The 45442-nt window shown below is 66.8% G+C and carries 46 protein-coding genes and 1 pseudogene (1 of these 47 only partly in view); 17 read left to right on the top strand and 30 right to left on the bottom strand.

The window, feature by feature from the left end; genetic code table 11:
• The 3 genes in view from AC3A6P_RS17635 to AC3A6P_RS17645 are tightly spaced (each overlapping or abutting the next) and all read left to right on the top strand, a layout consistent with a single transcriptional unit that may run on beyond the window.
• On the top strand, nucleotides 1-2086 hold the 3' portion of the coding sequence (locus tag AC3A6P_RS17635) for an MMPL family transporter (RefSeq protein WP_487692950.1). It extends 188 nt beyond the left edge of the window; 2086 of the gene's 2274 nt are visible here — the last part of the coding sequence; its start codon lies beyond the left edge, outside the window; its stop codon occupies nucleotides 2084-2086.
• Complete coding sequence (locus AC3A6P_RS17640; RefSeq protein ID WP_487692951.1) at nucleotides 2087-2767, top strand: TetR/AcrR family transcriptional regulator; 681 nt, start codon at nucleotides 2087-2089, stop codon at nucleotides 2765-2767.
• Nucleotides 2764-3390: a class I SAM-dependent methyltransferase gene (locus AC3A6P_RS17645; RefSeq protein ID WP_487692952.1), complete on the top strand. Its 627-nt coding sequence runs from the start codon at nucleotides 2764-2766 to the stop codon at nucleotides 3388-3390. Before AC3A6P_RS17640 ends, AC3A6P_RS17645 begins: the two co-directional genes overlap by 4 nt.
• A 9-nt stretch (nucleotides 3391-3399) precedes the next feature.
• On the opposite strand, the gene AC3A6P_RS17650 is transcribed toward AC3A6P_RS17645, so the two are convergent.
• The gene (locus AC3A6P_RS17650) at nucleotides 3400-4116 is read right to left on the bottom strand and encodes an SIR2 family NAD-dependent protein deacylase (protein ID WP_487692953.1); all 717 of its coding nucleotides are present in this window, start codon (nucleotides 4114-4116) and stop codon (nucleotides 3400-3402) included.
• Nucleotides 4117-4153: 37 nt separating this feature from the next.
• Here AC3A6P_RS17650 and AC3A6P_RS17655 point away from each other — a divergent pair, with 37 nt between their 5' ends.
• The gene (locus AC3A6P_RS17655; protein WP_487692954.1) at nucleotides 4154-4516 is read left to right on the top strand and encodes an Rv1152 family transcriptional regulator; all 363 of its coding nucleotides are present in this window, start codon (nucleotides 4154-4156) and stop codon (nucleotides 4514-4516) included.
• Nucleotides 4517-4545: 29 nt separating this feature from the next.
• Here the strand turns inward: AC3A6P_RS17655 and AC3A6P_RS17660 are convergent, their stop codons facing one another.
• Nucleotides 4546-5379 carry a class I SAM-dependent methyltransferase gene (locus AC3A6P_RS17660; RefSeq protein WP_487692955.1) on the bottom strand — a complete coding sequence of 278 codons (834 nt, stop codon included), beginning with the start codon at nucleotides 5377-5379 and terminating at the stop codon, nucleotides 4546-4548.
• A gap of 215 nt (nucleotides 5380-5594) precedes the next feature.
• On the opposite strand from AC3A6P_RS17660, the gene AC3A6P_RS17665 reads away from it, so the two are divergent.
• Complete coding sequence (locus AC3A6P_RS17665; RefSeq protein ID WP_487692956.1) at nucleotides 5595-6038, top strand: PPOX class F420-dependent oxidoreductase; 444 nt, start codon at nucleotides 5595-5597, stop codon at nucleotides 6036-6038.
• 101 nt (nucleotides 6039-6139) lie between these two features.
• Nucleotides 6140-6325, top strand: a complete 186-nt coding sequence (locus tag AC3A6P_RS17670; RefSeq protein ID WP_487692957.1) for a DUF5302 domain-containing protein — start codon at nucleotides 6140-6142, stop codon at nucleotides 6323-6325.
• Between the two features lie 81 nt (nucleotides 6326-6406).
• Here the strand turns inward: AC3A6P_RS17670 and AC3A6P_RS17675 are convergent, their stop codons facing one another.
• The 8 genes from AC3A6P_RS17675 to AC3A6P_RS17710 form a co-directional block, all read right to left on the bottom strand.
• Entirely contained in the window at nucleotides 6407-7645 is a 1239-nt protein-coding gene (locus tag AC3A6P_RS17675; protein WP_487692958.1) for an MFS transporter, read from the bottom strand.
• Nucleotides 7646-7711: 66 nt separating this feature from the next.
• Entirely contained in the window at nucleotides 7712-9346 is a 1635-nt protein-coding gene (locus AC3A6P_RS17680) for a solute symporter family protein (protein ID WP_487692959.1), read from the bottom strand.
• Entirely contained in the window at nucleotides 9343-9720 is a 378-nt protein-coding gene (locus tag AC3A6P_RS17685; protein ID WP_487692960.1) for a DUF485 domain-containing protein, read from the bottom strand. Before AC3A6P_RS17685 ends, AC3A6P_RS17680 begins: the two co-directional genes overlap by 4 nt.
• Nucleotides 9721-9829: 109 nt before the next feature.
• Complete coding sequence (locus AC3A6P_RS17690) at nucleotides 9830-10330, bottom strand: GNAT family N-acetyltransferase (protein WP_487692961.1); 501 nt, start codon at nucleotides 10328-10330, stop codon at nucleotides 9830-9832.
• Nucleotides 10331-10408: 78 nt separating this feature from the next.
• Entirely contained in the window at nucleotides 10409-12127 is a 1719-nt protein-coding gene (locus AC3A6P_RS17695) for a sodium/solute symporter (protein WP_487692962.1), read from the bottom strand.
• Nucleotides 12124-12504, bottom strand: coding sequence for a hypothetical protein (locus tag AC3A6P_RS17700; RefSeq protein WP_487692963.1), 381 nt, complete (start codon nucleotides 12502-12504; stop codon nucleotides 12124-12126). Before AC3A6P_RS17700 ends, AC3A6P_RS17695 begins: the two co-directional genes overlap by 4 nt.
• Complete coding sequence (locus AC3A6P_RS17705) at nucleotides 12497-13261, bottom strand: LytR/AlgR family response regulator transcription factor (protein WP_487692964.1); 765 nt, start codon at nucleotides 13259-13261, stop codon at nucleotides 12497-12499. The genes AC3A6P_RS17700 and AC3A6P_RS17705 overlap by 8 nt, the downstream gene beginning before the upstream one ends.
• 22 nt (nucleotides 13262-13283) lie before the next feature.
• Nucleotides 13284-14474 carry a sensor histidine kinase gene (locus tag AC3A6P_RS17710; RefSeq protein ID WP_487692965.1) on the bottom strand — a complete coding sequence of 397 codons (1191 nt, stop codon included), beginning with the start codon at nucleotides 14472-14474 and terminating at the stop codon, nucleotides 13284-13286.
• 37 nt (nucleotides 14475-14511) lie between these two features.
• Between AC3A6P_RS17710 and AC3A6P_RS17715 the strand changes: the two are divergent.
• From AC3A6P_RS17715 to AC3A6P_RS17725, 3 genes and pseudogenes are all read left to right on the top strand, one after another.
• Nucleotides 14512-14610 (top strand): annotated as a pseudogene (locus tag AC3A6P_RS17715) (HhH-GPD-type base excision DNA repair protein); the annotation flags it as partial.
• Nucleotides 14611-14627: 17 nt separating this feature from the next.
• Nucleotides 14628-16181 carry a recombinase family protein gene (locus tag AC3A6P_RS17720; RefSeq protein WP_487692966.1) on the top strand — a complete coding sequence of 518 codons (1554 nt, stop codon included), beginning with the start codon at nucleotides 14628-14630 and terminating at the stop codon, nucleotides 16179-16181.
• 331 nt (nucleotides 16182-16512) lie between these two features.
• A complete protein-coding gene (locus AC3A6P_RS17725) occupies nucleotides 16513-17016 on the top strand; it encodes a toll/interleukin-1 receptor domain-containing protein (RefSeq protein ID WP_487692967.1) in 504 nt (167 codons plus the stop codon).
• A gap of 4 nt (nucleotides 17017-17020) precedes the next feature.
• Here the strand turns inward: AC3A6P_RS17725 and AC3A6P_RS17730 are convergent, their stop codons facing one another.
• The 3 genes from AC3A6P_RS17730 to AC3A6P_RS17740 all read right to left on the bottom strand — a co-directional run bounded on the left by AC3A6P_RS17730 (nucleotide 17021) and on the right by AC3A6P_RS17740 (nucleotide 18273).
• The gene (locus AC3A6P_RS17730) at nucleotides 17021-17365 is read right to left on the bottom strand and encodes a hypothetical protein (protein WP_487692968.1); all 345 of its coding nucleotides are present in this window, start codon (nucleotides 17363-17365) and stop codon (nucleotides 17021-17023) included.
• Nucleotides 17362-17736, bottom strand: a complete 375-nt coding sequence (locus AC3A6P_RS17735; protein WP_487692969.1) for a Gp19/Gp15/Gp42 family protein — start codon at nucleotides 17734-17736, stop codon at nucleotides 17362-17364. Before AC3A6P_RS17735 ends, AC3A6P_RS17730 begins: the two co-directional genes overlap by 4 nt.
• Nucleotides 17737-17967: 231 nt before the next feature.
• Nucleotides 17968-18273 carry a P27 family phage terminase small subunit gene (locus AC3A6P_RS17740; RefSeq protein ID WP_487692970.1) on the bottom strand — a complete coding sequence of 102 codons (306 nt, stop codon included), beginning with the start codon at nucleotides 18271-18273 and terminating at the stop codon, nucleotides 17968-17970.
• Nucleotides 18274-18590: 317 nt separating this feature from the next.
• Here AC3A6P_RS17740 and AC3A6P_RS17745 point away from each other — a divergent pair, with 317 nt between their 5' ends.
• Nucleotides 18591-18890 carry a hypothetical protein gene (locus AC3A6P_RS17745; RefSeq protein ID WP_487692971.1) on the top strand — a complete coding sequence of 100 codons (300 nt, stop codon included), beginning with the start codon at nucleotides 18591-18593 and terminating at the stop codon, nucleotides 18888-18890.
• A 357-nt stretch (nucleotides 18891-19247) separates the two neighbouring features.
• Here the strand turns inward: AC3A6P_RS17745 and AC3A6P_RS17750 are convergent, their stop codons facing one another.
• The 9 genes from AC3A6P_RS17750 to AC3A6P_RS17790 form a co-directional block, all read right to left on the bottom strand.
• The gene (locus AC3A6P_RS17750; RefSeq protein ID WP_487692972.1) at nucleotides 19248-21407 is read right to left on the bottom strand and encodes a phage tail protein; all 2160 of its coding nucleotides are present in this window, start codon (nucleotides 21405-21407) and stop codon (nucleotides 19248-19250) included.
• Nucleotides 21408-21486: 79 nt separating this feature from the next.
• Nucleotides 21487-22341 (bottom strand): phage major capsid protein, encoded by an 855-nt coding sequence (locus AC3A6P_RS17755; RefSeq protein ID WP_487692973.1) that lies wholly within the window; start codon nucleotides 22339-22341, stop codon nucleotides 21487-21489.
• 128 nt (nucleotides 22342-22469) lie between these two features.
• Entirely contained in the window at nucleotides 22470-22955 is a 486-nt protein-coding gene (locus AC3A6P_RS17760; RefSeq protein WP_487692974.1) for a hypothetical protein, read from the bottom strand.
• A complete protein-coding gene (locus AC3A6P_RS17765; protein WP_487692975.1) occupies nucleotides 22952-23215 on the bottom strand; it encodes a hypothetical protein in 264 nt (87 codons plus the stop codon). Before AC3A6P_RS17765 ends, AC3A6P_RS17760 begins: the two co-directional genes overlap by 4 nt.
• Nucleotides 23212-23409, bottom strand: coding sequence for a hypothetical protein (locus tag AC3A6P_RS17770; RefSeq protein WP_487692976.1), 198 nt, complete (start codon nucleotides 23407-23409; stop codon nucleotides 23212-23214). Before AC3A6P_RS17770 ends, AC3A6P_RS17765 begins: the two co-directional genes overlap by 4 nt.
• A complete protein-coding gene (locus tag AC3A6P_RS17775) occupies nucleotides 23406-23585 on the bottom strand; it encodes a hypothetical protein (protein WP_487692977.1) in 180 nt (59 codons plus the stop codon). The genes AC3A6P_RS17770 and AC3A6P_RS17775 overlap by 4 nt, the downstream gene beginning before the upstream one ends.
• 91 nt (nucleotides 23586-23676) lie before the next feature.
• Nucleotides 23677-24405, bottom strand: coding sequence for a hypothetical protein (locus tag AC3A6P_RS17780; protein ID WP_487692978.1), 729 nt, complete (start codon nucleotides 24403-24405; stop codon nucleotides 23677-23679).
• A gap of 237 nt (nucleotides 24406-24642) precedes the next feature.
• On the bottom strand, nucleotides 24643-24912 hold the full coding sequence (locus tag AC3A6P_RS17785; RefSeq protein WP_487692979.1) for a hypothetical protein: 270 nt from the start codon (nucleotides 24910-24912) through the stop codon (nucleotides 24643-24645).
• Between the two features lie 470 nt (nucleotides 24913-25382).
• Nucleotides 25383-25664 carry a hypothetical protein gene (locus AC3A6P_RS17790; protein WP_487692980.1) on the bottom strand — a complete coding sequence of 94 codons (282 nt, stop codon included), beginning with the start codon at nucleotides 25662-25664 and terminating at the stop codon, nucleotides 25383-25385.
• A 65-nt stretch (nucleotides 25665-25729) separates the two neighbouring features.
• Here AC3A6P_RS17790 and AC3A6P_RS17795 point away from each other — a divergent pair, with 65 nt between their 5' ends.
• Entirely contained in the window at nucleotides 25730-26386 is a 657-nt protein-coding gene (locus AC3A6P_RS17795; RefSeq protein WP_487692981.1) for an HhH-GPD-type base excision DNA repair protein, read from the top strand.
• A 49-nt stretch (nucleotides 26387-26435) separates the two neighbouring features.
• On the opposite strand, the gene AC3A6P_RS17800 is transcribed toward AC3A6P_RS17795, so the two are convergent.
• Nucleotides 26436-27521, bottom strand: a complete 1086-nt coding sequence (locus tag AC3A6P_RS17800) for an Rv1157c family protein (RefSeq protein WP_487692982.1) — start codon at nucleotides 27519-27521, stop codon at nucleotides 26436-26438.
• Between the two features lie 29 nt (nucleotides 27522-27550).
• Complete coding sequence (locus AC3A6P_RS17805; RefSeq protein ID WP_487692983.1) at nucleotides 27551-28099, bottom strand: hypothetical protein; 549 nt, start codon at nucleotides 28097-28099, stop codon at nucleotides 27551-27553.
• A 234-nt stretch (nucleotides 28100-28333) separates the two neighbouring features.
• Here AC3A6P_RS17805 and AC3A6P_RS17810 point away from each other — a divergent pair, with 234 nt between their 5' ends.
• Nucleotides 28334-29530, top strand: coding sequence for a mannosyltransferase (locus tag AC3A6P_RS17810; RefSeq protein ID WP_487692984.1), 1197 nt, complete (start codon nucleotides 28334-28336; stop codon nucleotides 29528-29530).
• Here AC3A6P_RS17810 and AC3A6P_RS17815 read toward each other — a convergent pair.
• Nucleotides 29508-29792 (bottom strand): 4a-hydroxytetrahydrobiopterin dehydratase, encoded by a 285-nt coding sequence (locus AC3A6P_RS17815; protein WP_487692985.1) that lies wholly within the window; start codon nucleotides 29790-29792, stop codon nucleotides 29508-29510. The genes AC3A6P_RS17810 and AC3A6P_RS17815 overlap by 23 nt on opposite strands.
• A gap of 40 nt (nucleotides 29793-29832) precedes the next feature.
• On the opposite strand from AC3A6P_RS17815, the gene AC3A6P_RS17820 reads away from it, so the two are divergent.
• Nucleotides 29833-30222 (top strand): (deoxy)nucleoside triphosphate pyrophosphohydrolase, encoded by a 390-nt coding sequence (locus tag AC3A6P_RS17820; protein WP_487692986.1) that lies wholly within the window; start codon nucleotides 29833-29835, stop codon nucleotides 30220-30222.
• Between the two features lie 69 nt (nucleotides 30223-30291).
• Here the strand turns inward: AC3A6P_RS17820 and AC3A6P_RS17825 are convergent, their stop codons facing one another.
• Together AC3A6P_RS17825 and AC3A6P_RS17830 are read right to left on the bottom strand one after the other, a co-directional pair.
• Nucleotides 30292-31839, bottom strand: a complete 1548-nt coding sequence (locus AC3A6P_RS17825; RefSeq protein WP_487692987.1) for a PE-PPE domain-containing protein — start codon at nucleotides 31837-31839, stop codon at nucleotides 30292-30294.
• 109 nt (nucleotides 31840-31948) lie between these two features.
• Complete coding sequence (locus AC3A6P_RS17830) at nucleotides 31949-32221, bottom strand: hypothetical protein (protein ID WP_487692988.1); 273 nt, start codon at nucleotides 32219-32221, stop codon at nucleotides 31949-31951.
• A 263-nt stretch (nucleotides 32222-32484) separates the two neighbouring features.
• Between AC3A6P_RS17830 and typA the strand changes: the two genes are divergently transcribed.
• Both typA and AC3A6P_RS17840 read left to right on the top strand, forming a co-directional pair.
• Complete coding sequence (typA, locus tag AC3A6P_RS17835) at nucleotides 32485-34422, top strand: translational GTPase TypA (RefSeq protein ID WP_487692989.1); 1938 nt, start codon at nucleotides 32485-32487, stop codon at nucleotides 34420-34422.
• Nucleotides 34423-34519: 97 nt separating this feature from the next.
• Nucleotides 34520-36409: an ABC transporter family substrate-binding protein gene (locus AC3A6P_RS17840; RefSeq protein ID WP_487693007.1), complete on the top strand. Its 1890-nt coding sequence runs from the start codon at nucleotides 34520-34522 to the stop codon at nucleotides 36407-36409.
• Between the two features lie 72 nt (nucleotides 36410-36481).
• Here the strand turns inward: AC3A6P_RS17840 and AC3A6P_RS17845 are convergent, their stop codons facing one another.
• Complete coding sequence (locus AC3A6P_RS17845) at nucleotides 36482-39682, bottom strand: hypothetical protein (protein ID WP_487692990.1); 3201 nt, start codon at nucleotides 39680-39682, stop codon at nucleotides 36482-36484.
• A gap of 823 nt (nucleotides 39683-40505) precedes the next feature.
• Nucleotides 40506-41780 carry a chloride channel protein gene (locus AC3A6P_RS17850; RefSeq protein ID WP_487692991.1) on the bottom strand — a complete coding sequence of 425 codons (1275 nt, stop codon included), beginning with the start codon at nucleotides 41778-41780 and terminating at the stop codon, nucleotides 40506-40508.
• Between the two features lie 73 nt (nucleotides 41781-41853).
• Between AC3A6P_RS17850 and mshB the strand changes: the two genes are divergently transcribed.
• Both mshB and AC3A6P_RS17860 read left to right on the top strand, forming a co-directional pair.
• Nucleotides 41854-42744: an N-acetyl-1-D-myo-inositol-2-amino-2-deoxy-alpha-D-glucopyranoside deacetylase gene (gene mshB, locus AC3A6P_RS17855; protein ID WP_487692992.1), complete on the top strand. Its 891-nt coding sequence runs from the start codon at nucleotides 41854-41856 to the stop codon at nucleotides 42742-42744.
• A 272-nt stretch (nucleotides 42745-43016) separates the two neighbouring features.
• A complete protein-coding gene (locus tag AC3A6P_RS17860) occupies nucleotides 43017-43496 on the top strand; it encodes a hypothetical protein (RefSeq protein ID WP_487692993.1) in 480 nt (159 codons plus the stop codon).
• 8 nt (nucleotides 43497-43504) lie between these two features.
• On the opposite strand, the gene AC3A6P_RS17865 is transcribed toward AC3A6P_RS17860, so the two are convergent.
• Nucleotides 43505-45115 (bottom strand): hypothetical protein, encoded by a 1611-nt coding sequence (locus AC3A6P_RS17865; protein WP_487692994.1) that lies wholly within the window; start codon nucleotides 45113-45115, stop codon nucleotides 43505-43507.
• Nucleotides 45116-45442 lie beyond the last annotated feature (327 nt).

Genomic DNA, 45442 nt, shown 5'->3' on the forward strand with positions numbered 1-45442 from the left:
GGGTGCCATGCAACTGGTGTTCACCGTGACCGCGCCCGGCGGCGCCAGCGGCCCCTCGGCGCGGGCCGCCGGCACCGACATCGTCAAGGTCATCGAGGCGTCGCCGCACTCTGCGGACCTGGTATCGGCGTGGACGTCGCCGTCGGCGGTCGCCAAGGATCTGATGAGTGAAGACGGGTCGTCGGGACTGGTGGTCGCCGGTCTGTTCGGCGGCGAGAACGACGCGCAGAAGTATGCGGAGACGCTGCTCGAGACCATCAACGCCGACGTCCTGCCCAACCACCCGGATGTCGAGGTCACCGCAGGGGGCGCGGCGGTGGTCTACTCGCAGATCAACAAGCAGACCGAACACGACCTGCTGCGGATGGAGTCCATCGCGATCCCGCTGAGCTTCCTGGTGCTGGTCTGGGTGTTCGGCGGCCTGCTGGCCGCGGCATTGCCGATGGCGGTCGGCGCGCTGGCCATCGTCGGGTCGATGGCGGTGCTGCGCAGCATCACCTACTTCACCGACGTATCGATCTTCGCGCTGAACCTGTCGATCGCCATGGGCCTGGCCCTGGCCATCGACTACACCCTGCTGATCATCAGCCGTTACCGCGATGAACTGGCCGACGGCGTGGAGCCCCATCAGGCGCTGATCCGCACCATGGCCACGGCCGGTCGCACCGTGCTGTTCTCCGCGGTGACGGTGGCGCTGTCGATGGCGGCGATGGTGCTGTTCCCCATGTACTTCCTCAAGTCGTTCGCCTATGCGGGCATCGCGACGGTGGCGTTCGCCGCGTTCGCGGCGATCGTGGTGACCCCGGCAGCCATCGTGTTCCTCGGTGATCGGCTCAACGCGCTGGACGTGCGACACCTGTTCCGCCGCGTGTTCCGCCGTCCTGAACCGGTCGCGAAACCGGTCACCGAGCAGTTCTGGTACCGCTCGGCCAAAGCGGTGATGAAACGGGCGGTCATCATCGGTGTCGCCGGCGTGGCGTTGCTGCTGTTGCTCGGGGTGCCGTTCCTGGGCGTCAAGTGGGGTATGCCCGACGACCGTGTGCTGCCCCAGTCGGCGTCGGCGCATCAGGTCGGAGACGAGCTGCGGCAGAACTTCGCCAACAACTCCGACACCGCGGTGACCATCGTGCTGCCCGACGTGCAGGGCCTCAACCCGCCGGACCTGGAAGGGTACGCCGCTGATCTGTCCCGTGTGCAGGACGTGACGGCGGTGACGGTGCCGACGGGGACGTTCGTTGCGGGGCAGAAGGTCGGCCCTCCCGCGATGGCCACCGGTTTCGCCGACGGCAGCGCCTATCTGACCGTGGGCAGCTCGGCGACGCTGTACTCCGATGCCTCCTCCGCCCAGCTCGATCGGTTGCACGAGGTGCCGACACCTGGCGATCGGGCCGTCGAGTTCACCGGTGGGGCCCAGGTGAACAAAGACAGCGTCGACGCCATCATGGAGCGGTTGCCGTTGGTGCTCGGCGTCATCGCTGTCATCACCTTCGCCCTGTTGTTCCTCTTGACCGGCAGTGTGGTCCTTCCGCTGAAAGCCCTTGTGCTGAACGTCCTTTCGCTGACGGCCGCATTCGGGGCGCTGGTGTGGATCTTCCAGGACGGGCACCTGGGCGCGCTGGGCACCACGTCGACGGGCACGCTGGTGGCCAACATGCCGGTTCTGCTGTTCTGTATCGCCTTCGGTCTGTCCATGGATTACGAGGTGTTCCTGATCTCGCGTATCCGCGAGTACTGGGTGGAGAGCGACCAGACACAGCAGGACGTCGACGAAAGTGTCGCGCTCGGTCTGGCCCGCACCGCAAAAGTGATCACCGCGGCCGCGCTGGTCATGTCGATCTCGTTCGCCGCGCTGATCGCCGCGGAGGTGTCGTTCATGCGGATGTTCGGACTCGGCCTCACGTTGGCGGTCCTCGTCGACGCGACCCTGGTGCGGATGATGCTGGTGCCGGCGTTCATGCATGTCCTCGGCAGATGGAACTGGTGGGCACCCAGGCCGCTGGTGAAGCTGCACCAGAAGATCGGGATCAGTGAATCGGGGCCGCCGCCGGTGCGGACCCCGGCGTCATCGGTACCGGACAATGGCTAGGTGAGTATCGGCCCGTTGACGAGAAGACGCCGCGCTCCCCGTGGTTCGGGTGAGCTGCTCCGCGACGAGATCATCGACGCGGCCACCGACCTGCTGTTGGCCACCGGCCACGCACGGGACGTGTCGATCCGTGCGGTCGCCGAGCGGGTCGGGGTCACCTCGCCCTCGATCTATCTGCACTTCGCCGACAAGGAGACGCTGCTGGACGCGGTGTGCGCCCGCTACTTCGAGAAGTTCGACGAGGAGATGCAGCGCGCCGCCGCCGAGCAGATCAACAGCCTCGAGATCCTGCGTGCCCAGGGACTGGCCTACGTCCGGTTCGCCACTCAGACCCCGGAGCTGTACCGGATCGCGACGATGGGTGAGGGCCGGCCGGGCAGCGATGTGGACGAGACGCTGGTCAGCTCGGCGTTCGGTCACATCCGCGACTCGGTGCGGCAGCTGATGGACGAGGGGATCTACGCGCACGAGGATCCGACGACGGTGGCGCTGGAGTTGTGGACGGCGGCCCACGGTGTCGCCGCCCTGTTGATCGCCAAACCGTACCTGCCGTTCGGGGACATCGACGCGTTCGCCGACCGGGTGTTCAGTGCGGTGTGCGCGGGCCGGATCGTGGCCGGCATCGTGGGCCCCGATTCGACCCCCACCCAGACCGTCGACTGGTTGTTCGGGCGGTCATGAGTACGGTCGACAACCCTTTCTTCGCTCGTTTGTGGACCACCCTGTCGGCACACGAACCCGAGGTCATGACGGAGTTGCGCCGGGAGAACCTCGCCGGCCTCGGCGGCCGGGTGCTCGAGGTCGGCGCAGGCACCGGTACCAATTTCGCCTTCTACCCCGGCACGGTGGCGCAGGTGGTGGCCGTCGAGCCCGAACCGCGCCTGGCCGCTCGTGCCCGGCGAGCGGCCGCGGCGGCGCCGGTGCCCGTGGAAGTCAGGGAGTGCACCGTCGAGGGCCTGGCCGGCGCCGAACCTTTCGACGCGGTGGTGTGCTCGCTGGTGCTGTGCTCGATCGACGATACCGAACATATGCTACGCCAACTGTTCTCACAGCTGCGCCCCGGTGGGGAGCTGCGTTACCTCGAGCATGTGGCCAGCGGTGGTGCGCGCGGTGTTCTGCAACGTGTCGCCGACGCGACGGTGTGGCCGCGGCTGCTGGGCAACTGCCACAGCCACCGGCACACCGAGACGGTGATCCGCGGCGTCGGATTCGCCATTCAGAGCTCGCGGCGTCAGTTCGCCATGCCGGCGTGGGTGCCGCTGCCGGTGTCGGAGTTCGCGCTGGGCCGAGCCATCCGGCCGTAGGTTCCGGCCTCAGGTGCCCAGCAGGTCGGGCAGACGCTGCAGCAGGGTCGGCAACGCGGTGCTGGCGTTCTCCCGCAGCGCGATGGTGGCGCCGCTCGACAGCGGGGTGGGTTCAGGGTTGACCTCGACCACCACGGCGCCGCGCGCCAACGCCAGCTCCGGTAGCCCGGCGGCAGGGTAGACCACCGCGGAGGTGCCCACCACGACCACCACGTCGGCGGTGCTGACCGCCTGCACCGCGGCGTCCCACGGCCCGTCCGGCAAACCTTCCCCGAACCACACGATGTCCGGCCGGATCAGTCCACCGCAGCCGCAGGTGGGCGGCGTCAACTCCAGCACCGGCTCCGGCACGTCCTCCAGTGGTCCGGTGTACACGGAAGCGCAGCTGTCACAACGAAACTCGAAGAGGCTGCCGTGCAGATGGTGCACCGGCGAGCTGCCCGCCCGTTCGTGCAGATTGTCGACGTTCTGGGTCACCACCGTCACATCTGCGTGGTCCTGCCAGGCCGCCAGCGCGCGATGCCCGTCATTGGGTTCGGTGGCCCGCACCAGGTGATGGCGCCACAGGTACCACGCCCACACCCGTTCCGGGTGTTCCTGCCAGCCCTGGACAGAGGACAGTTCGTACGGGTCGAACTTCGCCCACAGGCCGTTCTTGTCGTCGCGGAAGGTCGGCACGCCGCTTTCGGCGGAGATGCCGGCGCCGCTGAGCACTGCAATGCGCACCCAACCAAAATAGCTGGCCTGTTGGATACTGTTTCCCGTGGAGTTGGGGGAGTGGCTGCGCGTTGATCCGCAGGCGGCTAAGCCGTTGTTCGATCAGTTGAGAACACAGATGATCGACGGGATCCGGGACGGACGGTTACCGCCGGGCACCCGTTTGCCCACGGTCCGCGAACTCGCGGGGCAACTCGGCCTGGCGGTCAACACCGTCGCCAGGGCCTACCGCGAGCTGGAGGCGGCGGGCATCGTCGAAACGCGAGGGCGCTTCGGCAGTTTCGTCGCACGCGCGGATCCAGCCGACGCGGCCATGGCGGCGGCGGCGCACACCTATGTGGAGACTGCCCGCACGCTCGGTCTCGACAAGGCCGCGGCGTTGCGGTACCTGGACCTGGCCTTCGACTGAGGGGGCTCAGCCCGAAGTCGGCGAGGTGTTCAGCCGAATTCGAGCAGGGTGAAGGAGGGGCGCAGCCGGTGCAGCGCGGGGTTGTTGAACACACCGCTGATCACCGCGTTCATCACCAGGCCTCGGCCGCGGGGGGTCGGCATGTCGTGCACGGCGGTGACACCGGGAATGGTGTGGGCGAGTTCGGCCAGTTCCGGCACCGTCCTGGAGAACGGCATCGGCGGCATGGTGTAGCGGCGTGACGGTCGCAGCCAGCCTTTTTTCGCCAACCCGGCGAACCACGGCGGGGCCAGATCGAAGACCATCTGCCCGCCGGGGAACCGGCGTGCGCACTCGGCGATCAACCCCAGAGCCTCGTCGGGCTGCAGGTACATCAGCAGGCCCTCGGCGGTGATGAACACCCCGGTCGACGGATCCACCTGATCCATCCAGCTGTAGTCCAGCGCCGACTGAGCCGCCGTCGTGATGCGCGGTGAGGTGGGCAGCAACTGTTCGCGGATGTGCACGATCGGTGGGAAATCCACTGTCAGCCAACGGAACCGGGCCTCGGGCAAGGCGGCGTCGAGACGCCAGAAGCTGGTCTGCAGCCCCTCCGCGAGCGCCACCACGGTTGCCTCGGGGTGCGTCCGCAGGTAGTCCTTCGTGGCCAGGTCGAACGCCTTCGCCCGGATCGCCATGTCCTGGCGGCTGGTCTGGCCGAACTTCGCGAAGTCGAAGTCGATCGAATCTCTGAGCCGAACCGCCACCGGGTCGTCGATGATCGCGTCGGGCCTGCGGGCCTCGGCAGCCCGCACCGCCAGCGTCAGCAGGGCGGTCTCGGATACGCCGGTCAGTTCCGCTTTGTGCCGTGTGGTCTCGTCCATCGCTGTCGAGCGTACCGACGCCCGCGTCAGCCGAAATTCCACCAACGTCATGCTCGAGCGGTTCCGGCGGAACCGTCCGATCCGGTCCAGTGGACTTGAACTCAGAACGTCCGGACCGGGGCGGCACAAACGCCGTCGAGGATGCCCCGATGCCAAAGCCGTCAACGGTTGCTCGGGCATCTACCGGCGGGCGGGACTTTGAGTAGGCTCAGCAGATGACCCGACAGGTTTTCGACGACAAGCTCCTGGCCGTGATCAGCGGCAATTCGCTTGGAGTGCTGGCGACGATCAAACGTGACGGGCGTCCGCAGCTGTCCAATGTCTCCTATCACTTCGACGCTCGCAACGTGGTGATCCAGGTGTCGATCACCGAGCCGCGGGCCAAGACGCGCAACCTGCGACGCGATGCGCGTGCGTCGATTCTGGTGAGTTCCGATGACGGCTGGTCGTATGCGGTTGCCGAGGGCGACGCCGTCCTCACACCGCCCGCCGCCGACCCGCACGACGAGACCGTGGAAGCGTTGATTGTGTTGTATCGCAACATCGCTGGTGAGCATCCGGACTGGGACGAGTACCGCGAAGCCATGGTGACCGACCGCCGGGTGGTGCTGACCCTGCCGATCGCCCACCTCTACGGCATGCCGCCGGGTATCCGCTGACCCCGATCCCAGGAGCGTGCGACTCCCCGGACGCAGACGCCGTCGCATTTTATGGTTTGCGCACGTCCGTGCTGGTGGGAAAGAGCGCTAGGCTGTGCGCTATGGCTGACGAAGCGGGCCCGGACGAACTTTCCGAAGACGACACCAAGCGCAAGTTCCGGGAGGCGCTGGAACGCAAAAAAGCCAAGTCGTCTACCGGCGCCGAGCACCGCGACGGCGGCGCCAAGCAGCCCAAACAGCATGGGCCCGTCGAGAACCGTCGCGAATTCCGCCGCAAGAGCGGCTGACCCGGTAGCCACCTGAATCGTATAGCGCTCTTGGGATTTTGGCGCGCTGACAACCGCTCAGCGGTTGAAAACGCGCCCAAATCACTCGCTGCGGCGCTCCAGACGCAGGATCGCCACCAGACAGAGGACGGCCAGCACGCCGACGATGCCGGCGAACACCTCGCCGGTCAGCTGTAGACCCCAGTGCTGGGCGGCGGCGCCGAAGCCGATCACGGGTAGTGACAGCGCCACGTAGGCGACAAGAAAGTACGACGAGCTGACTTCGGCGCGGCGTTCCGGCGGGGTGCACTCCGACACCGCGGCCAGGCCGCGGCCGAAGCTCAGGCCCTGGCCGATACCAGCGACGGCCCCGGCGACGATGAGCCCCCACAGTGACGAGAACCGAAGGGCGACAACGAGCATCACCATGGCGACCACCAGCACCGCACTGCCCACGGCCACCGCGCGCTTCGGCGCAACCAGCAGCGCGACCGGTTGGGTGAAGGCAGCAGCGAGCACCATCAGCCCGGCCACCGCCCCGGCGACCGCGTGGTTGTGCACTCCCATGAGGTTGGCCACCAGCGACGGCACCACCGAGGCGAACAGGGCATTGACCGCGAAGCCCGCGAACGCCGCCGTGGCGGCGACGACGAACACAGACCGGGTCTGCGGTGGCACCGCCAGCCGCTGAATCCCGATACGGCCCTGCCGTTGTGACGTCTCCGGGGCCAGCAACAGCGCTATCACCGCCAGGAGTACCAGCGCGGTGTGCAGGGCGAAACTGAGCTCCAGCGGGGACGGGGCGTACTGCACGAGTAACCCGGCGACCACACTGCCCAGACCCAGGCTGCCGAGGTTGGCGACGGTGGCCACGGCGGCGGCGCGGGGACGCCACTTCGGGGAGGCGGCCTCGATGATCGCCGCGGTGGCGGTGCCGGCGAAAATGCCCACCGACAAGCCCGACAGTGCGCGGCCGATCAGCAGGACGGGAATCGATTCGGCGGTCAAGAACGTCACCGAACTGGCAATGGCCAGCACGGCGCCGGCAACGAGCATCGGCCGCCGCCCGATCGCGTCGGACCACCTGCCGAAGAACAGCAGCGCCGACAACACCGCACCCGCGTAGGTGGCGAAGATGATCGTGGTGGTGAGCACCGAGAACTGCATCCGCTCGCCGTACACCTCGTACATCGGGGTCGGGAGCGTGCCACCGAGCATCACCACCGTCAGCGCATAGGTGATCAGCGCAAACCCGTGACGGCGCCGCGGACGCGCGTCAACCGCTTCCTGCAATGTGGCCACGGACTGATCCAACGCGGCCCGGTGCGGTGTGCTTCCCACCCGAGATCCCATACCCACAAAGACGGCGGCAGACCATCCGGTCCGCCGCCGCCTTCGTGAGGGGTCTTAGTGAGCTACTGCTTTTTCGGCGCCCACACCGGTCAGGGACCGCACCTCCATCTCGGCGGCGATCTCCGGACCTTCGCTGTGCTTGGAGGTCAGGGTGCCGACGATGCCGAGGATGAACGCCAGCGGGATCGACACGATGCCCGGGTTGGCCAGCGGGAACCAGGCGAAGTCGGCGCCGGGGATCATCGCCGTCTTCGCCCCGGAGACCGCCGGGGAGAACACGATCAGCACCAGCGTGGAGATCAGGCCGCCGTACATGCTCCACAGCGCGCCGCGGGTGTTGAACCGTTTCCAGTACAGCGAATACACGATGGTCGGCAGGTTGGCCGCCGCGGCGATGGCGAAGGCCAGCGCCACCAGGAAGGCGACGTTCTGTCCGTTGGCCAGGATGCCGAGGCCGATGGCCAGGACGCCCAGCACCACCGCGGTGATCCGGGAGACCTTCACCTGTTCGTCTTCGGTGACCTTGTGTGACTTCAGGACCGAGGCATAGATGTCGTGGGCGAACGACGCCGACGCGGTGATGGTCAGGCCCGCGACCACAGCCAGGATGGTGGCGAAGGCGACGGCGGAGATGACGCCCAGCAGGACCACACCGCCCAACTCCAGTGCCAGCAGGGGAGCCGCGGAGTTGACGCCGCCGGCCGCACCGAGGATCCGGTCCGGGCCCACCAGCGCCGCGGCGCCATACCCCAGCACCAGGGTGAACAGGTAGAACGCGCCGATCAGGGCAATTGCCCACACCACGGACTTGCGCGCTTCCTTGGCCGTCGGCACGGTGTAGAAGCGCATCAGCACGTGCGGCAGGCCGGCGGTGCCGAGCACCAGGGCCAGCGCCAGGGAGATGAAGTTGATCTGTGAGGTCAGCGAACCGCCGTACTGTGCGCCGGGGGCCAGTACGTCACGGCTGGCCACACCCTCGGTGGTGGCACTGGAGATGGCAGCCTGGGCCGAGCCGAGGATCTCGGAGAAGTTCAGCCCGAACTTGGCCAGAACCATCACGGTCATCAAACCGGCGCCGGCGATCAGCAGGACGGCCTTGATGATCTGCACCCAGGTGGTGCCCTTCATGCCGCCGACGAGGACGTAGACGATCATCAGGACGCCGACGACGGCGATGACCACCGACTGGCCGCTGCGGCTGTTGATGTTGAGCAGCAGGGCCACCAGCCCGCCGGCGCCCGCCATCTGCGCCAGCAGGTAGAACAGCGACACCGTCAGCGTCGAGGTGGCGGCGGCCACCCGGACGGGCTTCTGCTTGAGCCGGAAGCTCAGCACGTCGGCCATGGTGAATCTGCCTGTGTTGCGCAGCAATTCGGCGACCAGCAGCAGAGCCACCAGCCAGGCCACCAGGAAGCCGATGGAGTACAGGAAGCCGTCGTAGCCGTACACGGCGATGGCCCCGGCGATGCCGAGGAAGCTGGCCGCCGACAGGTAGTCGCCGGCGATGGCGATGCCGTTCTGCGGGCCGGAGAAGGCACGGCCGCCGGTGAAGAACTCATCAGCGGTGGCGTTGCGCTTGCTGGCGCGGATCACCACGATCATGGTGACGACGACGAACAGGGCGAAGATGCCGATATTGGCCGCCGGGTTACCGACGGTCTCGGTGGCGGCGAGGAGAGTCCGATTCACTGGAGCGGTCCTTCCAGCTCTTCACGGATGGCCGCGGCGCGCGGGTCCAACTCACGGTTGGCGAAACGAACGTAGAGACCGGTGATGACGAAGGTGGACAGGAACTGGCCGAGTCCGATGATGAGGCCCACGTTGATGTTGTCCCAGACCTGGGTGGCCATGAAGTCGTGGGCGAACGCGCCGAGCAGGACATAGACGCCGTACCAGATGAGGAAGAACGCCGTCATCGGGAAGACGAAGCGGCGCAGGCGGCCCTTGAGCTCCTGGAACTCAGGGCTCGCCTGCATGGCGATGAACTCTTGGCCGGTGGGGGCCGGCCGACTTTCGGTGGTGGACACCGCGGGTGCTCCTGACTGGTCGAATGTGAACCGCATATGTGCGTGAGCGTATTGAGACTCAAGTCACAACCGAAGTGTTTCCCCAGGTGAACCCGGTGAAACAGGGGCTCGGTGCGGTGAGCGGTCAGTCAGCGGCGACGAACGGTCACCCCGCGTCCGGCAGATCCTTCTCGAACGGGTGCACGCCGACCTCGAGGCTCGGCAGCGACTGGTCATACAGCGGTCGGTAACCGGCCGACAGATACAGGGCCACCGCTTCGGGTTGGCGGGGTCCCGTGGTGAGGTAGACGCGCCGATAACCGCGCTGGCGTGCCACACGTTCCAACTCGGCCACCACGAGTTTGCCGTACCCGCGCTGACGGTGCGTGGACGCCGTCCAGATGCGTTTGAGCTCCGCCGTGGCAGGGTCGTAGCGCCGAAATGCACCGCCCGCCACCGTGATTCCGTCGCGTAGGCCGAGGATCAGTGCGCCGCCGGGGGGCGCGAACTCTTCTGCCGGATAGGCCCGCATGTTCTGGTACTCCAGAGGTAATCGGGCGCCGTAGCGAGAGCTGTACTCGACGGTCAGTTCATCGAGCAGCGGTGCGGCCCGGGGATCGTCCTGGGCGACGGCGATGAACTGCAGTTCGGTGGACGAATCGGGCACGGTCGACGGTACAACGGCATCGGTTCCGGCCGCGATCGCGGTTGCCGGCCGTACCGCGGGGGACGCCGGAAACGCACCTCAGTGCGACTCGCGGGGCAACCGCTCCACACCCATGCCGAGCCGCTCGGGCACGTGCATGCGGGCGAAGATGCGGGCCACATCCGGGGGTCTGGTGGAGGCTGTGAGCCGGCTGACCACGATCATCGTCAGGAAGGCCAGCGGCACCGTGACGGCTGCGGGATAGCCGATGAGCGTCGCGGGCCATCCGCCGAGGGCGCCGTCGTCCAGCCCGCCGATGACGGCCAGGGTCGTTGCGACGCCGGAGAGCACACCGCCCACCAGGAGCCCGCTGATGGCGCCGGCGCTGGTCAGCCCGCGCCACCAGATGCCCAGCACCAGCAGCGGGCACAGGGTGGAAGCGGCGACGGCGAAAGCCAGGCCGACGCTGCGCGACAGTTCCAGTGAGGAGGCCGCCAGCGCCAGCGGGATCGGCACCACGCCGCCCACCACCGCAGCCAGCCGGAAATCGCGGACCCGGCCGCGCAGCACGTCGGTGGACAGCGCACCCGCGATGCTCACCAACAGCCCCGAGGACGTCGCCAGGAACGCCGCGATGGCCCCGGCGGCCACCAGCGCGGCCAGTCCGGCGCCCACCACCCCGCCGATCGCGGCGCTGGGCAGCAGCAGCACTGCGGCGTCGGCGGTGCCGGTGATGAGCAGCTGCGGCACGTAGAGCCGGGCGAAGACCCCGAGCAGGGTGGGAAACAGGTAGAACAGCGCCAGCAGGGCGATCACCGCCAGCGCGGTGCGCCGGGCCGCCCGGCCGTCGGGGTTGGTGTAGAAGCGCACCAGCACATGGGGTAGCCCCATGGTGCCCAGGAAGGTGGCGACGATGATCGAAAGTACTTGGTAGAGCGGATGTTCACCGCCCAGCCCGCCGCCGGAGGAGATCCATGCGGAGCCGGTGGTCGGGGCGCCGGCGACCACCGGGGTGGCGGCACCGGCGGCCAGCGTCATGGTGGTGCCCTCGGTCAGGGTGTAGCGCCCCGGTGCGGGTAAGGGGGCGCCGTCGACGCTGACCCCGGCGGGTTGGTCGACCTGCACCACGACGTCGGTGTCCACGGCCACCGTCGTCTGTTCCTGGACGGTGGGAGGCATCGGTCCACCGAGTTCGGTGCGGTCGGACAGGAACAGCGCCAGCAGGGCGAGCGCCGGAACGGCGATGGCGGTGAGTTTGAGCCAGTACTGGAACGCCTGCACGAAGGTGATCGAGCGCATGCCACCACCCACCACGTTGGCGATCACGATGGCTCCCACGGCCACCGGTCCGATCCACACCGGCACACCGAGCAGGATCTTGAGTGTGAGTCCGGCGCCCTGATACTGCGGCACCAGATAGAACACGCAGATCACCACCACGACCAGCATGGCCACGGTGCGCAAACGCCGTGACCCCATCCGGAACTCGGCGAAATCGGGCACGGTGTAGGCGCCGGAGCGGCGCAGCGGCGCCGCGACGAACAGCAGCAGGCCCAGGTATCCGGCGGTGAATCCGATGGGGTACCAGAGGGCGTCGGCGCCGTACTTGGCCACCAGGCCGGCGACGCCCAGAAACGAGGCCGCCGAGAGGTATTCACCCGAGATGGCCGCAGCGTTCCACCGCGATCCCACCGTGCGCGAAGCCACCAGGAAGTCCGAGGTGGTGCGGGACAGCCGGCCCCCGTAGGCGCCCACCAGCACCGTGGCCAGGGCGGCGGCCACCAGCGCGGCGGCGGTCAGCGGGGTGAGGGCGTTCACGGATTCTCGGACCCTTCGTCCACGATGCCCATGAAATCGCGTTCACTCTGCTCGGCGAGCCGGACGTACAGCCAGCCCACGCCGTAGAACATGGGGTACAGCAGCACCCCCAGGATCAGCCAGTTGGCGCGAATGCCGAACACCGTCAGTTGTTCGAAGGCGGGAAAGGCATTGCCCAGCAACGGAATCGCGACGATGACGCAGACCACCACCGCGGCCAGCCGCAGCGCCAGGCCCAGCTGAGCCCGCACCAGGCCGCGCACCAGGGCGTCGCCCACCTCGGTCTGCTCCTGGACCTCGACGCGGGTGCGGACCATCCGGGCGCCGCGGCGGTGCGCCAGGATCACGCGTTGTCGCGACGGCCGCGGCTCAGTCATCGCGGTAGTTCCGCATTGGGCCGCGCACCAGGCGGTCGCGCAGTTCGCGGGTCTGGCGGCGGCTCACCGGCAACTCGACTGCGGGGGACGCGCCGTTCTCGCGCACCCGCACCAGCACACCGCCGTCGGTGGTGCGCAGCCCCGTCACCAACGGCAGCGAAACCAGATAGGACCGGTGCACCCGCTGGAAACCGAGGTTGCGCCAGCGGGTTTCGAGGGTGGACAGCGGTATCCGCACCAGATGTGAACCCGACGCCGAGTGCAGCCGCGCATAGTCGCCCTCGGCTTCCACCCAACCGATGCTGTCGCGGCGGACCAACCGGGTGATGCCGCCGAGTTCGACGGGCAGTACCTCGTCGGCGTCGTGCGGAGCGGCAGCCTCCACGCTTCGCGCGGCCAACACGCGGCGCACCGCCTCGTCGAGGCGTTGGGTTCGCAGCGGTTTGAGCAGGTAGTCGGTGGCCCCGACCTCGAAGGCCGCCAGAGCCTTGTCGTCGTGCGCGGTCACGAACACCACCGCAGGCGGCTGGGAGAAGTTGGCCAGCACCGCGGCCAATTCCAATCCCGACAGACCCGGCATGTTGATGTCGAGGAAGATCGCATCCAGTGCGCGTTCGGACAGTTCGCGCAGCGCGGCGTTCGCGTCGCCGACACCGTAGACATTGCCGACGCAGGGGTGCCGGCCCAGCAGATAGGTGAGCTCGTCGAGCGCCGGGGCCTCGTCGTCGACGGCGAGCACGTCGAGTAACCGGGTCACTGGTTGTTCCTCCGCGAAGTCATCAGACGTGCACGCCCGTCGCGAACTTGGGCACCCGCATGATCACCTTGGTGCCTGCTCCCGGCGCGGTCTCGACCACCAGACCGTAGTCGTTGCCGAACGCCGCCCGCAGCCGATGGTCCACATTCGTCAGCCCGACGTGGGCGCTGTGGTCGCCGCTGGCGTCGGGCCCCAACGCGTCGGCGTGCGCCGAGCGCAGCGCGTCGGGGTCCATGCCCACCCCGTCGTCCTCGACGGAGATGACGGTGTCGGCGCCTTCGTCGGTGGCGATCAGGGTGATGGTGCCGCCGCGCTGTCCGGCCAGACCATGCCGAACAGCGTTCTCCACCAACGGTTGTAGCGCCAGGAAGGGCACCACGACGTTGAGCACCTCGGGCGCCACCTGGAGTTTGACGTCCAGGGCGGCGCCGAAGCGGGCCCGTTCCAGCGTCAGGTACCGGTCGATGTTGCGCAGCTCGTCGGAGAGCACGGTGTACGGCCCGGCGGCACGGAACGAATAGCGGGTGAAATCGGCGAAGTCCAAGATGAGTTCGCGGGCCCGGTCGGGGTCGGTGCGGACGAATGACGCGATGGTGTTGAGCGCGTTGTACACGAAGTGGGGGCTGATCTGGGCCCGCAACGCCAGCACCTCGGCGCGGTCCAGGCGCGCCCGTGAGGCATCGAGTTCGGCGAGCTCGAGTTGGCTGGTGACATACCGTGCCACTTCACCGACGGCGCCGAGCATCCCGGGGCTGGGCTGCGTTTCGGTGATCACCACCAGCACCCCGACGGTCCCGCCGTCTTCGGGTGACAGCGGCTGGGCGATCAGGGCGGGCAACTCGCCACCCACCAGCACCCGCCGCTGCCCGGAGAGGCAGGCCTCGACGGCACGGCTGCACCGGCGCTGCATCAGCGTCGACCAGTGACGTTCACCCGGCGGGTGGTGGGCGAGTTCGCTGCCGTCGGCGTCGTAGAGCGCCACGGCGTCGGCGCCGGTGAGATCGCGCAGGTAGGGCACCGCGGTCTGCGCGGACTCCGCGTCCAGGCCCTTGCGTAATGCCCGGGCGGCGAGTGAGGCGGTGTGCAGCGCGGCGTGCACGGCGCGTTCGGTCGGGGTGGCGACCACTCGACGGGTCCGGACCACGAGGACGGCCGCGACGAGTGCGGCCAGCAGCAGCGCCGCTGCCAGTGCGACTGCGACCTCGCCCGACATGGCACTGACAGTAACCCGCGAATCTAGAATGATCGCCATGCCGAACCTGCAGCTGGTCCAAGAACCCGAGGCCGATGCACTGCTCGCTGCCAATCCGCTGGCCCTGCTGATCGGGATGCTGCTGGATCAGCAAGTGACCGTACCATTGCAACTATGGCGAAGCAGCTTCGAGCCCTCGTAGGGGCTCGCGTATCGGTAGTCCAGGGACCGCAGAAGGTCTCACACCTGGCGCAGTTGGAGACGGCCACAAAGTGGGCAGAGGCCCGCGGTTACGAGATTGTCGGACAGTTCGAAGACCTCGGAGTCTCCGCTGAGAAGCGTCCGGAGGATCGGCCGGACCTTGGGCCGTGGTTGACCGAGGAGGGAGCTGCCTCCTGGGACGTGATCGTCTGGTCGAAGATGGACCGAGCTTTCCGCTCGACTGTTCACTGTGTCGACTTCGCTCGGTGGGCCGAGGAACAACACAAGATGGTTGCGTTTGCCGACGACGGTCTGCTCCTGAACTACTTGCCGGGGGCGTCGAAGGGCATCGACAGCCAGATGTCAGAGCTGTTCCTCTACCTTGGTTCGTTCTTCGCCCAAATGGAGCTGAACAGGTTCAAGACCAGGGCTCAGGACAGCCACCGGGCACTGCGGGGGATGGACCGGTGGGCCTCGGGTGTGCCTCCGCTCGGCTTCAAGGTGGTTGATCATCCGAGCGGCAAGGGCAAGGGTCTCGCCACCGACGAGACCGGTAGGGCACTGCTGCACCAGATGGCCGAGAAGCTGCTGAGCGGCTGGAGTTTCATCCGCATAGCCGCGTGGTGCAACGAGCAAGAGCACCTGACGAACATGGACCGCGCTCGGGTCGCGAGCGGCAAGCCTGCCAAGGCTCGACCGTGGTCGGTCAACGTCGTGATCGACGCTCTGACCTCTCCGCGGACACAAGGGCTGAAGATGACCGGCCGCGGTAGGGCCGCGACGGTCGTGCTCGACGCCGAGGGGGAGCCGATCCGCCTTGGCCCTCCTACGTTCGATGCGGCCACCTGGAAGCAACTGCAAGAGGCTGCCACGCTCCGCAAGCTCGGCCAGCGGACGCCGAGCAAGACGGCCAATCCGGTGCTCGGTGTCGTCTTCTGTGGCTGCACAGGTTGCCGCGCATGTGGTGACCTCGAAGAGGGCGAGATCTGCGGATCCTCGCTGGCTCAGCAGATCACCCGACGCACGAGCGCGAGCGGCGAGCAGAAAGAATGGCGCTCCTACCGTTGCGGCCGAACTCCGTTGAACTGCAACGGTGTTTCGGCTCGCGGTGAAGATGTGGACTTTCAACTGGCCCACGAATTCGGATTCACCCGCGGTGACGACCCGATGACCCGCAGAGTGTTCGTGCCGGGGGAGGATCACAGCGCCGAGCTGGAGCAGGTGATCGCGACCATCCGCCGGTTGCAGATGGAGTCTGACGCCGGTCTGTTGACGACACCCGAGGATGAGCGGCTGTGGCTGGAGCGGCTGAGGGTCCAGACGGCCAAGCGCGACCAGCTCGCGGCCACACCGAGCCGTGCGGCCGGTTGGGTGACCGAGGAGATCGGGCAGACGAAGGCAGAGGCCTGGAAGGCTGCCGACGAGAGCGAACGGCGGCAGCTCTACCTAGACGCCGGTCTCCGGTATGTGCTGGCGCGCAAGGGGGAGCGGAGTTACTTCGACCGGTCGCAAACTACAGGAATGTAACTACTACATATGGTAGTTAGTGGCGAGTACGGATACTAAGTGTAGTGTGTGAGGAAAGCCTCGGATGATCCTCATCACGTGGCAGCGATCACTAGGAGAAGTGAGCATGAGCGGATGCACGGCGCCCAGGAGGGGCCACCATACGGCGAGCGGCGCAGCTGCCTGCCCCGTGCATGGGGGTCGGAGTTCCTACGGTCGTTCGTCATACTCCAGGCCGAGCTACCCGCAGCAGTCTTACTCGGCACCCGCGTACCAGCCGCGGGCGAGTGTGCCGTCCGGAAGGTCATCCGGCGGCAGCGTGCGGCCAAGGTGGTCGCCGAGCAACTCGTCCGTGACCTATACCCCTCAACAGGTGCAGGCGCTCGCTCCGGTACGTCAACAGATCGAGGCGCGCGCGCTTGCCTATCCCGATCTCCGCGACGGCTTCCTGTGCCACGCGTGGGATGACCGGCGGGGCGTTGCGAAGGAACTGCACGACCTGCTGGAGGCCGCAGGCGTGACGGTCTGGTTCAGCGAGAAGGACATCCTTCCCGGCGTCCCGTTCCTTCGTGCGATCGACAAGGGTCTGGCGAACTCGCGTATCGGGTTCGTGATGGTCACCCCCGCGTTGATGACGCGCATTCAGGCCGAGGGGGTTGCCGATAAGGAACTCTCCGCACTATTGGCAGGCAACCTGCTGGTTCCCGTGGTGCACGGCATCACCTTCGAAGAAGTTCGAGCGGTCAGCCCCCTGTTGGGTTCGCGGAACGGTTTCGATACCAGCGTGGACTCGTTGGAGGTCATCGCCGTCAAGATCGAGGAGCTGGTCAGCTTCACGAGGCCGGTAGACGCCTGAGGGCCTACCTCCGAACCATCGTGTAGACCGCATGTGCGGTCCTGGGGCTCCCGGTGTGCAACATGGCATCGCCCTCGATCGCGTAGCGCTTGCCGCGCCACTCGACCTGGGCATGCGAGCCAAGGATGCCGTCACCGGTGGGCCAGCCACCGGCCAGCCGCAGCCGGTAGCGGCTCACGGTGTTGGAACCTCGACCGTCGTAGATCTCGGTGGAGCTGATCGGCTGCACGGACGCTCGGGTGACAATGCCCGTCGTGCCGACGCGGGTGGACGGGTTCCCGTAGTTGTCGGTAACGGTTACCTCTGGGAAGACGGTGACGACCTCGGTGCCTCGGTTGAGCAGACTCATCGGATCCTCGAAACGTTCGGGACGATCGTGAACATCTTGCCGACGCGGACACCAAGGGTTTCCCACTCCTCGGCGGTGAGCCTCAGCGAGTTGTCCGCTGCGGCTGCCGATTTGGTGTAGGTGTAGCTGCCGTCAGACTCGGAGTAGATCCCGTCAGGGTTGCGGACCACCCGCAACACGGCCTCGGCCTCGATGTCGCGAACGTCGTCGGCGTCGATCTGGCCTGCCTCGGTTTGGCCGGCCAGATCCGGAATCCTCCGAAGAATCATCCGCTCGACCTGGGCCAGGCGACGGTCCACAAGGGCCGTCTCCTCGGTGGTGAGTTCCCGCGCCCACAGAGCGGCCACGTCGGCCGCGGTTGCGTATGTCATTTGCAGCTCCTGCATTTGTTGAGGTCTGGACGGCCGGGTGTCACCGGCACGTCGAATCGATCGCCAGGCAGCACCCGGCTGCAGCCGCCACACTCACGTCTGGCGGTCGTTTGGAAGGTGGCCGTGCTCGGTCTCCAGCCGAACCGAGCGCGGAAGTAGTCGGCCGCGGATGTCTTCGGGGCAGCCGCCTTCGGTCGGCGCTTGTAGCGCCGTGTGGGTGCCATTGCCACGTCAGTCCTCCTCGAACGGTGTGAAGTTGAGTCGGCTCAGCAACTGGGCAAGCTGAGTCCTCGCGGACTGCGCTTGAGCGATCAGCGGATGAATCACCAACTGATTCATCGATCCCTTCGCGGTCAGCGGCTGACCCTGCATCGCGGTGTCCAGTTGGTCGATCAGATCGGCGGTCTTGCATGCGTCGAACAGGATTCGGCGCTTGTGCGGTTCCTCGTTCACGTCGAACGTGCCGACGATCTCGCGCCAGAGCTTGCGGCCCTCGGTGCCGAGGCCGTCTGGCGTCTTCGGGCGTCTTACAGCCACGTTGAAGCCTCGTTTCCGGCCTCTACGGGCCTCTATATGTGTGTTGGCGACCTGCGGTTTTGCGAAAACGTCCAGGTCAGAGCGTCAAAAAATCAGAGTTTGAGTTCCAGCCGATGGCTGAACCGCATAACCGACCGGTCGAGAAGGGGGGTAGGGGGTCAACCCCCCTGGGGGTGCCGGGGTCAGGTCACGGTGTGTTGGGACCGACACGCGCGACACGACATCGACGACTGAGCGATGCGCTGTCTTGTGTCGGGGGTGCTCCGTACCGTCCGCTGCGAGGGCTCAAAGGTGAGCCCCACTACGGAAGGACGAACATGGCAGACGACTGGACACCCGACAAGCTGGCCAACGCTTTGCAGGCGGTGGAGATCATCCGAACTGTAAGCACCACAGAGCCTCGAAAGAACGTGGCAGTTGCCCTGTTTGAGGTGCTCAATCTGGTGCCCAGTGACCTCAGCAACGAACGCTTCGTGGAGCTGGGGCCGGACATCATCAGCGGCCTAGTCAACGTCGCTGTGTTCATCACGGACCACTTGTCCGAGCGGTCCGGTGTGCCGGTAGATGAGCTGTTGAACCGCCTGTCCACGGACCTGCGGGAGATGCCGTTTACGTAGGGTTGCGTCCCTGAGCCTCTTTCCACAGCCGGGACCGCATCCGCAGAACCTCGGTGGCGGCGTCTGAAGCTAGGACAGCCGCGGCCCACAGCGCGGGCAGCTCGGGGTGATCGATCTCCTTGCACGTGCTCTCCACCTCGCTCAGCATGCTGTCCAGCTCACGGCACAGACCTGAGCAGAACCGGTGCTGTCGTCCTTTGCGTCCCCGGATGGGTCGGCGACAGCCGTCGCGTTCGCATATCGAGGGCCAGTTACGTGCTGGCATGTAGGTGGGTGCGGGCATTCGTTCCTCGTGTGTGTGTTGGGGGACAAGAGAACCCCCGGTGTTTGGGCACCGGGGGCCTCTCATCGGGTGGGCTACCGGCCAGCGGTGGCCAGTGCTTGCTTGGACTCGGCGCGATCCTTCGCGGAGAACGCCTCGTCTACCGAGCCGACCTGGAAGATGTACTGGATGCCTTCGGTGATGGCCTTCGAGATGATGCCGTTGCCACCGATGCCGATGTCCGACATGAACTGACCCGCAGTCGACTTGGCGAAGTCGACGGGTGCCGACAGCAGGCCACCCGCAGCATTCGCGAGAGGGTTGTCCCCGGTCACGCTGCCGAGAGTGTCGCTGTAGTCCTGGGTTAGTCCGAGCATGTCGCGCTGGAGACCGATCTGGTCCTTCATCATGCGAATGTCGTCGGCTCGGTTCTTCAGTGAGTCGTCACCGGTCAGCTTCGCTTGGTAGTCAAGAGCTTTCGCCTGCGACTCCAGCCGCTTGGACTCGAACCCGAGGGCCTTATCCATCCGGTCGATGTCCTGCTTGGACAGCCCGCCGAGCAGACCTGTCGGGTCTACACCCGAGGCGAACGCCTCAGAGACCCGCTGAGCCAAGTCTTTCGCCCGGTCGATTACCGGCTCGAAACCCTGCTCCAGGCCGAGCTCGAAGCCCTGACCGGTGAACACGCCGTATTCGGTGAAGAGCTTCGACGGGGAGTTGATCCCGAGGAACCCCTTGACCGCACCTGCAACCGAGCTGGCCAGTTCCTTGGCCTTCGCGACCGCGGAGCCGATCATCCCGCCGATGCCGTTGACGATCCCGTCCACCAGAGCCTTGCCAGCGGCCATACCTTCAGCGGCCAGCCCCGAGAGGGCTGACGCGATCTGACCGGGCAGAGCGGACACGTAGGCCACGATGCTGGAGACCGCGCTGGAAGCTGCGGAGACCATCGACTGGAACGCCTCGGATGCTGCCGAGGTGATGCCGCTCCAGGCCGAGCTGATCGACGCAACCGCCGATGAGACGGTCGCGGTCACAGACGACCATGCCGAGCTGGCTGACTCTTGCAGACCGGCCCACATATCGCGCCAGGGTGCGTTGTCGGACGTGAACGGCTTGGTGATGTCGTCTATCACCGACTGGAGATCGAAACCGCCGTCCAGCTTGAAACCCGTTGGGAGAACCGAAGAGAACAGGTTGCCGTTGTTCAGCGAGCTAGACAGCTCGGTGATTCTGGTGAGGCTGTCCCCAACGCCTTTCAACGCGTTGTTGAAGTCGTTGATCTTCGATGGATCCTTGAAGAAATCCATGCCGGCGGATGCGATACCGCCGAGCGTGTCAAGGATGGTCTTCAGCGTGCCGCCGAGGCCGTCGAACGCGGTGTCCAGCTGCGACTCACCGAACCAGTTCGGTTTGGTGAGCTTCTCGACCCACTTCTCGAACGAATCGCCAGCTCCGTTGAACCACTCGGAGAGATCAGGCATTTTCTCGCTGAACTTCTCTGCGAGAGTGAGCAACCCGTCGGTGAAGCTGCCGATGCCAGGTGCGGCCTGGGAGATCGCAGCGCCGATGTTGCTGATCGTGGTCTCGACCTTGGCCAGCCCTTCGGGGCTGGTCACTGCTGTGACGATGCCCTGGGCGAAGTCAGCCATGCCCTGGGAGACCTTGGGGAGTGACCGTTCCAGCGTCGGGAAGACTGCGCCGAGCTTGTCGAACACCGGGGCAAACGAGGACTCGTTGACCGCGTTCATCGTGGCCCTGAGGCCCTCGAACGGGGTCTTCAGCCGCTCGGCGGCTTTCTTGATCCCGTCCAGGCCAGCCGTTATTGCGGCCACGGGTGCCGCGACCGCGGCCAGGATGCCGGGGAGCGTCAGCAGCGCCGAGGTGACGATGCCGATCAGCGGAGCGGCCACGGCGAAGCCACCGGCCACGATCGCGGCCATGCCCGTGCCGTTGATGCCTGACCCGAAGTCAGGCCCCTTGATGTTCTGGAGTCGCTCGGTCAGTCGAGCGAAGAAACTCCGGTCGACATCGGCGTCGACCTTGACCGAGGTACGCATGCCCTTGGTCTTGGCGTCCACCTCGCGACCGAAGCTCTTCATATTCGGCTCTACGTCGATCTTGGCCTGGACTGACCGTTCGATCGCGTCCAGATCGTTCTGCAGATCGCGGCGGAACCGCTTGCTGTCAGGGCTGACCTTGACCGAGATCCGAGCTACCTCGACTCCGGTCGCCATACCTGCTTTTCCTGCCATTGTTCACCTCCTCTAGGGGTGAGAGATCCAGGAGAGGCCAGCCCGAAAGCTGGCCTCTCTCAGAGGATTAAGAGATAGATCAGGCGACGTTGTAGCCGCGGACGTTGGCCTCTTCGTGGAGGAACCCGAGGCCGTAGCGGTAGTTCGCCATGATGTCCAGCGCGTAGTTCAGGAACGCGCTCTGAGTCGACCGCTCGACCGAGGTGCCGGTGCGGGTGACCAGGACCGTGCGGGCCTTGGAGATCCCCCAGAACTTGGTATCGGCGTCGACCAGCGGGCTGGTGACAACGGGCAGGCCCGCGATGACGAGATCGCCAGCGTCGTTGTAACCCAGAAGCGACTCGTTAGATCCGGTGGTCAGCTTCTTCAGCTTCAGCACGTCGCGTGCGGCGTTCGGGTGCATGACCCACGAGGTCAGCTTGCCGCCGTTGGCCTCGGCGGCGAACTTCGCATCGATGAACGGATCCAGGTTGGCCAGTGCGGCACCGGTGTCCACGTCGGTGTACGAGGTGCCGAGCAGACCGCCGGGGCCGTCTGCCGTCTCCTCGCCGAGGAACGCAGCGTCGACTGCCAGCTTGATCTGCTCGACCAGCACACCGGCCACCATGTCGGCCGTGTCGGGGGTCGAGTCGTCGGCCAGTTCACGTGATGCACGGTGAGCGCCAGCAGTGCGGTAGATCGGCACCTCGATCTCGGTCGTGGTCGGATCTGCCAGGGCGATCGCCTGGAGCTGCTTGTAGTGCGCCACGCTCGGGAACGAGACCAGCTTGGGGTAACGGACCTTGTCCTTATCGGTGCCGGTGCCCGTCAGGACTCGACCGGCGACCGAGTCCGACTTAACGGCAACATCGACCAGCTTGCCGAAGTCCTCGGGGGTGAACGCCTCGGCTGCAGAGGTGAGGCCAGCGCCGGTCTGATTGTTGACAAATGCCATGTTCTTACTCCTTGAAAAGTGTTGTGCGGAAATAAAAAAGGCCGGACCATACGGTCCAGCCTCGGTGCAGCCCTACGGCTGCGAACGGTGCCCGGAGAGCTGACTACGTCAGCAGCTCGGAGCGGAGATCAATGCTTGTCGGCCGCGATCAGCGCCGACCAGGACGGGGCCGGTTTCGGCGGGGCCTGCCCTCCTCCGGTGCCGCGGGTCGGATCGACCGCAGGAGCGTTCCGCTTGAGTCCGGGCCTCTCGGCCAGGATCGCGGCGACATCCGCGGCCACCTTGTCGGCGTCCACGTCACCGGCCTCGGTCAGGTAATCGCTGACCTCGTTGCCCGACAGCGAGAACAGGTCTGCCGGATGCGACAGGACATCAGCGGCCAGCCGTTCGACCTCGGCGCGCTGCATCCGCTCGACGCGCTCGGCCAGGGCGTCACGCTCCTTGACGGCCTCGTTGCGTTCGCGGCGGAACCGGGCCTCTTTGGGCTCCTTGCCATCGGGGCTGTCAGATCCGTTCTGTGGATCCTCGAGTGTGCTGACATCGGACGGGGGCTGTTCGTGCGTCTCCGTGGACGCTGGGCCGCTATTTGACGTGTTGTCGTGCTGTTCAGTCATTTGGATTCGTCTCCAAGGTTCGTCAGGATCAGGTTGCGTAGTTCGGGGAGTGCGTAGTGGCTCTGCTCGACTCGGCCGTACATACCGGCCTCGGGGCCGGTCTCGGTTTCGACCAGGACCATCCCGTGGTCTCGGATGTAGTCAGCGACTGGCCGGTACTGCTCGGACTCGGTGCTGACCACGAGGCTGCGGCTCACCAGAAGCTGGGCGCCGTCACCGGCCGCGGTCAGGAACGGCGGTTGTGCGGCTACGACAGTCATCGGCGGCGCTCCCACAGAGCGCGGCGCAGCTCCATCGGGTCGGTGTCCTCGGGCAGGCCGAGCCGTTCGGCGGCTGCGGCTGCCTTGATCGGATCCAGCGGCCACGGTGTGCCGCCTCCGGCGATCACGGCAGCCTCGTAGGGCTGGCCGCTGCGCTCCCAGAACTCCTCGAACGTCTCGGCCGGTGATTTCACTCGGACCTCCCCGAGGTTACGTCAGCCGCGGACCACTCGGTGATCTTGGCACCGGCCAGCAGGTGGTCGGTCTCGTCGGACAGCTCGATCTCGGTGTCTGGGCCGATGTCCCAGACGCGGGCTGGTGCGCCTCCGCGCTGGGCGGCTGCGATCAGTGCGATCTCCAGTTGATTCATGTGCTCCATCTCCTCGTTGGTGCTGCCCTGATCTGGGCAGCAAAAAGGCCCCGGTGTTGGCCGGGGGCCTCGGTCTGTTGTGTGCGAACTATCAGCTCGCGAACGGGTCATCCCGCGGGTGCGGTACGGCTACCGGCCGGGTCGGTCGTCGCCGTGCGACTGAGCGCGCTGGTTCGTTGGCAAACGGATCATCGGATGCCGAGGCAGCCTGCCGCGGTTTGGCCGGCTGTTCGGCTGGCCGGTCTAACCGGGCATCCGTGCCCGGTTGGGCAGGAGAAGCTATTTCCGCTCCGCTTCGGTTGCCGCGGTCATCCGATCCCACGAAGGGATCGGGGACGACAGTCCCCTCTCTAGAGAGCTTCTCTTTGAGGAGAAGCTCAGGAGAAGAAGGGCGGGCATCTGCGCCCGGTAGTAGCCGGGCATCCGTGCCCGGTTGGAAGGTGTAACCGGGCATCTGTGCACGGTTGGAGCGATCCTCGGTAGCCGGGCGTCTGTGCCCGGTTGGAGATTGGGCATCCGCCGTTTCCAACCGGGCATCCGTGCCCGGTTGAGGGTAGGTCAGCCGGTACTCGCTGGCGCGGCCAGCTCGGCCGCGCTTGGTTACCGTGAGCCAACCGGCATCGGCGTTCTTCTTGATCTGACGGCGAATGGTGGTCGCGTCCATGCCGGTGTCTCGGGCCAGGGTCTCCTGAGTGACCCAACCGGTTAGGTCGTCGTTGTCCATGTAGGTGCGGATGGCGTTGACGACGGCTCGCGGTAGCTTGGCGTCACCGCTGCGGTTGTAAGCCCGGTCCCATACCAAGATCGGCGGGGTACTCATTTGCTCCGAGCCTCCAGCTCGGCTATGCGCGCCTCAGCAGCGCGGAGCCGAAGGCGCAGTGACTTGGAGTCTCTGCGTAGCTTGGTGATCTTCAACCGCCAGCTTTCGGGCAGTTGGTCGAAAGTGTTGTCTTGCATGCGTTCCTCAGTGGGTTGAGTAGTTCGGCTGACGACTTTTGTCGTCGGCCCGCCTCCTGGGCGTTGGAACCGGCCCGCCTGGGGCCGGGTGAATCTGTCGTTACAGCTCGATTGGAAGCTCGACGCCTGACTCATAGATGGCGGCGATCTGTCGAACTACCTCGGCGGGTGCGACGGGCTGGCCGTCGTCGTCCTCGAACCGGATGCCGACATCCTCGAACGCCTTGACAAGGGTCAGCTTCATCGCGTTGGAGACTCGGCGGCGACGCTGACGGTCGCGCTCACATGCTCGGCAATGGCCTTGGCCGTCGCGGTCGGACTCGGTGCGGATCTCGTGCCCTTGAGGGCACATGGTTACTGCGGCGGGCATGGTGCCCTCCTTTCGTGTGCGTATGCGTAATAGGTCAAAAAACAAGGGCCAGAACGGATTTAGCGTTCTGGCGTAGAGAGGATCCCTCGACCTGCTGTCTGAAGAACAGGCCGAGGGATCTCTACAGAAAGGCCGGGCAAATGGCTGTTTGCCCTTATCCATCCGGGTAGCAACCGGACGGCTTACCGCGGGGCAGGCGAGCCCTCGGTGAAGTTTGGTGACGGCCGGGAGGAGGTGATGGAGCACCGTTCGGCCGTCATCGGGTGCGGGAGCGATTCGCACCCTGCGAACGAGGCGCACCGACAACGACGGCGCGCTCTCAAGCTCGCAAGTTCTGTGAGGGCTGTTCGCCCTCACCTAATAGGAAGGTGACACTTGAGCCGTTCTCCCGCGATTTGTGACCGAGACGACAAAACCCCCGACGCGCCGTAGCGGTCGGGGGTCTGGCCATACCAGGGGCCAGGCTGCGGTCACGGCTCCCAGAGAGTCAGCTCTCCGGTGCCGTACATCAGATCTGGGTCAGCAGCCACATGCGCGTTGCCGATCGGCGTTGCGCCGTCTAGCCATTCGAGCACCGGCCGGAACTTCTCACTGTCAGTCCGCAGCAGCGTGCTGCGGTAGACGTACCGCCACGACTCGCCGGTCTCGGCGTCGGTGAGCCTCCCTGCGTACAGCCAAGTCGGGTCGCAGATGTCCAGCTCCGACAGCTTGCCGTCGAACAGATCCACCATTGCTTTGGTCTCGGGTGCCACGTCTAATCTCCTCTATGTGTGATGCGCGGACTCGATTGTCCGCGCTCTATGTCGAGAGGTGACATGTGACTCCGAAGCTCTGCCTGACGCAAGATCCCGAGGCTGACGAACTTCTTTCGGTCAGTCCGTTTGCTCTGCTCACGGGTATGTTGCTTGATCAGCAGATACCTATGGAAGTGGCATTTGCTGGTCCAAAGAAGATCGCAGATCGTCTCTCTCGTAATCGTGTTGGCACCTCTCAGCAGTTCCCCATGGAGGCGGCGTTCGCCGGGCCGAAGAAGATCGCCGACCGGATCGGCGCCGTGGACGCCGAGCTGATTGCCGGCTACGACCCGGACAAGTTCGTGGCGCTGTGTTCGGAAACTCCTGCCATCCACCGTTTCCCGGGCTCGATGGCCAAGCGGGTGCAGACGCTGGCGCAGCTGATCGTCGACGAGTACGACGGTGACGCCGCCGCCATCTGGACCGACGGCAATCCTGACGGCCGCGAGGTGTACCTGCGGATCAAGCGGCTGCCCGGTTTCGGTGACCAGAAGGCGCGAATCTTCCTGGCGCTGTTGGGCAAACAGTACGGCTTCGACGGCCCGGGCTGGCGTGAGGCGGCCGGTGACTACGGTCCCGACGGCACCTTCAAGTCCGTCGCCGATGTGCGTGACCAGGAGTCACTGGACAAGGTGCGTAGTTACAAGAAGGCGGCGAAAGCGGCCGCGAAGGCCAAGTAACGCGAAAAGCCACGTGCACCCGGCACGTGGCTTTTCGGGGCGGCAGCTCTTATGGGACGACGGTCGAACCGATGGTCGGCATGAACTGGCACTGCTTCTCGGTGGTGGTCACCTGGCCGAAGATCGTCGAGATGATGCTGCCCGATCCGGTGTCGACGATGGCGGTCAGCGTGGTCGGGCCGTTGGCGTTGATGTCCGGCCGCGGCTTGAGTGTGGCGCTGCCGGACTTGCCCGTGGACAGGTTGACCCACGTGACATTGAGCGGCAGCTTCTGCACCTCGGCGGGGCCGGCGGTACCGACCGCGGTGAACACGTACGCGGTCTGACCCGCGCCGGGGCCCGGCGTCGGGATCTTGGCCGGTCCGGCCACGGAAATGGCTGTGGCGAGCGAGTTTCCACCGTCGGCCAGGCAGCCGTTGCCGATCGAGGGGTACATGAAGTCCTGCGTCGGCGGGGCGTCGACACCGAACGCGGCCGCCGCCGGGCTCGGTGGGCCGGCGGCCGGCGCCGGTGCCGGTGCCGGACCCGCCTCGACCATGACCGCCGCCTCCGGTGCCGGTGCCGCAGCCTGAGCGACGGGTGCCGCTGCCACCGGCTCGCCGGGCAGATGCGCCACCGGGGCGGTGGGCACCTCGGGGGCGGTGGGCTGCGGACCCACCGCGTGTGCCGGGTCGACACCGGGCGGCAGGTGCGCTTCGGCGCCGGGCACGATGCCGGCCGGCGGCAGATGCTGGGCATCGCCGCCAGCGGTCGGCACCGGCGTGGGGAGAACCGCCCCGCTGGGCAGCGGGATGCCGCCCGGTAGGGACGCAGGCAGCAGGGACGCCGACGCCGGATTCGAAACGAACTGGCTCACCGCGGCGGCCAGGTTCTGGGAATCCGAGGACGCCGCGGAATTACCCGCGAACGCCGACGCCGCGGCCATCAACATGGAGGCGGCGTTGTTCGGGTCGGCGGCCGCCTGCTGCACAGCGGGACTCAAGGATTGAACAGCCGACAGTCCCGGTGCCTGGAGGCCGTCGATCGGTGCGGGTACGGGCATCGGAGCCGGTTCCGCAGCGGCGACGCCGCTGAAGAGCAGTGCAGCCGACGACCCGACCGCGACGGCGGTGGTGGCGAACAGCGTCCGTGACATGGTGGCAGTCCAATCCTGGAGGTGATGGGTCAGGGCAGGGCGGAGACGGGGAACAGGGTCCCCAGACCGGCGCCGACCGGGGCGGCGGGCGTGGGCGGCTGCACCGCGCCTGGCACGGTGGTGGAGTTGCCCAGGATCGGGATGCCGGCCGCGGAGTTCCCGGCCGGGATCAACGAGGTCAGGTTCGGCGGCAGCGAGACGCCGGCCGGCATCGGCACACCGGGGATACCGGGAACGCTCAGTGCCGGCGCCGCGGCGTCGGCCACCGGCAGAGCGCCGGGAGTGCTGGGGACGTTCAGCGACGCGGTGGCCAGCGGAGGCGCGGCCGGGGCAGGTGCCTGCGCCGCGCCGAGTGCGGTCGGGACCGCCGTGAGCAGCGTCTGTGCGGCCTGGATGGCGCCGGTCGGGTTGGCGACGAACTGCTGCAACATGTCCATGCCGGGTACGGCGGGCGCTGGTGCCGGGGCCGGCGCTGGTGCTGGTGCCGGCTCGGCGTTGGCGGACCCCGCTGTCAGCAGCGCGGCGGTCGCCCCCGCCGCGATTGCGGCTCCGGTGAACAAACTCCTGATCCGAGACATGGCTCTCCCTACTTGTCGTTTCGGTATGAGCCCGAAGGTAGCCGTGTTGCTGGTGTTACTCGAGTGACACGTGTGGCATTTATTCAACCGTTACGGGAGCGTTGGACAGAGGTGACCCGGGCCGCGGCGTGTCGGCCGGCCCGCATGGCTGCGCCCGCGCCGCAACCCCCCCCGCGCCCGCGCGCTCACACCGAGCAGGGCGTCGCCGTCGATAGAGTCGGGCGGATCAACCACATGACTGACAGCCGACCGAGCTCCCGACTGACCGCGCTGGCACCGCTGCTCCTGGTGCTGAGCATCGCGGCGCGGTTGGCGTGGACGTATCTGGTCCCCAACGGCGCCAATTTCGTCGACCTGCACGTCTACATCGGCGGCGGTGACGCGGTAGACGGTCCCGGCGCGGTCTATGACTACGTCTACGGCGAGCAGACGCCCGACTTCCCGCTGCCGTTCACCTATCCGCCGTTCGCCGCGGTGGTGTTCTACCCGCTGCACCTGTTGCCGTTCTGGTTGGTGGCCCTGGGCTGGCAGCTGGGAATCATGGCCGCGCTGTACGGCGTGGTGCGCGTCAGTCAGCGGTTGCTCGGGACCGACCACGATCGGCGTCTTGCGTTCGTGTGGACGGCCGCGGCGATCTGGCTGGAACCGCTGCGCAGCACCTTCGACTACGGCCAGGTCAACGTGCTGCTGGTGTTGGCGGTCCTGGTCGCGGTGGCGAGCAACAGGTGGTGGCTGTCGGGGCTGCTGGTCGGTGTGGCCGCCGGGATCAAGCTGACCCCAGCGATCAGCGGCCTGCATTTCCTGGCCGCCCGCCGCTGGGGTGCGGCGCTGTTCTCCGCCGTCGTCTTCTTCGCCACCATCGCGCTGTCCTGGGTGGTGATGGGAGCCGAAGCAACCCGGTATTTCACCGACCTGCTCGGCGACGCCCAACGGGTCGGTCCCGTCGGGACGTCGTTCAATCAGTCCTGGCGAGGCGCCGTCTCGCGGATTCTCGGTCATGACGCCGGATTCGGCCCGCTGGTGCTGGCGGGCATCGCGCTCACCGCGGTGCTGGCCTGGTTCGCCTGGCGCGCGGTCGGCGCCTTCACCGATGACCTGGACCGGCTCGGCTCGATTCTGGTGGTGAGTCTGTTCGGCCTACTGCTGTCGCCGATCTCCTGGACTCACCACTGGGTGTGGCTGATCCCGCTGATGATCTGGCTGCTGCACGGGCCGTACCGCGCCGTGCCCGGAGCCCGGACGCTGGGGATCGGGTGGTTGGTATTGACCGCCGTCGGTGTGCCGTGGCTGCTGAGTTTCGCCCAGCCCACCATCTGGGAGATCAGCCGGCCCTGGTATCTGGCCTGGGCAGGGTTGGTCTACCTGGTGGCGACGCTGGCCACCCTGGCGTGGATCGCGACGCTGCGGGTCAGGTTCCCACGATCCCGTTGATATCGCGGGCCATCTCCAGGTCCTTGTCGGTGATACCGCCTTCGGAATGGGTCACCAAAACGAAAGTGACTGTCCGCCAGCGGATGTCGATATCCGGATGGTGGTCCTTGGCTTCCGCGTGTTCGCCGACGCGACGCACTGCGTCGATCCCGTCGAGAAATGCGGGGAATTTGATGGACCGCCGCAGCGCGCCGTCGGAGCGCTCCCAGCCGTCGAGCTCCTTCACGGCGGCGTCCACTTGGTCATCGGTCAGCACAGCCATACCCCGACCGTACGCGGTGGACCGACTACCGTCACCGGGTATGCCGACCCAGATCGTTGTCGCCGGTGCGCTGATCAGCGCGGGCCGTCTGCTGGTGGCGCAGCGGGTCCGCCCTCCGGAGCTGGCGGGACTGTGGGAATTGCCGGGCGGAAAGGTGGGGCCGGGGGAGACCGACGCCGAGGCGTTGATCCGTGAGCTGTACGAGGAACTCGGGGCCGACGTGGCCGTGGGTGATCGGATGGGTCTCGACATCTCACTCTCCGAGACCATGATGCTGCGGGCCTACCGGGTGTATCAGACCGGCGGCACGGTGGCGGCCCACGATCACCGCGCCGTGCGATGGGTGTCCCGGGCCGAACTGCACGAGCTGTCCTGGGTGCCGGCCGACACGGCCTGGTTACCGGATCTGGCTGCGGCGCTGGCAATTTGAGACTGACCTCAGTCGACAGAAGTAGCCAAATCTGTCGACTGAGGTCAGTCTCAACTGCAGAGCATGGGCTCAGGCGGCGTCGGCGGTGTCCTGGCCGCTGTGCTTGGCGTGCTTGCGGGAACCGACGCGGTCTTTTGCGGAGTCGGCCTTGTCACCGCCGGCCTGGTCCGAGTCATCCTTGTCGCTATCAGCCTTCTCGCTCTTCGTTTCTGCGGGCGTGGCCTCGGGCTCCTTTTCCGAGGCGTCCGCAACGGCTTCGGTCTCGGAATCCGGCGCAGCGGCATCCTCGTCCTTGACCTGGGTGACGTCCCGCTTGGTGTGCAGTGGGGTGGATTCCGCCTCAAAGGCGGCCCCATCGCCGGTTGTGGCGTCGTCGGTTGTGATTTCGTCGCCGACGGTGGCCTGGCCGGCTTCTGCTGCAGATACCTTCTGCGCCGGACCTGCCTCGGCAACCGCGGTGTCCTCTGACTTGTTGTCCAGCAGCGTTTCCGGCGGTGCGGGCACGATCCACGTCGGCTCGCCGCGCAGACCCGCGAGCATCTGATTGATGCCCTGCGGAATGGCCTTGACGAGATCGACCGCCAGGGTGATCGGGTTGAAGACCGGGATCAACCGGAACCCGGTGGTCGCGCCGTAGGGGATGTCGCGGTTGTACCCGGTCTGCTCGATGAGCACCCGCAATGCGGGTTCGATCAGGTCCGCCAGTGGTTTGAGACCGATACCGTGCAGCGGTGCCACCAACGGCAACACCGTCGGGGTGACGGTGATGTATTCGGTGTCGCCGTACTCCTGGACGTCCACGAGGTCGGGATACAGCTCGGGGTGGTCCATCAACCACTGCCACTGCTCGGTGGTGTAGCCACCCGGGGTGCCGTCGGGTGTGGCCGCCGTCGGGTACGGGTAGGTGCCGTGCACGTATTCGAAGCCCAGGATCGCGTTGAGCATCGCCAACGGATTGGTCACGTACAGCGGGGCGTCGGCGATGATGTCCCACTTCATCGCGATATCGGTGGTCTTGATACCGGTGTCGGTGGGCATCGACGGGCCGAACGGGAATTCCACGATCGGGAACGAGAAGTTGAGCAACCGGGTGTTGAGGCCGCCGTTGGGACGGGAGACGTTACCGATGGCGACGAACTCGATCTGCGCCTTCTCCTGGTCGGACAGCTCGGCCAGGGCTTCCTTCTGGAAGGCCAGGATGGCGCCGCTCTGCGAATAGCCGAACAGAACGAGGTGGTCGTCGGTGCCGAGCGCCTCGAGTTGCTGCTCGACGGCCGCACCGAACAATGAGGTGCCCTCCACGATGGACTGTTTCCACGTCAGGGCGTCCGGGCCGCCGTACAAGGGCCACGCGGTTTCGGGGGTGTACACCGCCTGCAGATCGCAGGTGGTCGGGTCGGGTGGCTGGCAGGCCGTGTTGGGATAGATGTAGTACTGCGCGACATTGGGCACGTAGCCGGGGAAGTCGTCCGGATTGGGTCTTCCGGTGCCGCCCATGATCAGGGCGGTGGTCGCCGTCAAGCTGACGGCGGCGGTGGTGACCGAGCCGATGGCCAGCGCCAGGGCCGCGAGCACTGCGACGGCGGTGACCGCCAGGCTCCGAATGAACGCACGCATGCCGGCCACTCCAATCCGCCGACCGCAGCGTCGGACTGTGGGCATGCTCGCACACCGTCGCGGTACCCGGCGGCGAAATCCCTCAGATGTCAGAGACGTTCGTCGCTGGTCAATACCGGAGCTGGTCGCCGACCACCCGCGGCGCTGAGGCCTCACGCCGGTGATGGGCCGCATAGAGCGGATGCATCAGGACCGGGTGCCGGCAATGCGGGCAGGACTGCCGCGGCTGGTTCGCGCCGGAGAACGTCAGATGGTGGCATGCGCCACACCGCACGACGTAGAAAGCGCCGATCCAGTTGAGCAGTCCCAGGTAGATGGCGAGCGTCGCGGCCAGGGCCAGGACGACGATCACCGTGATGGTGAGTACTGCGAAAACCGTCATGATCTCCAACCTCCAGCGAGCCTGAGACGGATAGGTTCAGGCTACTCGTCATACGAGGTCAGGTGACGTTTTCAGGCCTTTCGTGCGCGTTTGAAAACCTTATCGAGTTCCTTGCCGTGGATACCGACGAGTTCGGCCTTGCGCACCTTGTGCAACACCAGCGGGCACTTCTTGCAGCGGGGTTTGGACCGGCAGCATTTCTTCTTCGGTTTGAGGCCGGCGTACTTGCTGGAAATCAACAGTTCCTTTCCTCGTTTTCGCGAATGCTGACCCGCACTGCGAGAATCATCGACGTGGATTCTCGCCCCAACTTTAGAAACGTCGCGATCGTCGCTCACGTCGACCATGGCAAGACGACTCTGGTCGACGCCATGCTTCGGCAGTCCGGCGCGCTGAGCCATCGGGGTGATGACGCGATCGAACGCCTGATGGACTCTGGTGACCTGGAGAAGGAAAAGGGCATCACCATCCTGGCGAAGAACACCGCCGTCCATCGGCATCACGCCGACGGCACCATGACCGTCATCAACGTCATCGACACACCGGGCCACGCGGACTTCGGCGGTGAAGTCGAGCGCGGCCTGTCCATGGTGGACGGTGTGCTGCTCCTGGTCGACGCCTCCGAGGGCCCGCTGCCGCAGACCCGCTTCGTGCTGCGCAAGGCGCTGGCCGCGCACCTGCCGGTGATCCTGGTGGTCAACAAGACCGACCGCCCGGACGCGCGCATCTCCGAGGTGGTCTCCGAGAGCCACGACCTGCTGCTCGACGTCGCCTCCGATCTCGACGACGAGGCGCAGAAGGCCGCCGAAGAGGCGCTCGGACTGCCCGTCCTGTACGCCTCGGGCCGCGCCGGCATCGCCAGCACCACCGAGCCCGCCAACGGCGAGAACCCCGACGGCGAGAATCTCGACCCCCTCTTCGACGTCCTGCTCGAGCACATCCCGCCGCCGCAGGGTGATCCCGAGGCCCCGTTCCAGGCCCTGGTGACCAACCTCGACGCGTCCGCCTTCCTGGGCCGCCTGGCGCTCATCCGCATCTACAAGGGCCGCATCCGCAAAGGCCAGCAGGTGGCGTGGATGCGTGAGGTGGACGGCCATCCGGTCATCACCAACGCCAAGATCACCGAGCTCCTGGTCACCGAAGGGGTGGAGCGCACCGCCACCGACGAGGCCGTCGCCGGCGACATCGTCGCTGTGGCGGGCATGCCGGAGATCATGATCGGCGACACCCTGGCCGACGTCGACCACGCCCACGCGCTGCCGCGCATCACGGTCGACGAACCCGCCATCTCGGTGACCATCGGCACCAACACCAGTCCGTTGGCCGGCAAGGTCTCCGGGCACAAGCTCACCGCGCGGATGGTCAAGTCCCGGCTGGACTCCGAACTGGTCGGCAACGTGTCGATCAAGGTGGTCGACATCGGCCGTCCCGACGCCTGGGAGGTGCAGGGCCGTGGTGAGCTGGCGCTGGCCGTCCTGGTGGAGCAGATGCGCCGCGAAGGATTCGAGCTGACCGTCGGCAAGCCCCAGGTGGTCACGCAGACCATCGACGGCAAGCTGCACGAACCGTTCGAGGCCATGACCATCGACTGTCCCGAGGAGTTCGTCGGCGCCATCACGCAGCTGATGGCCGCGCGCAAGGGCCGCATGGAGGACATGACCAACCACGCCGCCGGGTGGGTCCGGATGGACTTCATCGTGCCCAGCCGTGGCCTGATCGGGTTCCGCACCGACTTCCTGACGCTGACCCGCGGCACCGGCATCGCCAACGCGGTGTTCGACGGTTACCGTCCGTGGGCGGGGGAGATCCGGGCGCGGCACACCGGTTCGCTGGTGTCCGACCGCACCGGGCAGATCACCCCGTTCGCGATGATCCAGCTGGCCGACCGCGGGCAGTTCTTCGTCGAGCCGGGGCAGGAGACCTACGAGGGCCAGGTCGTCGGGATCAACCCGCGCGCCGAGGATCTCGACATCAACATCACCCGCGAGAAGAAGCTGACCAACATGCGCAGCTCCACCGCCGACGTGATGGAGACGCTGGCCCGGCCGCTGGAGCTCGACCTCGAGAAGGCGATGGAGTTCTGCGCCGAGGACGAGTGTGTCGAGGTGACCCCGGAGATCGTCCGCGTCCGCAAGGTCGAGCTGACTGCCACGCTGCGCGCCCGGGCGAAGTCGCGGGCCAAGGCCGCGGCGAAGAGCTGATCGGGTGCGTCCCGGCGCCCTCGATACCCTGAAGGACGTGCCGAGCCGCTCACCGATCAGGTCTGCCCTGTTGTGGAGCGGCGTGGCGTTGTCGGTGATGCTCGTCGGCGGGTGCACCGTCAGCCCGCCGCCGGCCCCGCAGAGCACCGAAACCACCGAGAGCACACCACCCCCGCCGCCGAAGGCGACCCAGATCATCATGGGTATCGACAACATCGGTGCGGGGTTCAACCCGCATCTGCTGTCCGACCAGTCGCCGGTGAACGCGGCCATTGCCGCGCTGGTACTGCCCAGTGCCTTCCGTCCGGTGCCCGATCCGGCATCGCCCACGGGGTCGCGGTGGGAGATGGACACCACCTTGCTCGAGTCGGCCGAGCAGACCGACGTCGACGGCGAGTTCACCGTCACCTACAAGATCCGCCCCGAGGCGTCCTGGACCGACAACGCACCGATTGCCGCCGACGATTTCTGGTACCTGTGGCGGCAGATGGTCAGCCAGCCCGGCGTCGTCGACCCGGCGGGCTACGACCTGATCACCGGGGTGCAGTCCATCGACGGCGGCAAGACCGCGGTGGTGACGTTCTCTCAGCCGTACCCGGCGTGGCGTGAACTCTTCAGCGACATCTTGCCCGCGCACATCGTCAAGGACGTGCCGGGCGGCTTCCCCGCCGGGCTGGCGCGCGCCCTGCCGGTCACGGGCGGTCAGTTCCGCGTCGACACCATCGATCCGCAGCGCGATGAGATCCTGCTGGCCCGTAACGACCGGTTCTGGGGGGAACCGGCCACCCCCGATCAGATCCTGTTCCGCCGCGCCGGAGCGACTGCGGCACTTGCTGATTCGATCCGCAACGGCGATACCCAGGTGGCCCAGGTGCACGGCGGGGCGGCGGCTTTCGCCCAGCTGTCGGCCATCCCCGACGTGCGGACCGCGCGCATCGTGACGCCACGGGTGATGCAGCTTTCGCTCCGTGCGCAGCAGCCCGCACTCACCGACACCCAGGTGCGCAAGGCCGTTCTGGGTCTGCTGGACGTCGATCTGCTGGCTGCCGTGGGCGCGGGCAGCGACAACACGGTGACGCTGGCGCAGGCGCAGGTGCGCGCCCCGTCGGATCCCGGTTATGTGCCGACGGCACCGCCGGCCATGACACAGGTGGCGGCGCTGGCGCTGTTGGAAGATGCCGGCTATGCCATCGAGCCCGATACGACACCCTCGGCCACGCCCACACCTTCGGCGGGTTCTCGGACCTCGACCACACCCGCGCCGCCGCCGGTGATGACGCGCGGCATCATCAGCAAGGACGGTGAGCAGCTGTCGCTGGTGATAGGCGTCGCGGCCAACGATCCGACGTCGGTGGCGGTGGCCAACACCGCGGCCGATCAGTTGCGCAACGTCGGTATCGCGGCGTCGGTGTCCGCGCTCGATCCGGTGGTGCTGTACGGAGAAGCGTTGGCGGAGAACCAGGTCGACGCCATCGTGGGCTGGCACCGCGCCGGTGGTGATCTGGCGACGTCGCTGTCGTCCAGGTACGGGTGCCGGGCGCTGGAGCCGGTGCCGCTGTCCACCTCGCCTTCCCCCACCTCGCCTTCGCCCACCCCGTCCCCGTCGGGAACCCCGACACCCTCACCGACACCCTCACCGACCCCGTCGGGCACCGGGACCCCGAGTGAGACGCCGACGGCCACCACGTCCTCGGGGGAATCGGCGCCCGACTCCGACACCCTGGTACAGGCGCCCTCGAACATCACGGGTCTGTGCGACCAGAGCATTCAGCCGAATATCGATGCCGCGCTTGACGGTACGACACCCATCGACGAGGTGATCACCGCCGTGGAGCCGAGGCTGTGGAACATGTCGACGGTGTTGCCGATCCTGCAGGACACCACCATCGTCGCGGCCGGGCCGTCGGTGCAGAACGTCAGCCTGACCGGGGCGGTTCCGGTGGGCATCGTCGCCGACGCCGGCGAATGGCTCAAGCCGCCGCAATAGTTCGCGCCCACAACAGAGTTCGGCCCCCGCTCGCTTGCGCGAACGGGGGCCGAATCATCTACCCCTCGTCGATCACTCGGAGCTGGAGTCCGACTTCTTGCTGTCGGACTTGTCGCTGGAGCTGGACTTGCTGTCGGACTTGTCGCTGGATGCCGGCTTGCTGGAAGCCGAATCGCTGTCGGACTTGTCCTTCTTGGTGTCGTCCTTCTTGGTGTCGCTCTTCGCGTCGTCCTTCTTGGTGTCGGTCTTGGCGTCGTCCTTCGCATCCGACTTGGAGTCAGCGCTGCCGCCGGCGGCGGGATCGGCGCTCTCGCTGTCGGATTCGGAGGCTGCGGGCTGCTTGACACCGAGGGCGTTCTCGACGTTCTCGCGCACACCGGCCAGGCTGCTCTCGATCTGCTGACGGGTCTGGTCGAACCCGTCGGTGATCTGCTTGCCGAGCGCATCGAAGCCGGCCTGGGCCTGCTCGATCGGTGTCTTCACCGCTTCCTCGCTGCCCGGGGTCGCCGTCTCCTCGGCGGCGGGCTCGGCCACCGGTGTGGCCGCGGCCGTCTCCTCGGTGGCGGTCTTGGCGGGAGCGCCCGGCGTGGCCAGAGTGAAGACCTGGCCGACCCCGAGACCCGAGGCGCTGGACACGTCCGTCGAGGAAGCGCCCGCACCGGCCTCGACGTCGACGTCGGCATCCACATCGACACCGACACCGAAGTTGAACCCGGCGGCGAGCTGCGCTGCAGCGGCGGTGATTCCGGTGACCAGTGCCTCCAGCGAGTTCTGGCCGTTGGCGATCGCCGTGGCCGTGGTGTCGCGGAAGGCGACGACGACGGCGGTGGCCACCTCGCTGAAGTTGTTGATGGCCGCCTGGATGGTGGCACCGGTGTAGTTGGCTGCCTCGACGATGGACTCGCCGACGGTACCCACCGCGCCGACCACATCGCCCAGGCTCGGCAGGCCCTCCAGAGCCGCCGACAGCGACGCGCTGATCGAGGCACCGATCTCAGCCGAGATGTTGCCCAGCGCCGCGAAGGCGTCGGCACCGAACTGGATGGAGCTCTCGATGCCGGCCACCAGGTTGGCACCCAGATTGGCCAGCACGGGGCCGATCTGGCCGAAGGCGTTGGTGAGCGCCTCGACGAACAGCTGCGGTGACGGGAACAGCTCGAGCACGGCCTGGAAGGAGGCCGCCAGGTCGCCGCTGATGCTCACGACGCCGTTGATCAGCGACTCGAACGCCTGCGCCCCGAAGCCGATACCGGCCTCGATGACACCGGCCAGATCCGCAGACAGGTTGGCGATCGCTGCGGAGGCGGCCGCGGCGATGAACTCCACACCGGGGATGAAGCCGGCGAAAGCGTCGGAGAACGCGGCCACCAGCTCAGCCGGGGTTGGGAAGCCGTCCAGCACCGCGCCGAAGGTGGCGGCCAGGTCGGCGCCGGCGTCGATGAGTGCCTCCGCGATGGCCACCGGGTTGAGGATCTCGGCACCGGTGATGAAGGCGTCGAGCGCCAGTTCCAGCGCAGCGCTCAGCGGCACGTTGATCGCCGCGAACGCGTCGATGAAGGCGTCGAGGAACAGCTGGGGGGTCGGGAACGCGGCGATCGCTGCCGAGAAGGCGGCATACAGCGCGCTACCGGTATCGGTCAGCCCGTCGATGAGGGCCTGGAAACCGGTGCCGCCCAGAGCGATACCGCTTTCGATGGCGGCGGTCAGCGCGGCCGACAGATCGGCGAGCGCGGCGACACCCGCTGCGGCCAGGGCCTCGAAGCCGGGGATGAACGCACCGAAGGCAGACCCGATGACCGCCACCACATCGGCGGGCGTGGGCAGGCTCTCCAGGACGGACTCGAACAGACCCGCCAGCTGGGCGCCGGCGTTCACGAAGGCCTGCGCGATGTTGGCCGGGTTGAGGATTTCGAGACCGGCCGCGAAGGTGTCGAGGGCGAGCTCCAGGGCCGCACCCAACGGAGCGCTGATGGCACCGAACGCACCGACGAAGGCGTCGATGAACTGCTGCGGGGTCGGGAAGGCGGCGATGGCGGCGGCGAACGCGGCGTACAGCTGGCTGCCGGCGTTCTGCAGGCCGTCGACGATCGCGGCGAGGACGTTGCCGCCGAACTCCAGACCGTTGGCGAACACGTCCGACAGTGCGGCGGACAGGTTGGCGATGGCGGTGGCCGCAAAGCTGGTCAGGTCGGCGAACCCGGGCAGGATGCCGGCGAGCGCGTTACCGAAGGCCGCGATCAGGTCGCCCGGTGTCGGGAAGCCTTCGAGGACCAGGTTGAAGACGGCGGCGAGGTTGCCACCGGCGGTGAGCAGGGCCTCGACGATGGCCGGGACATCGAGGTCGAAGCCCAGGCTCAGGGCCACGTCCAGCGCGACGTTGAATGCCGCGGCCAGGGGTGCGTTGACCGCTGCGAGCACATCGAGGAAGACGTCGACGAAGGCCTGCGGGTTCGCGAACGACGCGATGGCGGCGGAGAACGCCTCGGCGAGCGCGCTTCCACCGTTCTGCAGGGCTGCCACCAGGACGTCGAAAGCCGAACCGCCCAAGTCGATTCCGGAAGCCAGCGTGGCGGCCAGGGTGGTGACCAGGTTGGCCAGGGCCTCACCACCGTCGGTCACCAGTCCGCTCAGGGCGGGGAACGCGCCGGAGAGTGCGGTGGCCACGGCGGTGGCGAAGGCGGCCGGCGACGGGAAGTTCGCGACGGCGGCATTGAACGCGGCGGCCAGATCGGCGCCGGCGGCCAGGAGTGCTTCGGCGATGGCTTCCGCGTTCGCGCCGATGCCGAGATCGATGACCGCCTGCAGGGCGACCTCGAGGGCCAGCGACAGGTTGAGATCGACGGAGGCGAATGCCGAAACAAGCGCATCGATGAAGGCTTGCGGAGTCGGGAAGGCGGCAATGGCGGAGTCGACCGCGGTCGCCAGGGTGCTGCCCTCGGCCAGGAGGCCGTCGACCACGGCGCGGAAGGCGGTGCCGCCACCGGCGACACCGGCGGCCACGGTCTCGCTCAACGCGGTGCCCACGTCGCGGATCGCGGTACCGGCGGCGATGGCGCCGGTCTCGACGCCTGCGCCCACCGGGGCGATCGCCTGCTGGGCGGCGGCGATCAGGTCGGCCAACGACGAGAGTGAGACATCTTCGAGCACTGCGACCAACCGGTCACCGCGGAGCGCAAGGTCCGACGGCACAACCTCGATTGGCGCGAGCGTGATGGCGGTGGCCCCCACAACGGCTACACCGGCGGTCAAGTACGACCGAATAGCAATATCCATGACATCCCCTGGCTGAGATCAAGCGAACCCGACGCAGCAAAAAGCTACCTGAGAATGGACTGAGTAACAAACCCATCTCGAGAAGAGTTTTCTCGCAGCGCGCTTGACACTCGTTGAGTTTGCTCGGCGCGACTGCGTCCGAAGGTAGCTCTGGACAGGAAGCTGTGAGTCGGCTATGCCCGCCGGCAAACTTCAATCGGCGTCTGCCAGTTTCCTGGATGCCCGCAGTTGTTTACCTTGGGCAAGTAGCTGGAAGACCATCTTTCCGGGTAACTTCCTGCCGAGCTGCGATCGACGTCAGCGATAATATTCGCCTGAGGCGACGTCGCGTGGCGGGTGTGGCCATACCGGACCCGCGAGAAGCTCCTGTGGTTCGACCAGCGGCCCGCTCTGGCAACGACATGACAGTCGAGCCCATCCGACCAGGGACTTCGCTGGCGATTACGTTGACTAGGTAAGAATCTCGGTGATCGGATCGCAGTCTTGATCGGCGCGTCGGACGCCGGTGTGTCGCGCGATCCGGGGGTATCAGGCGTTGAGCTGTGGTCGTGACCCCTTCTGAAGTGCCCGAAAATCGCTGGTTTGAGAATAAAGGGAAGTGGGTACCGGTGTGCCGAGATTCTGGTGATTGCCCGCAGAGATCCCAGCACAGGGGGAATGCGGGCATCTCCCACCCATTTATTGTGCGCGAGCTGGGCTGTAACACTTTGCTTCCGAGCGACGATGTAGTAGCTAGATAACGACTTGGTGACGACGTGTTTGACGCCAACGTAAAACGGTTAATCACCGAAACTTAGCGAAACCTGAGCGTCCAGCTAACTCTTCAGGACGCGTCTTCTAGCGTTGTGCCCGCTGTCGGCCGCGCACCGCGAGCAACCGGAACCTGTCGGTTCACGAGGGTGTGCACCCCGTAGGCGGCGGCAGCGGCGGCCATGAACACGGCAAGAATCCACCAGGGCGGGCGCGCCAGTTCCCAGACGAACAGTGCGGCCCACAGTGGTGCGCGTTGTGTGATGGCCAGAATTGCGGCTGCGCAGGCGAGGGAGATCGCAGGCACGCTCAGTGTCCACGGTGTCCAGGTGTTGACGGTGATCGCGACCAGAGACCCCAGGGCCGCACCCGTCGCCAGAGACGGCGTCAACAGTCCGCCCACCGCGCCGGCCCGGAGGTAGGCCGCTGTCAGCAGCGGCTTGAGTAGCAGTATCGCCGCGGCGCCGGCCAGGGTCATGTCGCTGCTCAGGGTCACCGTCAAGATGCTCTTGCCGTTGCCTGGCAGCTCGGGCCACCAGTGTGAGCAGATTCCGATCAGCAGCCCTGCGCCCGCGATGGCCGGTATCAACAGCCACGACGTGGGCAGCTGGGCGGGGCGTGCCGCCCGCATCAGCCGGTTGAAGACGCTGCCCACCGCCCAGGTCAAGGGCGCCAACAACACCGCCACGGCCACCAACAGATAGGACACGTCCGGATCGGGCCACGGCAGGGGAGTGGCGTCATGAGTCACCGCGGAGGCGACGGCCACACCGAGGCTGGAGGTCAGCAAGGCGGTCCCGAGCACCCGAGGCTGCCAGCTGTGCAACAGGATTCGTGATGCGAACAACGCGCCGCCGAGCGGCACACTGTAGACCGCACCCAGTCCGGCGCCGGCCGCGCAGGCCAGCAGGATCTCCCGGTCGCGTGCGGTGAGTGACCACCGGGACGTACCCAGGTCGCCGAGGGCGGCCGAGAACTGCCGCGGTGCACCTTCGCGGCCCAGCGAGGCTCCGGAGCCGACGACCAGCACCTGCAGTCCCGCATCGACTGACAGCGTGATGCGCGGAATCCGTTTGCCTCCCTTGATCACATCGGTGAGTTCCGGAACCGCGGTGCGGCGGCGCAACAGCCACCACCCCGCTCCGGCCAGTGCGCCACCGATCACCGGGCCGGCAACCCGGCGCAGTGGACTGCTGTCGCTCACACCGTCGAGCAGCGAGCCGAAGGAGTAGTGGAAGGCCAGGTGTTCGATCCAGTGCAGCAGCACGGTGGTGGCCATGCCCGCCACTCCGGCGAGCAGGCCGATCACGATGACAGCGCATCCGTATTCGACGTGACGTCGCCTCACCGCCTGAATGTAGGCGGAGTGATGTCGTCAGCGCAGCAGACCGGGGGATCTGCCGCCAGGCTAGGGTGGGCCGATGCAGCCAGACGAGGCCCCGCGGTTGTTGTTCGTGCACGCCCACCCCGATGACGAGAGTCTCAACAACGGTGCCACCATTGCGCACTATGCGGCCAAAGGCGCCCGCGTCCATGTGGTGACGTGCACGTTGGGCGAAGAAGGCGAGGTGATCGGCGACCGTTGGGCTCAGCTCGCCGTCACCCATGCCGACCAGCTGGGCGGCTACCGGATCTACGAATTGACTTCTGCCCTGGCGCATCTGGGCGTCGAGGCACCCGTGTTCCTCGGTGGCGCGGGCCGCTGGCGGGACTCCGGAATGGCCGGCGTCGAACCGAATTCCAGTAAGCACCGCTTCGTCGATGCCAATGAGCACGAAGCCGTCGGCGCCTTGGTGGAGATCCTGCGGACCCTGCGGCCTCACGTCGTCGTCACGTATGACCCCGCAGGGGGATACGGACATCCCGATCACATCCGCGCGCACCAGATCACCACGGCTGCGGTGGCCGCGTGCGGCGGCGCCGAGTATCCCGGCGAGCCGTGGACGGTGCCGAAGTTCTATTGGACCGTCATGTCGCGCAGCGCGTGGGATGCGGCGTTCGCCACGCTGCGCCCGGAAGATCTGCAGCCGCACTGGCAATTGGGACTCGACGAACGTGAGCTCGGCTACACCGACGATCGCATCACCGCGGTCGTGGACGCCACCGATACCGTGTCGGCGAAGGTCGCCGCGCTGGCTGCGCACGCGACCCAGGTGGTGGTCGGGCCGACGGGCCGGGCATGCGCGCTGTCGAACGACCTCGCGTTGCCGATCACCGGCGAAGAGCACTACGTGCTGGTGTCGGGGACCCCAGGCGCGGTGGATGATCGAGGCTGGGAGAACGACCTTCTGGCAGGCCTGTCGTTCGGGTGAGATTCGGCGAGGCCGCCCCCTCTACGGCCTCGCCGGAAAAGCACGTCGAACGCCACCTGTGTGCCTGAAGTTACGGCGTTGTGCAGCAGAAACAACCGTCCGCCGCCCAGTCGCGTAGGTGGAGGCGTCGATTCGGGTAATGACTACTTGCGCACATGGCGCCGCGGGTGCGCGGTAAGCTCCCCGAAGCCGGCACCTACGGAAGGGACGACCGTGGACCAGGATCTGGACCCCAACCTGCAGCACTGGCAGGACCGTTTCGACAATCTGCAGTGGGTCATCGGGTCGTTGTCCGGCCTGCTGGACAGCATTCCGACCTGACCGCCGGCACCGTCCGCTCCGCGTCCGATGGGGACCTCGGAGCGGCTGAACCCTCGATACGGGTCGTTGTACTGATCCTGCTCGCCGTGGACGGCGTGTTGTGCGCCGTCGCCGCGGCCCTGCTGCTTCCGTTCCGAGTGTCGGGTGTGCCCCTGCCCGTCAGCGCGTTGGTGGCCGGGGCGATCAACCTGGCGCTGGTCTGGGCGGCGGCGTACTGGGCTCCGTCGAATCGCGCTGCGGCGGTGCCGCTTTGGACCTGGTTGGCGACGGTCGCCGCGTTGACGTTCGGCGGTCCCGGCGGCGACATCGTGTTCGGGGGCACCGGCGTGCTGGCCTATTCGGCAGTGCTGCTGATCCTGTTCGGCGCCGGGCCCGCGGCGTTCTGGCTCTGGGTGCGCAGTCAACGCCGGCAGGTACCGCCGAAACGGTGACTGCCGGCTCAGTCCGTGCTGTCGGCCGAGCCGCTCGTGTCCTTGCTGGTGTCCGAATCAGCGGACGTGGCCGAGTCGTCGTCCCCGGAGGTCTCGGATGCCGGTTCGTCGGTCTTGTCGGTCTTGTCGGTGGCGCCAGCGTCGGTCTTGTCCCTCCCGGACGTGTAGCTGCTGGCGCGATCCCGCTTGCCGACCCGCGGCGCATCCTCGGCGTCCCCGTCGTCGGCGGCCTGCGTCTCGTCCGGTTCGGTGGTTTCGGGGTCCGTCGTCTCGGGCTCTGTGCTCTCCGGCTCCGTCGTCTCCGGCTCGATGGTCTCCGGCTCGGCGTCGGTGACCTCGTCCGTGGTGTCCGCAACGACGGTCTCGACCTCGTCGCTGGCGGCCGAATCAGTGCGCAGGGGAACCGAACCGAGCTGACCGGACGGCACCAGGCCCGCCAGTGGGCCGAGGACGTCGCGCAGCGCCTCGGGAACGGTGAACCGGATCTCGTCGGGCGGGCCCTGCGGCAGGTCCACCCGCGGACTGGTGGTGTGCGGAACCCAGACACCGGTGAGGTACTGCACCTGATCGAGGGTGAAGTTCCTGACGGCGTCGAAGGCCGCGCCGCCGTGGGTCTGCACCGAGAGCAGCGCCGTGTAGAAGGCGTCCTCCAGGGCGGGGGCCAGGCCGTCCTGCACCGTGTTGGCCACCAGATCGTTGGCGATGTCGATCAGGTCGTTGGCGAATTCGGCGAGTGTGTTGCCCCCGGTGTGGATCAGGCCCCAGACCTCGTTGAGTTGGAAGTCGGCCACCCCCACCAGCGGCAGCCAGGAGAATCCGCCGAGCACATTGCTGACGAACCCCACCCCGCCGTCGACCACCCCTGACGGTGGGTACCAGAGATTGACCAGGCTGTGCGCCAGGCCCGCGGCCACATCGGACACCGCGGTGACGGGGCCGCCGATCAGGCCGGGCAGCAGCGCCTGCGCGGCGACATCCGTGGGCGCGGCCAGGCTCGCCTCCACGGCGGTGGGGAACGGCGGCCACGGCGGGATCGGGGGCAGGGGCGGCAGCCAACCGAGGAAGTAGTCGATGACGAGGTTGATCTCGTTGATGCCCGCATTGAGCAGTGACGCCACCGCGGTGTAGGCGACCGCACTGAGTCCGTCGGCCCACACCGCGAGGTTCAGCGGATCGTTGAGCACCGGGTCCACCAGGTCGTAGACGATGCTGTCTGTGAAGTCGATGAACGGGGGATAGAGCGCGTAGATCTGATCGGAGATGTAACCGCCGAACGGAATCCAGCCCAGCGCCCACGGGGCGAGTTCCAGAGCAAAGTAGTCGGTCCACTCGAGGATGCCCTCGTACACCCAGTCGACGAAGTCCGAGGCGGCGTTCTGCACTGCCACGTCCCCGACGGCCAGGGGCATGTCGAGTTCGTCGGCGATGGCGTTGATCTCGGTCAGTGCCGACGCCACATCTCTCGGGGTCAGCGGTGCCACAGCGGCCGTGAGCTGCACCGGCGCCGAAATCTGGGGCACCGGTTGTTCCGGGACGGGCCGCACCGGCGCGACGGCGATAGAGCTCACAGCCAGGGTGCTCACCCCGGCGATGAGCATCGAACGAAGTGACACACGCATAACCGCTCCCCAGGTGACAGGCTCCAACCAGCGAAGAACTTACGTGGGCGAAAGGCGCTGTGCAGTGCTTTCAGTGCTGATGCGCGTGTCGCCGGCGGTTGACACACGTCCCAGCCGGCCGGTTCCGGGGGCTTTCCGGGGGCTATTGTGGCGGTCGTGGCTGGTGCCCCCGTTCCAGATAGTGAGACGCCAAGGATGAACTGCGATCGCATCGCGGTTACAGAGGAGTGGCTCTGAACCAGCAACACGGCACTTTCCTGCCGAGTCCGGCCTTTCCTACCCGTGAGTCCGAGGCTGCGAGGCCCAGTTCAGCGGCGATGCGCCGGG

Source organism: Mycobacterium sp. Soil_C_30 (assembly GCF_057656995.1).

What these genes read in the sequence shown, in the direction of transcription:
- AC3A6P_RS17800 (WP_487692982.1), bottom strand. Translation starts at nt 27,521, where the DNA reads ATGTCACGGACGCTGTTCGCCACCACCGCCGTCGCGGTCGGGTCGTCG.
- AC3A6P_RS17775 (WP_487692977.1), bottom strand. Translation starts at nt 23,585, where the DNA reads ATGAATCAACTGGAGATCGCACTGATCGCAGCCGCCCAGCGCGGAGGC.
- AC3A6P_RS17805 (WP_487692983.1), bottom strand. Translation starts at nt 28,099, where the DNA reads ATGTCTCGGATCAGGAGTTTGTTCACCGGAGCCGCAATCGCGGCGGGG.
- AC3A6P_RS17780 (WP_487692978.1), bottom strand. Translation starts at nt 24,405, where the DNA reads ATGAGTACCCCGCCGATCTTGGTATGGGACCGGGCTTACAACCGCAGC.
- AC3A6P_RS17785 (WP_487692979.1), bottom strand. Translation starts at nt 24,912, where the DNA reads ATGCCCGCCGCAGTAACCATGTGCCCTCAAGGGCACGAGATCCGCACC.
- AC3A6P_RS17825 (WP_487692987.1), bottom strand. Translation starts at nt 31,839, where the DNA reads ATGCGTGCGTTCATTCGGAGCCTGGCGGTCACCGCCGTCGCAGTGCTC.
- AC3A6P_RS17765 (WP_487692975.1), bottom strand. Translation starts at nt 23,215, where the DNA reads ATGACTGTCGTAGCCGCACAACCGCCGTTCCTGACCGCGGCCGGTGAC.
- AC3A6P_RS17810 (WP_487692984.1), top strand. Translation starts at nt 28,334, where the DNA reads ATGACTGACAGCCGACCGAGCTCCCGACTGACCGCGCTGGCACCGCTG.
- AC3A6P_RS17840 (WP_487693007.1), top strand. Translation starts at nt 34,520, where the DNA reads ATGCTCGTCGGCGGGTGCACCGTCAGCCCGCCGCCGGCCCCGCAGAGC.
- AC3A6P_RS17710 (WP_487692965.1), bottom strand. Translation starts at nt 14,474, where the DNA reads ATGTCGGGCGAGGTCGCAGTCGCACTGGCAGCGGCGCTGCTGCTGGCC.
- mshB (WP_487692992.1), top strand. Translation starts at nt 41,854, where the DNA reads ATGCAGCCAGACGAGGCCCCGCGGTTGTTGTTCGTGCACGCCCACCCC.
- AC3A6P_RS17645 (WP_487692952.1), top strand. Translation starts at nt 2,764, where the DNA reads ATGAGTACGGTCGACAACCCTTTCTTCGCTCGTTTGTGGACCACCCTG.
- AC3A6P_RS17760 (WP_487692974.1), bottom strand. Translation starts at nt 22,955, where the DNA reads ATGACTGAACAGCACGACAACACGTCAAATAGCGGCCCAGCGTCCACG.
- AC3A6P_RS17720 (WP_487692966.1), top strand. Translation starts at nt 14,628, where the DNA reads ATGGCGAAGCAGCTTCGAGCCCTCGTAGGGGCTCGCGTATCGGTAGTC.
- AC3A6P_RS17665 (WP_487692956.1), top strand. Translation starts at nt 5,595, where the DNA reads ATGACCCGACAGGTTTTCGACGACAAGCTCCTGGCCGTGATCAGCGGC.
- AC3A6P_RS17755 (WP_487692973.1), bottom strand. Translation starts at nt 22,341, where the DNA reads ATGGCATTTGTCAACAATCAGACCGGCGCTGGCCTCACCTCTGCAGCC.
- AC3A6P_RS17845 (WP_487692990.1), bottom strand. Translation starts at nt 39,682, where the DNA reads ATGGATATTGCTATTCGGTCGTACTTGACCGCCGGTGTAGCCGTTGTG.
- AC3A6P_RS17865 (WP_487692994.1), bottom strand. Translation starts at nt 45,115, where the DNA reads ATGCGTGTGTCACTTCGTTCGATGCTCATCGCCGGGGTGAGCACCCTG.
- AC3A6P_RS17820 (WP_487692986.1), top strand. Translation starts at nt 29,833, where the DNA reads ATGCCGACCCAGATCGTTGTCGCCGGTGCGCTGATCAGCGCGGGCCGT.
- AC3A6P_RS17815 (WP_487692985.1), bottom strand. Translation starts at nt 29,792, where the DNA reads ATGGCTGTGCTGACCGATGACCAAGTGGACGCCGCCGTGAAGGAGCTC.
- typA (WP_487692989.1), top strand. Translation starts at nt 32,485, where the DNA reads ATGCTGACCCGCACTGCGAGAATCATCGACGTGGATTCTCGCCCCAAC.
- AC3A6P_RS17735 (WP_487692969.1), bottom strand. Translation starts at nt 17,736, where the DNA reads ATGACATACGCAACCGCGGCCGACGTGGCCGCTCTGTGGGCGCGGGAA.
- AC3A6P_RS17830 (WP_487692988.1), bottom strand. Translation starts at nt 32,221, where the DNA reads ATGACGGTTTTCGCAGTACTCACCATCACGGTGATCGTCGTCCTGGCC.
- AC3A6P_RS17660 (WP_487692955.1), bottom strand. Translation starts at nt 5,379, where the DNA reads ATGGACGAGACCACACGGCACAAAGCGGAACTGACCGGCGTATCCGAG.
- AC3A6P_RS17745 (WP_487692971.1), top strand. Translation starts at nt 18,591, where the DNA reads ATGGCAGACGACTGGACACCCGACAAGCTGGCCAACGCTTTGCAGGCG.
- AC3A6P_RS17685 (WP_487692960.1), bottom strand. Translation starts at nt 9,720, where the DNA reads ATGCGGTTCACATTCGACCAGTCAGGAGCACCCGCGGTGTCCACCACC.
- AC3A6P_RS17700 (WP_487692963.1), bottom strand. Translation starts at nt 12,504, where the DNA reads ATGACTGAGCCGCGGCCGTCGCGACAACGCGTGATCCTGGCGCACCGC.
- AC3A6P_RS17730 (WP_487692968.1), bottom strand. Translation starts at nt 17,365, where the DNA reads ATGAGTCTGCTCAACCGAGGCACCGAGGTCGTCACCGTCTTCCCAGAG.
- AC3A6P_RS17750 (WP_487692972.1), bottom strand. Translation starts at nt 21,407, where the DNA reads ATGGCAGGAAAAGCAGGTATGGCGACCGGAGTCGAGGTAGCTCGGATC.
- AC3A6P_RS17670 (WP_487692957.1), top strand. Translation starts at nt 6,140, where the DNA reads ATGGCTGACGAAGCGGGCCCGGACGAACTTTCCGAAGACGACACCAAG.